Raw genomic sequence first — 55997 nt, 5'->3', positions numbered from 1 at the left:
CCTCGTGAAGAAGGATATTCCTGGATTTTTAGCGAACCGCATTCAACATGCCTTGATGAGAGAAGCTCTCTCGCTCGTACAAGAAGGAATTGCTACGCCAGCTGATATTGATGATGCCGTGAGGTATAGCTTTGGCTTCCGTTACGCCGCTGTAGGCCCAATGACACAGAAGGAAATTTCAGGCTGGGATGGAATGGCGAATGCCGCTAAGGAAATTTATCCTTCACTTTCCAATATCACTGCCCTGCCTCCAAAAGTAGTTCAACTTATGGCCGATGGGAAAACAGGTATGAAAGCTGGGGAAGGATTTAGAAAGTGGACACCGGAAGAAATCAAAAGTGTTTCCGACTCCTACTCCCGTAGGTTGAAGGCTGCCTTTGACGTTCTTAATATTGAGTGATTGAGAAACCTTGAGCCACAGCATCCTTCACGCGATCGAGGTTGGGAGTAATCCCGACACCAACAGAGCCCAATTGAGCAACATCAAGATGGCCACGCGTTGCCGTTAATGGACGATCGCAGATATCAAAGCGTAGATATTGATTTGACATGCTAAATCCCCAAGGCACATCTCCTATTGCAAAACCGATGGATGCTGTTGCAGCCCCCGCTAGAGATGTTTCTGCTACTTTGCAAGCTAAGTTGAGCTTTAGATTATTTGCTCGCAAGGTTTGTGCACTTTTGCAGGCCGCCAGTACACCGCCAGTTTTAATGAGTTTTAGACTGGCGCCATCAAGGGACTTAGCCTTCACAAATTCCTCTATCTCATCTGTGCCATGGATAGATTCATCTAAGCCAATTGGAATTGGAGATTGCTGCTTGAGCAAGACGAAATCAGCCATTGCAGAATCTGCGTTAATTAGCTGCTCAGCAAATGACAGCTTGCACGCCTGCTTTGAGGTGCAAAACTGTATAGCCCCTTCTAATGACATGGCACCGTTAGCATCCACCGAAATGACGTCACCCTCTAGCAGATCTGAGAGCACCTTGACTCGACGTAAATCCTCTTCAACCGATAAAGAGCCAATCTTTATTTTCCAATGTTTAAATCCTGCTTCGCGAAATAATTTAGCGTCAGCGATTTCTTTTTCTAGTGAACCGCCAAGCATTCGCAGCAAGGGAATCTCGGCCACTTCCGGTGAAGCAACACCTACAACAAATGAGCGCAAATATTTCCATAGCGCGATCGAATTTTTCTGTGTATACAGATCAAGTAATGCCATCTCCAAACAAGACTTAGCTGATGGATTGCCATACAAAATTGCATCAAACAGTTTAGAAAAATCCTTAGGATCGCCCCACTCAATTGCACGTGCTTTTTCTACCAAATACTTTACGCTCGCTAATAGGCTCTCGAGAGTCTCACCAGTCATGAGGGGTGCAACAGATGCCTCACCCCAACCTTGGCGACCCTCTTCATCAGTGAGGCAAAGCAATACAGTTTTGGCATCCACAATCACTTCTTTAGCCATCTTGATTGGCTCAATGAGTGGAATTGAAAGCGGGAAGATGGTTGCCTGAGTGATTTTCATTTTTTTACACAACATTTAAATAAGAATAAACAATAAGAATACGGAGAACATTACATGAGAAAAATCTTTATTGCATTATCGCTAGTTAGCATTGGCTTTACCAATAGCATACAGGCGCAGAGCTATCCCACTCAACCCATCAAGCTAATCGTTCCATTTGCTGCGGGTGGGCCTTCTGATGTTTTGGCAAGAGGTTTTACTCCCAAACTTGGCGAAAACCTTGGTCAACCAATCATTATTGAAAACAAGCCGGGCGCAGGCGCTAATCTTGCCGCTGAGTATGCAGCCAATTCCAAACCCGATGGCTACACCCTTTTTCTGATGATGGTAGGCACCCAAGCGATTAACGAAACGCTTTACAAAAAACTGAACTACAACCTCGTTAAAGATTTTGCTCCTGTCAGCTTAGTCGCGTCTTCATCACTTTTATTTGTCGCTAACCCCTCAGCACCTTTCAAAACAATTCCAGAACTCATTGCCTATGCGAAAGCCAACCCCAATAAAGTGAGCTTTGCCTCATCAGGTGCCGGCACACCACTTCACCTAGGTGGTGAACTGTTTAATACGCAAGCGGGAACCGATATTCTGCATGTCCCTTATAAAGGTGCCGCACCAGCACTAACCGATGTACTTGGTGGTCAAATTGAAACTGCACTTGTCGGCACTCCTGCAGCTTTACCCTATGTGCGCTCTGGAAAATTGATCCCCCTAGGGATTACCAGCCTTAAACGCTCTCCAAGTGCCCCAGAAATTCCGGCGATCTCAGAGTACCTTCCTAAATTTGAAGTTGAGCTTGTATACGCAATCGTCGCACCAGCAAAGACACCAAAAGTGATTATCGATAAACTGAATGCACAACTCATCACCGTGCTTAACAATCCAGAAATCAAAGCGCAAATCAATGGCAAGGGCTTTGAAGTGGTCACCAGTACCCCAAACTATTTGGGTGACTACATTAAGTCCGAAGTGGCTAAGTGGGCCCCTATTGTTAAGAAATCTGGCGCAACTGCTGAATAAATAAACTATTGAATCGAAAGAAACCTATGATTGAAATCTCTGAAAAAAAACTAGCCGGTCCTATTATTCGCCTGCATCCTAATGACAATATTGTGGTCGCCCGGGTTGATCTTGGAATTGGCGCTGAAGTTCCTAGTGAGAATTTTACAAGTCGCAGCCAAGTGCCTGCTGGCTACAAGATTGCCACCAAAAAGATCCTCAAGGGCGAGCCCATTCTGAAATACAACGTGACGGTAGGCTTTGCTAATACAGACATCGAACCCGGCACGATGGTGCATAGTCACAATACTGAGTTTCGCGAGTTTGATCGTGACTACGCTTATGCAAGCGAATATAAGCCGACCCAATTGTTGCCCGAAGCTCAACGAGCTACCTTCCAGGGCTATGTCAGACCCAATGGAAAAGTAGGAACACGTAATTTCATCGGCATTCTATCGACAGTAAACTGTTCGGCAACCGTTGTGAACAAAATTGCAGCTTGGTTTACCCCCGAAAGATTGAAAGATTTTCCCAATGTAGACGGAGTCGTGGCGTTTAGTCATGACATCGGTTGCGGTATGGAAATGAGTGGTGAGCCAATGCAATTGCTTCGCCGTACTATGGCTGGATATGCTCGTCACCCTAACCTAGCAGCCGCTCTGATTGTGGGTCTCGGTTGTGAGCGTAATCAACTAAAAGGCTTGATGGAGCAAGAAGACCTGGCCGAAGGAAATACTCTGCACACCTTCATCATGCAAGAATCGGGTGGCACGCGCAAAACTATTGAGGCTGGTATCGAAGCTGTCAAAGCACTTCTACCTGCAGCTAATCAAGCAAAACGGGAAACAGTGTCAGCAAGTCACCTGACTGTTGGCTTGCAGTGTGGCGGTTCCGATGGCTTTTCTTCAATCACAGCCAATCCAGCACTAGGTGCAGCGATTGATATTTTGTCCCGTCATGGTGGCACTGGCATTCTTTCAGAAACACCAGAGATTTATGGCGTGGAACATACCCTCACCCGTCGCGCTGTTAGCAAAGAAGTAGGTGAAAAGCTCATTAAACGAATTCGCTGGTGGAAAGATGAATACTCTGTTGGTAGAGATGTGCAAATTAACGGACAAGTAAGTCCCGGCAATCAAATTGGTGGTCTCGCTAATATTTTTGAGAAATCTCTAGGATCCTCCATGAAAGGCGGCACTGGTCCTCTAATGGAAGTCTATAAGTATGCAGAGCCAGTGAGCACCAAAGGCTTCGTATTTATGGATACTCCGGGGTTTGATCCTGTATCGGCCACCGGCCAGATTGCTGGAGGCGCCAACCTGATTGCCTTTACTACCGGCCGCGGGTCTATGTTTGGCTCTAAGCCTGCGCCCTGTATCAAACTAGCCACCAATACCCCAATGTATCAGCGCCTCACTGAAGACATGGATATCAATTGCGGTGAGATTTTGGACGGCACGGTATCCGTCCAGGAAATGGGACAACGGATATTTGAGTTATTTCTGCGTACCGCCTCCGGGGAGGCCTCCAAAAGCGAACTTCTTGGCCTGGGAGACTATGAATTTGTTCCATGGCAAATTGGTGTAATGAGCTAAGAGAACTGTAGAATCAATCCTATTAGCTTAACCCAGGCAGAAACCGAACTGAAACAGGCTTATGAAATTTAGGGATTACTACGAAACTCTTGGCGTAGCTCGTGGCGCCACTGAAGCTGAGATTAAATCAGCCTATCGCAAGATGGCGCGCAAGTTCCATCCAGATGTTAATAAAGAACCTGGTGCTGAAGAGCAGTTCAAGCAAATCGGCGAAGCTTATGCCGTATTAAAGGACACTGAGAAACGCGCAGCCTACGATCGCTTTGGCGAGAACTGGAAAAACGGCCAAGACTTTACCCCTCCGCCAAATTGGAATGAAGGCTTTGAATATTCTGATGACGGTTTTGGTGGTGGTCATCCAGGTTATGGTGGTGGCTTTGAAGGTGATCAGAGTGAATTCTTCGAATCTCTGTTCGGTCGCGGAAAACATCGCCAAGGTGGTCGTGGTGGCAATCCTCGCCAGGGTATGAATTTCAAAGGCCAAGATCATCACGCCAAAATTTTGATTGATCTCGCTGATGCATATAACGGAGCTAAGCGCACTATTGCATTACATATGCCCGTGCAAGATGCGAGCGGCCACGTCAGCACCCAAGAACGCAAGTTAGATGTCAGTATTCCTAAAGGCATTAAGGCTGGCCAAAATCTGCGACTCTCTGGCCAAGGTGGTCCTGGTGTCGGCGAGGGCCCTGCTGGTGACCTCTATCTCGAAATTGAATTTCATCCTAACGCCATTTATCGAGTAGAAGGCAAAGATGTCTTCATTGATATTCCTTTGGCACCGTGGGAAGCGGCACTGGGTACTACCGTCAACGTCCCCACTCCTGCAGGCAGCACTTTAGAATTGAAGATCCCCGCAGGAACTGTTGCTGGTCGAAAAATGCGCCTTAAAGGTAAAGGCATACCAAGTTCAGAGCCAGGTGATTTATATGCGGTACCTTCTATCGCCTTGCCTCCTGCTGATACTGAATCACAAAAAGAAGCCTATCAAACCTTTGAGAAGGCTTTTGATTTCAACCCTAGAACACACTTGAAGGGATGATTGATATGACACAAACTAATATCACTTGGATTGAGGGTGCTGTTGTAGAGAATGAGGTGCACATGACCATTGTGGAGCTCTCCCATGCATCCCGCACACCAGAAGATCTCATCATGACTTGGGTATCCGAAGGTGTTTTAAGTCCAGCTGGCTCTTCACCTCAGGATTGGCGCTTTAGTGGCGACTCTTTGCGAAGAGCAAAAACCGCAGCGCACCTCACCCATGATCTCGAATTAAATGTGCCTGGGGTTGCCTTGGCGCTGGACCTGCTTGATGAAATCGCCCAGTTGCGCGCTCGTTTACCGCGCGACTAGGCTATAGCACTAAGACTCTGAACGACTCAATAGCTGCTCCCAGCGTTGCAGCTTTTGATCTAAGTCAGCAGTGATTTCACTCAAGCGCGCTTGCATGCTCGCTGCCAACTCAGGTTCATTTTTATAGAGATCGGGATTGCTCATGGCAATACCAATATCGGCTTGCTCAGTTTCCAATGTCTCGATCTGTAATGGCAAAACCTCCAGTTCTTGGCGCTCTTTGCCATTGAGTTTCTGAACTCCACTTTTAGCTACAGGCTTAACTTCTGCCTTAACTTCTACCTTTGCCTCTGCTTTGACCTCAAGCTTATCTACAGATTTTGTGTTGGCATTGCCATTGGCAGCACGAATTTTGTCTGAGCGCGCTTTCTGGATTTTCCAATCCTCATAACCCCCTTCGTACTCACGCCAGAAGCCATCACCCTCGTTGGCAATAATGCTAGTAACAACGTTATCTAGGAAGTAACGATCATGACTGACCAAGAAGACCGTGCCCTTATAGTCTTGCAAGAGTTGCTCAAGCAAATCTAAAGTATCAATATCTAAGTCGTTAGTTGGTTCATCCAAGACCAAGACGTTTGCAGGCCGCGCAAATAGGCGTGCTAGTAATAAACGATTACGCTCACCGCCTGACAAAGTACTTACCGGGGAATTAGTTCTCTCAGGAGCAAATAAGAAATCACTCAGGTAACTCTTAACGTGCTTTTTATTGCCATTGATTTCTATCCACTCACTACCTGGGCTAATGTAATCTTCCAGTGAAGCGTTCAGATCTAACCCTTCGCGCATTTGGTCGAAGTAAGCCACCTCAATACGTGTACCCATAGTTGCAGTGCCGGAGTCTGGCGCAATAGTTCCCAAAATCAATTTGAGCAAAGTTGTTTTACCTGCGCCATTAGGACCCAGCAAACCAACCTTATCGCCGCGCAAAATCGTTGCTGTGAAATCTTTCACAATCGGACGATCATAGGTTTTACTAACGTTTTGAAGATCAGCCACAATCTTGCCGCTTCGATCTCCAGCAGAAACAGCCAACTTCACCTGCCCCATCGCATCTCTGCGTTCGGCACGGCTACTCCGTAATTTTTCTAAACGGGCAATTCGGGCAACGCTTCGAGTGCGGCGTGCCTCAACCCCTTTGCGAATCCAGACCTCTTCTTGCGCCAATAATTTATCAGCACGAGCATTAGCTAAAGATTCAGAATTTAGTTCTTGTTCTTTTAAAACTTCATATTGCGTAAAGTTACCAGGGTAACTGCGCAAAATACCGCGATCGAGCTCAACAATCTGGGTGCAGACGTTATCCAAGAAGGCGCGATCATGGGTAATCAAAATTACTGAGCCTTGATACTCTTTGAGCAATTCCTCTAACCATGCAATCGAATCTAAATCCAAATGGTTGGTTGGCTCATCAAGTAGCAGCACGTCAGGCATCTCAACTAAAGCACGCGCTAAGGCAACCCGCTTCTTAGTACCGCCAGAAAGTGTATTGATTTTGAGATCAGCCTCTAAATGCAAACGATCTAATGTCTCATGAACACGTTGCTCCCAATTCCAACCACTCAAAGCCTCTAATTGCGACTGCACTTCGTCAAGTCGATCATGGGAAGCATCATCCCACTCACCAACGCTGAGAGCCTCATATTCCTCGCGCAAGGCCTTAGCTTGAGCAACGCCTTTGGATACTGACTCGAAGATAGTCTCTTCCGCCTCAAATATAGGCTCTTGAGGAACATAAGCAATTCTGAGGCCTTGCTGATATTGCAACAGGCCATCATCCATTTTTTCTATACCGGCCAATATCTTCAACAAGGAAGATTTACCAGTGCCATTGCGGCCAATTAAGCCAACACGTTCACCGGATTCCAGTGAAAAAGCGGTGTTTGCGAGGAGGTCAACGTGGCCAAAAGCCAGTTTTGCATCAGTGAGTACGATTAAAGCCATGGCGACATTATCGTCACTTCCCTAAAAGAGGAGATATTTCCACTTATTTCTGCGAGACTAGCTACTTATGGTCTGTAAATTAACCCCCTCTGCGCCCCGCCTGATCCTCTTTGCAGGACATGCCGGCACAGGAAAGTCGACTCTAGCCAAAAAGGCTTTACCTCTGATCATTGAGAAAACTGGGGAAGATTTTTTCTTTTTAGACAAAGACACCGTTTATGGCGCCTTCAGTGCCCACGTCATGGGCCTCACCACTCAAAACCCGAATGATCGCGACAGCCCCTTCTACCTTGAGAACCTGCGCGATTGGGAATACAAAGGTCTCATTGATATTGCCAGAGAGAATTTGCTTTTAGGGGTTAATGTCATTCTGATCGGCCCATTCTCGAAGGAGATTCAGAGTGGCAAGATGTTTGACGCGCAAAAATTAGGGGTGCCAGCACTGACTTCAATTCAGGTTGCCTGGATTGATCTAGAGGAGCGTGAGGCCAAAAAACGGATGGAGGTAAGAGCTGACCCAAGAGATGAGTGGAAACTTGCTCACTGGGAGCAATATGCTAAGCGCAGGACTGAACCGCCAAGCCACCTCTCATTGCATCGATTTGATAACTTCGTTTTGAACGAAGCTGCATTTGAAAAGCTAATTGATGCCCTGATTCAATAAAGTTAAGAAAAAAATAGAGCCCCTTAGGGGCTCTACCTCAAGACCTAAGAACTAAATTCTTAGAATTTGTAAGTCACACCAACCGCTGGAATCCAAGGATTCAATGTCAATTTTCCAAGGTTTGCGCCGCCAGCTACTGCTTGAACATTAGTAGCCATCGTTACATACTTGAGATCAAGATTTAAGCCCCAATTTTTATCAAGCATGTAGTCAGCACCAACTTGACCTACAAAACCTACGCTTGATGGTTCAACCTGTACAGAGTTAGATGCTGCTGGGAAATTTTGGCGATTACCGAAGATAGTGTAGTTAATACCAGCGCCAATGTATGGCTTAATTGCACCTAAATCTGTGAAGTGATACTGGGCGATCAAAGATGGAGGTAATGCAGTGATTTTGCCTACGTTTTGTTGGCCAGCGCCTAGATTACCGTAAATATTAATTTGCTGTGGCCAAGTTAATACTAATTCAGCGGCAATATTTTTAGTAAAGAAATATGAAACATCAAACTCTGGAATCCAACGATTCTGAGCCTTCAAGTTAGCACTTTGAGCAATACCAGATTGGCCATTTTGAAATAGCAAATCTGCAGCACGAACTCTAACCATCCATGGATTTTCTTCAGCTTGAGCTTGAGCCGCCATTGGGGCTAAGGATGCTACAGCAGCCATTGCTGCTACAAGTGTCTTAATACGCATGATGGTTTCCCTTTTTCTTATCAATTTCGATGAAATCATTTTCGAATTGATGAAGGGAGTGCAATTTGATGTAAATCAAATTGACTGAGGCTGGAGATTTTTTATTGGTTAAAAAGCAACAGAGTTTTTGGGCTTATTTGATCTAGATCAAATTACCTCAGACTTACCCTTACAGAACCTTGGAATAGGTCCCTTTGGCTTGAGACTCTCTGAGGTACCGATCAAAAGTCATGGCTACCCGCCTAGCAAGGAGACGACCTTTGGTGGGAACCAGAATACTTTCACCCTCCCAGTTGAGGAGACCAGCCTCCTCTAGACTCTTGAGCTCTTCTATTTCCGTCTTAAAGTAATTTGAGAATTCAATTTGATGTGATGTCGCAAAAGCTTTGGTGTCTAAGGCAAATTGGCACATCAACTCACCAATTAACTCACGGCGCATCAGATCGTCTTCATCAAGACGCAAACCTCGAAGCACCGGTAAGTGACCCGCATCTAACGCCTCGTAATATTCATCCAAAGTTCGGACATTCTGAGAGTAGCAATCATCGACTTTACCGATAGAAGAGATTCCAAATGCCAGAAGATCGCATTCTGCCTGAGTGGAGTAGCCTTGGAAATTGCGATGCAACTTGCCCTCTCTTTGGGCAATAGCTAATTCATCATCTGGTTTAGCGAAATGGTCCATACCAATAAAGACATACCCCGCCTCACCTAAGCGTGCAATGGTATTGGAGAGAATATCCAGCTTATCTGCTGCCGCAGGCAAGTCAGCTTCAGCAATACGGCGTTGCGGCTTGAAAATATGCGGCAAGTGTGCGTAGTTATAGACAGAGAGACGATCGGGGTTCATTACCAAGACCGCATCAACCGTTTCCTTGAAAGTCTCTGGCGTTTGCTTTGGTAGGCCATAGATCAAGTCAACGCTTCTGGATTTAAACCCATACTTTCTAGACCAATCCATGACTGCTTGGGTTTCCTCAATAGTCTGCACGCGATGTACTGCCTCTTGAACTGCCAAATTGAAATCCTGAACGCCCAAGCTAATACGGTTAAAGCCCAATTCAGCCAAGAGTGCAATATCTTGCTCAATAACACGGCGCGGATCTATCTCAATTGAATACTCACCGCCAGGCAGTAGCTCAAAATACTCGCGAGTGTGCTGCATCAACTCAGTCATCTCTTCATGCGATAGAAAAGTAGGCGTGCCACCACCCCAATGCAATTGTGTAACGGGAATCTTTTTCTGAGCACTCATGGCTTTAGTAACCATGGCCATTTCTTTAGCGAGATATTTGATGTATTTGGCGCTACGCCCATGATCCTTGGTGATGATCTTGTTGCAGCCGCAGTAATAACAAATATTGGGACAAAATGGTAAGTGGAAATATAAGGACAGCGGCTCATTCGCTTGAGCTACCCGCTCCAATGCCTCAAGATAATCAGCTTCAGAAAAGTCCCCATGAAATCGATCAGCACTGGGGTAGGACGTATAACGCGGCCCATTGATATCAAACTTTTTCAACAGCTCAGGATGAAAAAGCACTTCATTTTCTTCGGCTGATGAAAGAGTTACTACAGAGTTCATAGGATTCTTATGGGGTATTTACTTTGACAGATAGTCTAACGCCACTGCTTCTGCTACTTTAATCCCATCAACTCCTGCAGACAAGATTCCACCCGCATAACCTGCGCCCTCGCCTGCTGGGTAAAGACCTTTAATGTTCAGACTCTGATAGTTCGCGCCTCGAGTAATTCGCAAAGGAGAGGAAGTGCGCGTCTCCACACCAGTTAAAACGGCATCTTTCATAGAAAAGCCTTTAATTTGCTTCTCAAAAGCAGGAATCGCCTCACGAATCGCCTCAATGGCATAAGCGGGCAAGCTTTCTGCCAGATCCGTTAAATGAACGCCGGGCTTATACGACGGCATCACGCCACCAAACTGAGTGGAAGCCTTCCCTTCTAAGAAATCGCCAATCAGCTGACCCGGCGCTTCATAAGTTCTACCACCCAATTCAAAAGCCTTTGATTCAATAGCACGCTGAAACTCAATGCCTGCTAATGGGCCACCCGGGTAATCCTCAGGCGTAATGCCAACAACGATGCCTGCATTGGCATTTCGTTCATTACGAGAATATTGGCTCATGCCATTGGTTACGACTCGATTCGGTTCGGAGGTAGCAGCGACTACTGTCCCTCCGGGGCACATGCAAAAACTATAGACGGAACGACCATTTTTGGCGTGATGGACTAATTTGTAATCTGCCGCGCCAATTAACTCATTGCCAGCATGAGGACCCAGGCGTGCTTTATCGATCAGAGATTGTGGGTGCTCAATCCGAAAACCAACAGAAAAGGGTTTAGCTTCCATGAAGACGCCAGCATGATGCAAGGCTTCAAAGGTATCCCGCGCACTGTGTCCCAAAGCCAAGATGACATGGTTGGCAGGTAGATCTGCCTGCCCCTCAATCTTGACCCCGGTAATTTGTTCACTCTCAATATCAAAGCCAATTACTTTTTGCGAGAACCGAATCTCACCACCTAAGTCAATAATTTCTTGACGCATCTTCTCCACCACGCCAACCAGGCGGAAGGTGCCGATGTGGGGTTTGGCTACATACGTAATTTCTGCAGGAGCGCCAGCTTTCACAAACTCATGAATGACCTTGCGTCCATAAAACTTAGGATCTTTGATCTGGCTGTACAACTTGCCATCTGAAAACGTACCAGCCCCTCCCTCTCCAAATTGCACATTGGATTCTGGATTTAAAACATTCTTACGCCACAAGCCCCAAGTATCTTGAGTGCGTTCGCGAACTTTCTTGCCGCGCTCAAGGACAATTGGCTTAAAACCCATTTGCGCTAACACTAGAGCGGCAAAAATACCGCATGGGCCAAATCCAACGACCACTGGACGCAGCGCTTTGCCAGAGTCTATAGTTTCAGGGGCTTTTGCTACAAAGTGGTAGCTCGTATCCGGGGATGGTCTTACATGAATGTCTCCAGCAAATTGCTTCAGAAGAACTTCTTCATGCTTTGCAGATAAGTCAACCGTATAGATAAAAGAGAGGGCGACGTTCTTTCGAGCATCGTAACTACGCTTAAAGACCTCAAATCGTATTAAGTCTTTGGCATCTAGATTGAGACGCTTCAATATCGCCTTCTCCAAAGATTCTGGAGCGTGGTCAATTGGTAGACGTAATTCAGTAATACGGATCATGGGTTTTACGGTACACAGTAATTTGAGGCATTTCTAGGCTCATCATGAGCCTCAAGCCAAATAATACTGGTTATGAGCTCACTCAGGCCAGGAGTTGGTTCATAAAGGCGATAATAGGTCATGGCTCTACGCGCAACTATCCACAAAGCCGACCTTCATGTCGCAGATTCTGATCGCCATTACTATGGCAGTCATTCGTTAACTATTGCTAAGCACCCTTCTGAGACTGAGCAGCGCATGATGGTCCGCATCATCGCCTTTGCATTGCAGGCAAATGAGGATCTAGCGTTTACAAAGGGTTTGAGTGATACCGATGAACCCGATCTGTGGATTAAAGATCTTACCGATGCAATCAAGTTGTGGATTGAAATCGGCCAACCAGACGAGCGTCGTATTCTGAAAGCCTGTGGTCGTGCTGATCAAGTAATTGTCTATTGCTATGGCGGACATACCAGCAAAATCTGGTGGGATGGCATTGCTAACAAACTCACTCGTGCTCGCAATTTACAAATAATCGCTATACCAGCAGAACAAGCGGAAGAGCTGAACAAGTTGGTTGAGCGCAGCATGGTGATCCATGTCAATGTTCAAGATGGTGAAGCTTACGTCTCCTCTGATAAAGGGCAGGTCACCATTACTCCAGAGATTTGGCGCAACAATCAATAGGCCTTAAAAATGAAGGTAGTAGTTTTCGATACCAATGTCTTGCTAGATCTTTTTGTCTTTAATGACTTTAGAGCGCTTCATTTAAAGCAAACGCTGATCGAAGGCAAAATAGATGCGCTCGCAACTCTAAACACTTTAGAAGAATTTGCTGATGTGATTGCTCGCCCTCTGTTTTCGCTCGATGAAGTGCAACAAGAGCAAATTCGCCAGCAATGGCATGGTTTAGCAAGATTGATGGATGATAAAAACTTGGCCAAAGCCCCCTGGATATGCCAAGACCCAGATGATCAAGTCTTTTTAGACCTTGCTTACACTGCAAAGCCCTGCTTCTTAATCAGCAAAGACAATGCAGTGCTGCGATTTGCGAATCAGGCTGCAAAAGAACAAGTATTCATTACCGCAGATTACAACGCAGCGATCTTATAGGCTTTGCGCGGCCTGTGCGGCAATCTCAAAAGATCTGAGACGAGCCTGATGATCGAAAATTTGCCCAGTCAAGATGATTTCGTTTGCGCCAGTAAGATCCAACCAACGACGAATCCCCCGCTTTACCGTCTCTAGCGAACCCACTACTGAAACCTGCAAGGTATGATCTGCCGCTGCTAGTTCATGAGGCTCACAAAATTCATTCATGTCAGTAATTGGGGGTGGTAATTGCCCGCGGGTATTGCGCCGCATTCTGACAACATTCTGTTGCAGTGTAGTAAATAGATGTTGAGCTTCTTCATCTGTATCTGCTGCAACTACATTCATCACAAATGCTGAATAGGGTTTATCTTGTTGTGCCGATGGCTTAAAGAGCTCACGATAAATCTTCATTGCCTCTAAAAGTTGCTCTGGCGCAAAGTGAGAAGCGAAGGCATAAGGTAAGCCAAAGTGAGCGGCTAATTGAGCTCCATACAAACTAGAACCTAAAATCCAGATCGGAACATTGCTATCGACCCCTGGTATCGCCTTTACAGATTGCCCTTCTTGTAACGGGCCAAAATAATGCTGTAACTCACGGACATCCTGTGGAAAACGATCATCGCTACCCAATAAATCCCTGCGCAATGCCCTGGCAGTCATTTGATCGGTACCAGGTGCACGACCCAAGCCAAGCTCAATTCTTCCTGGGTATAAAGCTTCTAGGGTGCCAAATTGCTCAGCAATTACTAAAGGAGCATGATTTGGCAACATAACGCCGCCAGAGCCCACTCGGATATGGGAGGTGCCAGCAGCAATATAGCCAATCAAAACTGCAGTTGCAGAGCTCGCATTGCCCGTCATATTGTGATGCTCTGCTACCCAATAGCGGGTATAGCCCCATTTTTCGGCATGCCTTGCCACATCCAAGGAGTTGCGCAGTGCATCGGCAGCAGTAAAACCCTGAGGAATCGGAGATATATCTAGAATGGAGTATGGGATGGAATTTGCCATCGCTAGATCATACCGAGAAAGTGCATTGTTGACATGAGTAAACCCAAAATGGCTGATCCTGACGATGGCCTATTTAAGCCAGGCAGTAGATTGCGCCACATTAAGACTGGTGGATTTTATAAGGTGGCCTTCTTGGCTAACGTAGAGGCAAATCTGGAGCCAGCTTATGTTTACGAATCCATGCAATCGCATGATTTTTGGATTAGACCCAAAGCAGAAATGGAAGATGGGCGATTTGAGCTTATCTCAGAATAGAAAGTAAGTTATGTCAGAAGAACGCATCACTAATCTAGAAATCAAATTGAGCTTCACGGAAGACTTAATTGAGAAACTCAATGAGACCGTCTATAAACAGCAACAGCAAATCGAATTTCTGTATCGCGAATTAAAGGCAATTAAAGAACAAGCCAGCAGCGGTGGAGGCGGCGGCGCAAGCTCTCAGGATGAAATCCCCCCGCACTATTAATCAACTGCTAATATAGTCACTAGGCATAAACCCCTTTCAACACCAGCATAGGAATCATCCATGAGTAACTTAACTCTATTTCTAGTCCAGTGGGGCTTAACTTCTTTATCCCTTTGGGTTGCCAGTTATATTTTTAGTGGCTTGCGCTTTGCGGATGGCGGCTCATTATTAATTGCTGCCCTCCTCTTAGGATTTGCTAATGCGATCGTTAAGCCTTTGCTCGTTCTTTTCACGTTACCATTAACGGTAGTAACCATGGGCCTCTTCTTGCTCGTGATTAATGCCTTGGTATTGATGCTGGTTTCTGCAGTGGTGAGTGGCTTTACGATCTCCAGCTTCTGGACCGCATTCTTTGCCAGCATCTTTATTTCTTTATTTAGCCTCTTTGTCAGCGGCTTAGTTTTTTAAGAAGCTGATTTACGAGCTTCGCTAGGCTTACTTGCTAGCAGGATAGATATCAGACCAAGAGTGCAGCGCTGTTTTACATGGCTGCGACTTGGTCGCCAATGATTTAGCATTCTCCGCTGCGATACTAATACCGCCGGTTAAGAAACCCAATCCAATAGAGACGGCGCTATTCACCACCCCTGCCTTATTCACCCCAGTTTGCGGGTTTTGTAATGTTCCCTCAATCTTTACAAGTCCGGCCAGATCCAAGCCCGTTGTCAGGCCTGATTTTTCTCTTGGATTAATACTGATATTGAGAGCCTCGCTGGCAAGATTGATCGAGCCCGCTAGGGTGATGTCAAGACGATCCGTCTCAATGCCAACTGAATTCTGAATATTTACCAGCCCACTATTGATGGGTAAGTAGGCAACAGCACAATTCAAAGTAGTTTGATTAGATTTCTTATACATCGGATTAATTGCATCTATTACAGTGATGACAAAGTCCCCGCCTTTATTGATGAACTTCGAATCTAATTTACTTTGCCCTACTGAAACCTGAATAGCCCCAATGGCTCGACTAGCGATTTGATGTGGACTCACACCACTTCCCTGTAAGTTCCAGGCCACTTTTGTATCACCACCAGAAACTCTAGCGCTTGAATCGGTGACGGCAATAATTTGCTCTAAGGTAAAGTCTTTAGCAATACCCTTCACAGAAATCTTAGGCGCAGGGCTGGTAAACTGAGTAATGGAAAGTTGCGCTTGGGCACTTCCCTTACCTATATTAAAGCTGACATCGCTCGCATCAATCCTATCTTTCTGAAATTGGAGTGTCGTTTTGAAGTTAGTAAACGGCGCCTGATGCGGAATCCCAAGCTCAGCAATATTAATGTTGACCGAGCCATCAGCTAAAGGTAAAAGATCAAAAGGCAGCGCGTCATCGGAGAATAAATACTTTCCTTGGACTTTATGTGTCGAAGCCGAGGAAGTTTTTCCAGCTGCTCCAGCAATAACAACAGAACCCGCTAAAGGCGCTAAATCAAAGGACTTTGAATTGAGATTGATATTGAATTTTGGTAATAGATCTGGCTTTTTATCAATGTCGCCCGTAATCGCAAGCGACTTACCGTTTAAGGTTAGAACTAAATCGAGATCTAGGTTTACTGGAGATTGATTCCAAGCGAAGTAAGCATTACGCAGTGAAGTTGTTTTACCCTTTAGATTCAGGGTGTAGTTAGCGCGCTGAACATCTACCAGAATCGTAGACTTCCCGTCACCGGCATCTAAAGAAAGTTTAGGAATGCCAATCAGGCTGGCTGCTTTTTCTCCGTCTTGATAATTGATACGAGCATCTACGACATCAAGAGTTTTAATGGAGACAAGGGCATTACTAGAAGAATCGCTAGTTACAGACTGTGTTGCCGACCCACTGGCAACTATCGTAGGCGGAGTGAGATTCCAATTACCCTCCCCAGCCTTATTGGTTTGTAAGTTCGCCTCTAGTCCTCTTACACCGATTCTACTGATTTCAACGCTACCTTTCAGAAGCGGAAGTATCCTAATATCTAATTCAATCTGCTTGAATACAAACATATCAGGATTGCTTGCCCATGAGGCATTGCTCAAAGACACCTGTTCGGCTTTTACGCTAATTGATGGGAAAAGACTCAGACTTACTGGACCGGCGATTTTCAACTCACGCCCAGTTGCATCTTTGACAGAAGAACTCAGAAGCTTGGTTACCTGAGCAGGATTTATAAAAGATGATGCGTACCATGCGCCCAAACCCACTAGGGCAAGACAGCCTACCAGAGCAATAAGAGAAATCTTCAGGGTTTTATTCACCTACCCATTCTAAATCGAGTACTAGATATGAGCCAAGACCATCACCCCTAGACTAAAATGAAGTGATGAGCACAGATAATCTACCGAAGTGTCCTGCCTGCCAGGAAGATATGACTTACCCCGATGGGGAAAATTATGTTTGCGCCCAGTGTGGCCATGAATGGCCTTTGGCTACTGCTTTAGAAGAGGCTGAGGCTGGGCTCATTGTCAAAGATGCCAATGGCAATCTTCTAGTAGATGGCGATACAGTCACCCTCATCAAAGACCTCAAGGTTAAAGGCTCTTCAACCACCCTGAAGGTCGGCACCAAGATTAAAGGGATACGCCTGGTATCAGGTGATCACGAAGTCGACTGCAAAACAGAAGCAGGCAATATGCTACTCAAAGCCTGCTTCCTGAAAAAAGCCTAGAAGCATTTTGCATCTAGGCTTTTCTAATTCACCAGGAGCTTAACTACTAGCCTTCTTTAAGACGGCATAAATCTGGTCTTTTAAAAGGAGTTTTTCCTTTTTCAAGGTCTCGATTTCTTCTGGGGTACTCGGCTCTGAATGGGACTCCATTCTTTGGATCTTTTGATCTAAATTGTTGTGCTTATCAAATAAATGCGAGAAATGACGATCTGTCGTTTTCAGCTTGGTGATGAGTTCGCGATATTCAGGAAACATAAGCCCTCTTGATATTTAGGTTGCACAAAACTTCACGCTTTTAGTGTAGCAACCCTCCATTCCAAGAACAATGCCTTCCTCAATCTATTTGTTTCACCCCTCCCCTTGCAATCTGGGGGACAAACCCCATATAGGAAAGGCGAATTCCGGGAGAATTTGCAGTAATATCAGATAGTGCATCAAGCACAATAACTACCGAAAGAAGGGTAATAAACCATGGCTACAAAGAAGTCTCCAGCAAAAAAGAAAGTAGCTACCAAGGTGGTAAAAAAAGCCCCTGTTAAAAAAGCTGTCAAGAAAGTTGCCGCTAAGCAAGTAGCAAGCAAAAAGACGGTCAAAAAGGTAGTGAAAAAACCAGTCGCCAAGAAAGTGGCTGCAAAGAAGCCTGCTGCCAAAAAAGTAGCAGTTAAAAAATTAGTGGCAAAGAAACCTGCGGCCAAAAAGCCAGCAGCGAAGAAAGTTGCCAAGAAGACTGCAAAACCTGCTTCATCTAAATCACCTAAAGTTGACCAATATGGTCTAGAGCAAGATGATGAGTTTTACGGCCTGTATTTTGCAAAGTCTACTAACAAGGGATTGGTTGAAGTAAAGCCCTGCACTTTCTCGCTGATGTATTGGTGGAAAGGTTTGCTTGGCTACCCTGACATGATCGAGATCTCCAAAGGAAGCAATACTGCTATGTTGCAGTTTGAATCCACATTTGGTGGTGGCGATTCTGGCGAGACAGAGTTAACCGAAAAAGATGTGCTGGATATTGATCACATCATTGAAGTAGATGAAGAGGAAATGATGATCTCCCTCTACTCCTATGTGCCTATCCCAGTGCCTGAGAAATTGGTTGGGGCTTTAAGCCTAGCCGTTCTCAACATTAACCCAGAAACTCGCTATGGCAGCCTAGAAATCTGCCCAACCGAGAATGAAAATGGTGAAACTGAGCACTTCTTGCGCTACCGTGCAGCAACTTATTTGCGTGGCATTAAGTCTGGCAAAGTGGAAGCAATCGAGAGCATGGTTACCAATGGATCTGAATTCTTTGGTCTTGCTTTAGATGCAATGTGCGTCAATAAGTCGATTAAGAAATGGTTGCTTAGCTAAGCACTAATCAATGGCGATTTAACTAATCGTCACTATCTGCAAAGGTAGATATAAGTTAAGGGAAAACGGTCATTGACCGTTTTTCTGCTTTCTAGAATCGTCGCAGTTCTCTTCCCTTCCTTTTTACACTCCTCTAATGCCACTTCCTGGGCTTCATTTTCTTTTGCATCTTTGGGCGCATGAACACCAACCGTGCCATCTGATTGCCTGTACACACCAAACTGACTGACTGGTGTTGAGCAGGCCGCTAACATCAGGCCTAGAAAAACCACTAAGTAATGACTTACCATTTTCAATGCCGCCTAAAAGATGAGGGATAGATTGATTCTATCTTAGGACGCCCAAATTACTGAGCCGCCCTGCCCCCAGGCCTATATTGGTCCATCACTGCATCTAGGCTGTCATTGGTAATACCCGGATTTGCACGCTGGAGGCAGCTTAAGAGAACTTGCTTATTGGCGTGCTTCTGATTGGAACCCGGTAATGTCCCTTGGGGTGCAGGATTGACATCACTAAAGCAAGCTCTAAATTGGTCTGGCGTCACTCCAAGACCACGACTAATTTGGTCAACGGGTCTATGAGGATCATCGCGCATCATGCCTCCTGGGCCAACTGGACCCCCTTGAGGTGATCTAGGCATGCCCTGCTGCATTCCTTGAGGAGGCATCATTGGGGGCGGCATTTGTGCGAAAGCAAAACTAGAGAATTCTGCGATTACTAATAAATAAATGATGAGTTTTGTCATGACACAATCTCTTTCATATTGGCATGCCAGGAAATAAAAAAGCCAACCAGTCAAAGACTAGCTGGCTTTTATAAATCAACGGCAACTTAAGTAAGTTTTAGACTAATGCTCATATTAAGGGTTGTTCGGGGTGGTCACATTCCCCGAGCCAGAGCTCGTTACATGAACCGGAAGTAGTGAATTGGGAAACAGCCCCGCAACCAAATTACCGACAATAGAACGCTTACCATAACCAAAATAATTTCCTTGAACAGTATTATTAAATGCAGTATCAGCAATAAGAACACCATCCCCTGTATTTCCGCTGATTACACTAGACATTGCAGTATATGAACTGGAAGGTGTATAGGCGATAACAGAGTTATTGTTACTTCCTCCGCCAATATAAACACCACCCAGTCCATTACCAAAAGCAGAAACCTGAGTGGTTCCAAGGCCAATTACGGAGTTAAATACAGTATTGCTATTTGCAGTACCGACAATTTCAATTCCGTATCTTGCGTTGCCAGAGAAGGTGTTTTGCGGAATAACGGAATTGTTGTAACCGCCTATATAGTTTCCATGGGCAGTTCCCGCAATGTAAACCCCGCTACCGCCGTTACCAGCACCATTTGCGCCAGGACCATTAGCAAGAGCACCAGTACCTTCAGTATTCAAACCAACCACGTTAGGATCGACAGTAACACCAGATGCGTTTCCGGAAATCTCAATACCATGATGCATATTTCCAGAGAATACGTTAGTGCGAACTAAATTGTTGCCGCCAGTAGAATCAATTGTGATCCCGTTTCCACCATTCGGAGCAGCGCCCTGAAAGGCGTACAAGCCACCAAACGTATTGAAGGTGGTGAAGCCACTAGCAGTTCCTGAAACCTTAATACCATCAAGTGTATTGCCGGCTGACACGTTACCAAGCGGGATTACACCGCCAACCTGAACTCCTGCAGAGCTGCCGTCAACTAAGATGCCGTGGCCGCCATTTGGAACCATGGATGCATTATTTGCACCAGCACCAAAAAAGTTAGCCTGAACCAAAATTGCATTGGAGTCGGCTATATGCAAACCATTGCCTCCATTACCACTCAATACGTTGTAATAAATAAATGGGTTGTCTTCAAAAGTACAACCAATCAGTTGATTGTTATTCGCATTGCGAATTAATACACCATCCAAGGTGTTGCGCACAGCTGCTGTGCCAACATTATTAGTACCGATAAAGTTGCCACTTAACACCGTTAACTCTGAACCACCATCAATTAAAACCCCGTTAAGCGAATTACCGGAAATCAGATTACCTAATGGCGGAGCAATAGAAACGATTGGGACTGTACCCTTGTTGCCCGTTGGATTATTAGTTTGCCCTGTAGCGGAATTGATATATGCAGTTCCACCAATGGTGTTATCAACCGCATAATAAGTTACATAGATACCGTTGAAACCGTTAGCAATCTTTGCTGTTCCTGCTGGATTGGTGCCAATGGCATTGGATTGAATCTTGTTGCCTGCGCTGCCATAGATCTGGATACCATTCTGCGTATTACCGGAAATCACATTAGAGTAAAGACCAGAGATACTATTTGGGTTTGTGCCAATAACGTTGTTAGTAGAAGAGGTTGCAATATAAATACCATCCTTCGCATTGCCAGAAGCTGCACCACTTAAGTTCAGGCCAATATAGTTTCTTAATAAAACGATATTGCCCGCATTTAAGGTAATGCCATTTGAATTAGATCCAATGATTGACAAAGCATAAATGCCAGAACCTGCAGAGCCACTGTTAAAAGTAAAACCTGAGGCAACGTTATTGAAGTTCACCGCAACCAATGGCGCAGTAGTGGTGTTACCAGCTACATAGCCAGGAGCAGTACCGCCATCAATTAATACTTTCTTTGTAATAGCAGGCAAATCGCTTGCAAGGGTGATTACACCGGCTACAGAAAAAGTAATGCCTGAGTATTGGGAAGTTGATGCGCTATTAACTGCCGTAATTGCATCTCGCAGAGATCCGGCACCTGAGTCGTTGGTATTACTCACAACGTAAAAGACGCTCGGGGTTGCGACAGCAGAACTACTACCGCTATCACTACCGCCACCACAGGCAGCTAAACCAAGCGTTACTAATGCCAAAAAACTGAGGGAAATATAACGCCAAAATTTTAGAGCGGTAGAGGTAGACATACGGATGACGCTTTCTGTAAATAGGGAATCTGATTCTACATTCTCCCTAGAGCTAATCTCCTCTATTTCGGCACAATTTTGAATATAAGCCCCCTTTGGAGGCCAAAATCATAGGCTTTAGGCCTGAAAGAACTTATCTCTAAGCCATAAAGCAACCGAAACCAGACCAACCATGATCGGCACCTCCACCAGTGGGCCAATCACAGCAGCAAATGCCGCCCCAGAATTAATCCCAAACACGGCAATGGCTACGGCAATAGCTAACTCGAAATTATTGCTAGATGCCGTAAATGACAAAGTGCAGCAACGCTTATATTCAATACCCATTTTGATGGTGATAAAGAATGTCAGCAAGAACATCACCACAAAGAAGACTAGCAATGGAATTGCGATGGTAACCACATCCATTGGCAACTGAAGAATTAACTTACCTTTCAAACTAAACATCACTACGATCGTGAAAAGCAAAGCAATTAAGGTGATTTTGCCTATTCTAGGGACGAAAGTATTTTGATACGACTCTCTCGACACAAATTTGAGGGCAATGTATCTCGTCAAGAATCCCGCAACACAAGGAACCCCTAGATAGATAGCAACTGTCTTAGCGATCTCACCAATAGTGATATTGACAACGGATCCTGCATGGCCAAAATACGGCGGCAAGACAGTTAAGAAGAAATAGGCGTACACACTAAAGAACAGCACCTGAAACACTGCGTTAAAAGCTACTAAGCCAGCCGCATATTCCGTAGAACCTTTGGCAATATCGTTCCAGACAATCACCATGGCAATACAAGGCGCTATGCCAATCAAGATAAGACCTGCCATGTATTCCGGTTGATTGGGAACAAAGAGGATAGCCAAGAAGAACATCAAGGTAGGCGCAACAATCCAATTGAGCAAGAATGCCAAACCAAAGATTCGCTTGTCTCTGAAGACATCAGGCAAGTCTTCGTACTTTACCTTTGCAAACGGTGGATACATCATCAATATCAATCCAATGGCTATTGGGATATTAGTAGTGCCCGATTGAAAGGAATTAATGAACTCCTCTACCCCAGGAACAAAATATCCCAACCCAATACCTGCCGCCATGGCAGCAAATATCCAAACAGTGAGGTATCGATCTAAAAAGGAAAGCTTGCTGGTAACTGTGCTCATGATTTATTGTGAATTTCTTGAAGGCTAAGTGAATTGAGTCGATCTAATGGCATATCCGCCAGAAGATCAATGCGTTTTTTTAAGCCAATCATGACTTCTTTAAATGCACGGCGTTTATCGTCATCCGTGCCAGGCACTTGTGATGGGTCTGGGAAGCCCCAGTGGGCAGTAGCAGGTTTTCCAGGCCAGAATGGGCACACTTCGCCTGCCGCGTTATCACAAACCGTAATAATGAAATCCATCTTTGGAGCTTCTGGCAAACCAAACCCATCCCAGGACTTGGAGCGTAATTTAGATTCATCGTAACCCATCTGCAAAGCCAACTCACGTGCAAATGGATTTACTGAAGTGCCTGGAGTGGATCCTGCTGAGTAGCCCACAAATTTGCCGCTGAGATGAGTTGAAGCAAGTGCCTCCCCCAAAACAGACCGAGCAGAATTATGGGTACATAAGAAGAGAATATTGAACTGCTTCATTTAGCCTTCGCCTTTTTCAAGATTAATACTGGAGCGCATGATTTGCCACCGCAGCAGTTTTCAAGCAAGAACCCGCTTAACTCTTGCACCAAGCCTGCATTAGGTCGATAGATGAGATTGCGGCTTTGACGCTCTACTGACAATAAGTCAGCGCCTACTAGTTCTTTCAGGTGAAAACTCAGTGTGGCGTTAGCAACCCCTAGCTTTTCAATCATCTCGCTAGGCGTTAATCCAGTATCACCACGCTGAACTATCAAGCGAAAAATATTCAAACGGGTCTCTTGACCCAGGGCCAGGAATGCTTTGATGGCATCAGTATTTTTCATATTTCCAATTGTATCGAAATATATATTTCACAATAGTGACAATCAATGTCACATAACTGACATATATGTGTCATATATGCTTGAAAATAGAGAAAATTAAACGTAGGATTGATTGAAGATACGCCAATACAACGAATTCACAATCAACCCAGGAATCAGCATGAGCCAAAAGAAATTAGTTAAGCAGCTATTAAAAAAGCTCGATAAATTAGAGTCAGATAGAGAAAAGCTGATCGACAAGCTTGGAAAAGCGTTGGATAAGTTAGATAAAAAAGTAGCTAGCAAAAAAACTCCGGCTAAGAAAGCTGCCGCCAAAAAGACTCCGGTCAAGAAAGCGCCTGCTAAAAAGGCCCCCGCCAAGAAAGTCCCAGCTAAAAAGGCTCCTGCTAAAAAAGCGGCTGCAAAGAAAACTACTCCTGCTAGCCCTGCCAATACAAATGAAGCAAGCTAATGGGTCAAAAAGGCAAAGATAAGCTAGAGCAATCTAGTTACGACGATCAGCTCCGCTTATTGCAGATTGAGTTGGTCAAGCTGCAAAATAGTCTGATCAGCAAAGGCGATCAAATACTGGTCATTCTTGAGGGCCGCGATACGGCTGGCAAGGATGGCACTATTAAAGTCATTACGCAGCACTTAAGCCCCAGGGAAACTCGCGTGGTTGCCCTCGGAAAACCATCTGATACCGAATCTGCAGAATGGTACTTTCAGAGATATGTAGCTGAGCTTCCCAAAAAAGGTGAGTTTGTTCTATTCAACCGCAGCTGGTACAACCGTGCCGGCGTTGAGATGGTCATGAATTTCTGCACGAAGGAGCAGTACGCCAACTTCATGGGAACCGTAAATGAGCTCGAATCTATTCTGACCAGCTCTGGCATAACGATTCTCAAATACTATTTAGACATCTCAAAAAAGGAACAGGCTGTTCGTCTTGCAGATAGAGCTAAAGATCCACTCAAGCAATGGAAGATTAGCCCGATTGATCAGCAAGCGCAGAAAAACTGGGATGCCTATAGCAAATGTAGAAATGACATGCTAGAAAAAACCAGCTCTAAAGATGCGCCCTGGATCGTTGTTAAGGCGAACGATAAAAAAGTTGCTCATCTCAATATGATTCAGGATCTTCTTTCTAGAGTTTCATACCCAGGAAAAGATAAAGGCTTGCTGAAGGCTGATAAGGATATCGTCTTCCAATGGGACAGCAAACTATATAAGCTCGAAAAATAAGCCCTTAAAAAACCTCGGGAACATACATCTCAGGCGGTACTGGGCCTCGAAGGTAATCCGGGTTATGAACGCGTTTTGGCAAGGTAATCACTGGGTGATCAATCTCTTTATACGGGATTTGATCCAATAAATGCGTAATGCAATTTAGACGTGCTTTTTTCTTGTCATTGGCAGCAACCACCCACCAAGGCGCCTCAGGAATATGCGTACGTTCAAGCATGGTCTCTTTGGCCTTGGTATAGGCCTCCCACAACCTTCTTGCCTCTAAATCCATTGGACTTAACTTCCACTGCTTTAAAGGATCGTGAATCCGCATCATGAAGCGGTTGTATTGCTCTTCGTCAGAAATTGAGAACCAGTACTTGATCAAGATAACGCCTGAACTAATCATCATGCGCTCCAGATCAGGAACCGTTCTTAAAAACTCTTCATACTCATCATCAGTACAGAAACCCATTACCTTTTCAACGCCAGCGCGGTTGTACCAGCTTCTATCAAATAGAACGATCTCGCCACCAGCGGGTAACTGGGAAATATATCTTTGAAAGTACCACTGCGTCTTTTCACGTTCGTTAGGTGCGGGCAAAGCAACCACTTTACAAACCCGGGGATTCAATCGCTGGGTAATGCGCTTAATCGCCCCACCCTTACCAGCAGAATCTCGACCTTCAAATAGGACTGCCACCTTAAGCTTGTTCTCTACCACCCAGTCTTGAAGCTTTACCAACTCACCCTGGAGTCTAAAGAGTTCTCGGAAGTAAACGTTACGTGGAATTTGTGAATGACTATCACCATCAGGAGATAGGCGGTCATCATCGAGCTCCATTTCAAGCTCTTCATCCATGCTGTCCAGAATCTCTTCTTGTGCACGGCGATACCACTCGGCCATTTCGTTGTGTTTTGATGTCATATTGTTTCCCTAATAATACTTATAGCGGGGGAAAATGACACTTTTGTTACATAGAGGGCTGATTACCCTTTAATTGATTAGAAATCGCCTCTTGACTATGCAAAGCCAGCCATTTTCGGTCTCTGGAAGCCTCAGGACTAGCTCCCGAGGGTGATAAAAAGGTAAGCTCCACGATCAGGTTACGATCCCTCAAGATCTGAGCCATGGATTCCAGTAACCCCATCTCACCCACAAATGCAGGCACTTCACTTCTCTCGCCAGATGACAGGGATCTATAGGTAATTGCAAGCGAATAGACTGGCACTTGAGCAATAACCGCAGATTCAAATAAATTGGGCTTAAAGGGTAGGACACCCTCACCTATTGTGGAGGTGCCCTCTGGAAAAATGCAAACAGACTGAGCTTTAAGTACATCACTCACTTCGTTAGCAACATACTTTCCATGACGAGCACTATCACGCTTGATAAATACCGTACCCAATTGCTTGGCCATCCATCCAAATATGGGCCAACCCTCTACATCGGACTTTGCTACGAAGCGAATGGGTTTGAAAGCATTGATAGCGTGGACATCCATCCAAGAGATATGGTTTGATGCCAGTAGATAGGCTGTGGCAGGAAGAATTTCTGGATTCCTGAGCCTTAATTCAATACCAAAAATAGCTAGCAGTCTTCTTGACCACTTCTGAATATGGTTATTTTTAGTTTCCTGAGTTGCAAATGGAAACTGAAAAGATAGAGTCGCCAATCCAGCAATCACATGACTCCACACTAAAATCCACGACCATGCATAAGCCCAATATTGAAACGGAGGCTGTTTGGAGTGTTTAGTCAGGCTCATATGCTGTAAGAATATAAAACAATCTCAGAAAATACTCCGTAGTCATAAAACTGTCTTAGAACTGTCATGCTGGTTTCATACTCAGTAGGCTTAATACTGTTTCATGATGCATTACAAAGCCATCTGGATTTCAGACGTACACCTAGGAACATCAGGGTGTCAGGCAGACTACCTTCTCGATTTCCTTAAGCACAACGAAGCAGATAAATTCTACCTAGTTGGCGACATTATTGATGGCTGGAGACTGAAGAAGTCTTTCTACTGGCCTCAATCACATAATGATGTAGTACAAAAACTCTTGCGTAAGGCACGTAAGGGGACAGAAGTCATCTATGTTCCTGGAAATCATGATGAAAGCGCCAGACAATTCTTTGGAATGTCTTTTGGTGATGTCAAGGTAGTTGAGGAAGTCATTCACACGACAGTTGATGGTAGAAAACTATGGGTAACCCATGGCGATCAGTTTGATGGCGTGATGCAATACGCCAAGTGGCTTGCATACGTTGGTGACAACCTCTATTCGCTCATTCTTTACGTAAATCGTTATTTCAATATGGTGCGCGCCAAGATGGGGCTGCAGTATTGGTCGCTATCTCAATACTTAAAACATCAAGTCAAAAATGCCGTCAGCTATATCGCAGACTTTGAACATATCATGGCCAGAGAGGCCCGCTTAAGAGGCTGTGATGGCGTAGTTTGTGGGCATATACACAAAGCAGAAATTCGCGAGATTGATGGCTTGTTGTATTGCAACGATGGTGATTGGGTCGAGAGCCTTACTGCCTTAGTTGAAACACAAACAGGCGAACTCCAAATTATTCACTGGACACAGATCAAGGGTGAGCCAGTTGAGTCACCTCAAATCACTCTTCAACCCGCTATCGAATCACTCATCAAAGAGGCTGCGCTATGAAAATTATGATCATTACTGATGCATGGGACCCACAAGTTAATGGTGTTGTCCGCACCCTGAAACAAACCCGCGCTGAATTAACTGCCATGGGGCATCAAGTAGAAATGATTACTCCCAATGGCTTTAAATCCATTCCTTGCCCAACCTATCCTGATATCGCCCTCTCACTCTTCCCAGGAAAAGAAGTAGCTCGTCGTATTAAAGAATTCGCGCCTGATGCAATGCATATTGCGACAGAAGGCCCACTAGGTTTATCTGCTCGCGCCTACGCAGTTAAAAATCGCCTGCCTTTTTCAACTGCTTATCACACCCGTTTCCCAGAATATGTCAAAGCGCGTACTGGCATTCCTTTAGCAATTACCTATGCCTTTATTCGCTGGTTTCATAAACCGTCAATGGCCGTCATGGCGCCAACAATTGTGGTTAAGAATGACTTAGAATCTTATGGTCTTGATAACGTGGTGTTGTGGTCACGAGGCGTTGATCTGGATATCTTTAAGATGCAGGATTCCAAAGCCTTAAATACCGCGCATCCCATCTTTTTATACGTGGGCAGAGTTGCTGTTGAGAAAAATATCAATGCCTTTTTAGAAATCGATTTACCAGGTTCAAAGTGGGTGGTAGGAGACGGTCCAGCGATGGCTGGAATCAAAGAAAAATATCCAGAAGTGAACTATCTGGGAGTACTTCAGCAGCATGAGTTAGCAAAAGTGTATGCGGCAGCAGATGTATTTGTATTTCCTAGTAAGACCGATACATTTGGTTTGGTGTTACTAGAAGCCATGGCATGCGGGACGCCAGTAGCCGCTTATCCTGTTACTGGCCCTATTGATGTCTTAGGCAACTCCAATTCAGGTGCCATGAATGAAGACCTTCGTGAAGCTTGCATGCAGGCCCTGAAAATTCCTCGTGAAGTAGCACGTGCACATGCTGAGAAATTCTCCTGGAGAGCGGCCTCAGAGCAATTTGCCAATCACCTTAAGCCTGTACCAACAACAGAAGTTCATGTAACAGCACTAGCCTAAAGAAAAACGCATCTTGAACTCCCCATATCACATAGATCAGAACCCCCATAAGGGCAATCGAGGCCTTGCCAGAGCATGGCATGCAGCCAAGAACTCTTGGTGTGGTTTGGTTTATGCATTCATGGAGGAAAGCGCCTTTAGACAAGAGCTGACTTTATTTGCCTTACTAACACCAGTCGCCCTCTTGTTGCCGATCACACTGCTAGAGAAATCATTACTAATTTCTTCCTTGATGATGGTGCCGGTTATTGAACTATTGAACTCCAGCGTGGAAGCAGCGATCGATCGAATCTCATTCGAACATCATGATCTCTCCAAAAGGGCAAAAGATTTTGGCAGTGCCGCCGTCATGCTTGCGCTATTTGTCGCAGCCCTACTCTGGGCTGCAGTCTGCATCCCCTTGCTTCTGAAACTTTAATTACCTACTAAGGCCAGCCATGTCTGATATCCCTAACCCAATTGGTTCATTTGAGATTTTCACCCCTAAGAAGGTCAAAGCATTAAAAAGAAATAAACCAAACCCGCTTAAAAAGCTCTCTAAAAAGTTGGCCAAAAAGCTGTTTGGCAAGAAGTTTGTGACAAAAACTAGGGCTGAGCTCAGAGAAGTAGCTCCTGCTCCTGCGGTTCAGATTGATAAACCAAAAAAACCTGCCTTTCAAATTGTTTGGGCAAGCACAACGGGCGAGATTAAAGAAGCACAAAGATTGCGCTATAAAGTATTCGCCGAAGAAATGGGTGCCAATCTCCCCAAGAACGCTGAAGGCTTAGATGTCGATGAGTTTGACTCTTATTGCGATCATTTATTGATTCGTGATCAAGACAGCCGGAAAGTAGTTGGCACCTATCGCGTACTGCCCCCACATAAGGCACAAGAAATCGGTCGCCTCTATTCTGATTCTGAGTTTGATCTATCTCGTATTGATCACCTGCGCCCTAAATTGGTTGAGCTTGGTCGATCTTGCGTGCACCAAGACTATCGCTCAGGAGCAGTCATCATGGCGCTATGGAGTGGCTTGGCTCAATATATGCAAAAGAACGGCTATGAAATCATGCTTGGTTGTGCCAGCATTCCTATGGCAGATGGCGGTCACTTTGCAGCGAGTCTTTATAACTCCCTAGGCAATGATCAAATGGCGCCAACAGAATTTCATGCATTCCCGCGCTTGCCTTTGCCTCTTGATAAGCTAAATGGTGGTTTAGAAGTGCAGCCTCCACCATTGATCAAGGGTTACCTAAAGCTGGGGGCTAAAATTTGCAGCTCCCCAGCCTGGGATCCAGACTTCAATACAGCTGACTTATTGACGATGCTCCGCCTTTCAGAAATCAACCCTCGTTACGCAAAGCATTTTCTAGGGTTGTAATATTTAAGCATCAGCTCTTAAAGAAAAAGCCACTTCGCATTGAAGTGGCTTTTTTTATTCTGAGATGTATCCCTACTTAAAGCTGACTTGGTAGGAGCGCCCTACCCTTTCCCATTCCGCCGCCTCTTTCAGAAGGCTAAATTCAGTCAAAGGATGCTCGGCAACCCATTCTATTGGCAGACTCACTAAATATGAACCGTCGTGTTCAGAGACTTTTACTTTAGGAAAATTGGTGTTATTTCGGCCGCGACACAGCACTTGAGCAAGTCGCAAACAAAAGAGCATGCGCCAATCTTCAAAGCTAGCATTATTCGCCAGCTTGCCTAGCTTGCCAGTATGTCCAATGAGTAATGCAGCCAGCCTAGCCTGATCATTTTTAGAGAAGCCCGGCATGTCTGCGTTACCTGCTATGTAGGCAGAATGTTTGTGATAACCGTTGTGGGAGATTGATAAGCCGATTTCATGTAAATTGGCTGCCCACTGCAATAAAGCCACGTTATCCGCCCTGCTTTCCGATTCAGGTTTTGGCAATTGCTGTAAAAAATCTGCGGCTAATTTACCAACCCGATCTGCCTGCTCTCGATCGACGGTGTAGCGTTGCATAAATTGCTCTACAGTCACATAGCGCATATCGTGATGTTGTGATCGGCCAAGTAAGTCATACAAGACACCACTTCGCAATGCAGCGTCCGTTACCTCCATCTCTTCAATACCTAATTCATCGAATGCTGCCAACATAATCGCTAAACCGCCTGGCCACACAGATCTTCTGTCATCCTTCAGACCCTCTAGCTCCACTTGATTGACATGTTCATACTTGAGAAGGTGTTTTTTTAGATTCTTAAGGCCTTCACGGGTAATCATTCCACTCGAGCTATTGACGCGGCCCATCATTAAGCCATCGCCACTTCCATTGAAATGATTATTTCCTATGAGATCTGCTAAAGCTCTAGCGGTACCGGAAGAGCCAATAACCTGCTTCCAGCCGCTTCTTAAATAAGCGCCAGAAATTACCTGTATTTCACGACGCGCTGCCAACTCAGCCTCTTTAAAAGCATGGGCATCAATATTTCCCTTAGGGAAAAAACGCATGCTATGAGATACGCAACCAATATAGAGACTTTCCATCAGCTTTGGCTCATAACCTTTGCCAATGATGAATTCTGTAGAGCCGCCACCGATATCAATTACTAGTCTATTGCCTTGTACGGCCTGAACCTCATGTGCCGCTCCGATATAAATCAGCCGAGCTTCTTCGACGCCGGCAATCACTTCAATCGGGAATCCTAGAGCTACTTGCGCATCTTCTATAAATTGTTGGGAATTTTTAGCAACGCGCAAAGTATTCGTTGCGACTGCTCGAACATTAGCGGGATCAAATCCACGAATACGCTCACCAAAACGCCGAATAGCTATCAATCCCCGCTGATAGGCGTCATTGCCAAGCAATTTATTTTCAGTGAGGCCAGCAGCCAATCGGACTGTCTCACGCAAGGTATCAATGGGGCGTAACTGTGTGCCAGAGGGGGTATTTACTGCTTGGGCTACTAACATACGAAAACTATTCGACCCCAAGTCGACCGCAGCAACAAGGTCTTCTGAATGAACTAAAGGATCTACGGGATTTCTGGCCAAAATATTCCCCAAAAATGGAATGCTGTATCAATTATGTCTATTTTATGTAAAAACCATGACATCTTGATGAAATCAACAGCAAGCCTTTGTGGCTGGGATATACGAGCCTTATTTAGGCTGCTAAGTTTTGCTCTGAGCTAGAACAATCGCGATTACCGAAGCTACATAAAATGCAGCAATCACCAGATTTTGGCTTCAAGATAGCGCTACATGAGCGGCAGCGATACAAGTGCTGCGCACCTTCTTCGGCATTAATAAGCTCGGAAGCCTGGCAATGGGGGCAGGTAACGATAGATTGGAGATAGTTGGTCTTATTCACATCACAATAGTGAACCAGAATTATTTCAATATTGTGTCAATAAATAAATGGCTTAGTCGGTTGTGCTGGGACTCCAGAACGCCTGGGTCACAAATTCTTGATCAGCAATTTTAGCGATCAACTGATCCATCTCATCGCCATCAACAGCCGATGCAGTTAAAACGGCCTGTATTTCAACATCATCGCTGCCAAACTGATGCACTTCAATATCTTGGGTTTGATAGCCCGCCTCTTCGAGCGTCTTAATAAATTGCTTTAAGGCATGCTTTTGAGCATGTTTAGGAGTGATGATGTATACCGAATTAGTCACCTCTACTGCTTCGGTATCTAGTGGCTGCCTATTAATTAAGCTGACTACTGGGCGAAGTAAGGTATTCGCTGCCAGAACAAAAACAGTAGCTAAGCAAGCCTCTAAAATTAAGTCAGCTCCTGCACATGCACCCACTGCGCCCGATGCCCACAAAGTAGCGGCAGTGTTGATACCCCTGACGTTGCCCTCTTCTCGCATGATGACACCAGCGCCCAAAAAGCCAATCCCAGAAACAACATAAGCCATCACATGAACAGCCCCATCATGACCAGTGAGGCGATTACCAGCGTCCACAAAAATTGCAGCTCCGATAGCAACTAGAATATTTGTTCTTAAGCCCGCAGTCCGTTGGCGGTATTGGCGCTCTAAACCAATTAATCCCCCCAAAATAAAAGCAGCGCAGAGGCTGACGCTCGTATCTGTCAGTGATCCATAGTTGATGTTGTTAATAAATTCCATGGCAGCTTTAATCCAAAATTATTTGGATCCCAAACCTAAGGATTGCACCATTATCTTAAACACTTCCGTGTTATCCATAAAGCCCTTGAAGTTTTCTGAGCCGGGGCCCATTGCATTCAGAACGGCATCATCTGCCGTATGAACGCCAGATTCTTGGTGCGATGGCAAATTACCGCCCACATGAATTGCATCCTCCTGAAGCTGGAGATATTTTGGATTGGCTACATATTTACCAGAATCATCTTTAACGGCAGGAACAAAAGTGCCATCCATTTTAGGATGTAGGGTTTCATAGTGATCGGGATAGCTGCCATAAAAGAAGGCAATGCGCTTAGATACATCGATCTTATTTGGGTAACCCTGAATATCTGCTTTTGGATAATTTGGATAGCCGGCCTCGGCGTAAATACCTACCTTTTCACGTAAAGGTCCAGGCTTGTCATCATGCACTACCCCGCTAATGGATCCGCTGTGAGTATGATCAGGTGTCACGATGATTAAAGTATCTGGATGCGTTTTAGCAAAGTCCTTAGCGATTTGCACGGCATTACTAAGCATGATGGTATCAAATGCAGCTCGCTCCCAATCAAGAGGGTGATTGAACTTATCAATCAAAGCCGCCTCTACCATCAAGAAAAATCCATTGGGATTTCTGGATAACACATCAATGGCAGATTGGGTCATCTCGGTTAAATCGGGCTGATTAGGAAATTGTTCAACCGTATTCTTTTTCAGATACAAACGATCCAGCGATCCATCCATATTGTCTGGATGAAAGACACCAAATAGTGTTTTTGTACCCCTACTCTCTGATGCTGAAAGTAATTCTTGTTTTGTAAAAGCTAACTGATAGCCCTTCAACTTGAAGTTTTCAACCAAATTCTTCTCATCCTTACGTCTTGAGCCCTTAGTGGATTGCGGATAAAAATAGGCAGAGCCACCGCCTAGGATGACTTCAGCGCCACTAGATAAGAGCTGATCAGCAATATATTGTTTATCTGCTCTACGCCTAGTATGAGATACCATGGCGCCCGGGGTTGCATCCTCCAACTCGGCATCAGAAACAATGCCTACTGCCATCTTGGTATTGCGCTTGATCAGCTCTCCAATGGTTTCCACTTTGGGATGCGAGAGATTATCGCTAGCTCGGGATACATAAACGCCCATGGCATTCACTGCTGTCTTATGCCCTGTTGTGTATGCGCTCATAGAGTTTGCAGAGTCTGTAATTAGTGAATCAGACCCTGAAGTACCTATCATGGCTGTACTGGGCATATCGTCAAATGCCAATCTGCCTTGATATTTGCCCTCTTGAATTCCCTTCGAGAGGACTCTTGCGGTTGTCCGGTTAGCAATCGTCATACCATCGCCAATAAATAGAATCACATTTTTTACGCGGCGAGGACCAGTTGCATATACATCCCAATTTACTTGCAAACGCTCCTGGGGTGCTCGAGCCACGATTTGATATTTACCAGCCTTTGGTAATTGAACATCTCGATACAGGATGGAGCTACCTTTGCCATTTTCATTAGAAATAAACTCGGGTTGGGCGCTAATAATTTTATTTATTGGTGCGCCATTGAGTTCGATCTCAGCATCCCCAAGATTAATGACGGTATTAAATTCAATCTTGATATCAAACTTAGATCCAGCCAAGATGGTAGCTTGGTCGATTGGATAGATAGCTGCTGCCTGAAGAAATCCTGTAATTGATCCAAAAAAAATGAAGGAGGCAATCCTGATAAGACGGGGAGTTTTCATAGAGTTGAAATGGTGAATAAGCTTAGGGAAGCTACAATATCCACCAATAAAGTGACACTCTCATGACTACGCCCTGATAGGCCTTAAAGGGCTGCTTTTTTCTTAGCCGCTTTCAATCTACCCGATTTGACCGCCTTACGAAATAAATCGAAGTCTTGCTCATTCTGCTTTGCATAGGATCTTGCAAAGGAATACATTGCCTCGCCAAATTCCTTTGTTTCACCACAATAACCAGTAAGTTCAGCCGCATCTCCAGAGCGAGCGTGACCCAGGGCAAGAGCCCAGCCGAACAATTTTGAATAGTCGGCAAAGTTCTTTAGAGAGATGCCACCCGGACCGATCGGAATACCTCCCTTCATATCGCGTAATTGGCGGAGATAAAATCCTTCACTTTTATCAACATCAAACTGCATGGAGCCGAAACTCAAAAAGATATCAGGAGCACCCTGTAGCAGTCTCTGACCAGCCACCACACGCCGCCCCATATCTCGATAAATAGACTCGCCTAAATAAGGACTTAAGACAGATTTTTGAGCTTCCTTGTATTGCAAGAACAAGGGATCATTTACGCTATCGCCTTCAAAATAAAGAACCATACAATTGGTGCCCACACTTCCTACGCCAACTACCTTTCGAGCAAAATCCTTTAGAACATACCGTTCAAAAAGAATCTTGCGATCAGCCAGTAAAGTACTAGAGTAATTTAACAAGGCCCTATTAATCAGGGAGCTTAGAGACTGTCCGTAAACACTCCCTTTGAAATGCTCAATTAAAGGAGGCTTGTTGATGATCTTTCTATCTTTGCCAACAAGCGTAGTCAGTTTTTGCAGTACTTGTATATTGCCCTGCCCTTTAGTCTGCTTTAAATAAACATCAATTTGCTTTTGATGTTCTTTAGAAAAATGCTTACGTATATCTGAACCACTAATAAAGTCTTGAGCTAAATCCAAATAAGGCATATGCGCATATTGAGCCATCCGCTTTTGATATTCAGCGCAAATACGTAATACTATTTTTTTACTTAATACTTTATCGCCACCATTACTTTCACAGGCAATAACTGCACTTGCAACAAGACGCTTGAGATCCCATTCCCAACTACCGGGCAAAGTTTCGTCAAAGTCATTAATACCAAATACCAGTCGATGTTCGGCAGTTCCAAATAAGCCGAAATTAGATACGTGCATGTCTCCGCATAGCTGAACCGTGATATTGGTAGATGGTTGGTTAGCTAAGTCTTGAGCCATGATGGCGGCTCCCCCTCGATAAAATGCAAAGGGCGACTGCAGCATGCGCTCATAACGAATCGGGATCAGCGACTCAATTCGAGTCTTAGCTTGATTCTCCAGAATAGTGATTGGGTCAATTCGGTGTTCTGGTGGGGTATAGATGCCCTGCTGAGCAATGCCGACCTTTTTTCGCAAGGCTTTACCATCTGCCATGCGCTTTTTGATGCTGGGCCTAGGATTACTAAAAGACTCTACCGACCTAAGAACAGCAAATTTGGGCTTTTTCTCTATAGACATCAGCTTCCTCAAAAGGGTTATATTCAATCTTAACCCTTAATTCGATGCTATTGCCTATCTAAACTTTAGGCGATGATGAATGGACTGTAGTTCATCCTTAATTTGCACATGATCTAATTTATCTATGGGTAAATCTATGAGTAGTTCAATGCGATTTCGCAGCCCCATTTCAACCTGCCTGAATGCATCTAGCATGGCTGCATCCCCTGAATCTACAGCGGCAGGATCAGCAAACCCCCAATGGGCGCTTACAGCATGGCCGGGCCAGTAAGGGCACTCCTCCCCAGCAGCAGAGTCACAGACGGTAATAATGAAGTCCATACGTACAGCCCCATCTACTCCAAACTCATCCCAGCTTTTACTGTTCAGCAGCTCTAGTGGGTAATCTAATTGTCTGGCAATACGCAATGCGATTGGATGCACATACTTTGATGGCCTAGATCCAGCTGAATACCCTCTAAATCGTCCATGGCTTAGAGTGGTTGCCAATACTTCACCAAGAATGGATCTTGCGGAGTTGCCGGTGCATAAAAATAAAATATTGTACTGATTACTCATTAATATTTATGCACTTCAATTGGATTAAATAATTTCGTCAAGACGAAGAGAAAATCTCCCATCCATCAAAAATTGATTTTTATGAGAATCTAATAGTTGATTATGAGAAATGATTTCTTTCTCAATTTTTTCAATTGTGGATTTTCCATCGACACCAATTCTGAGCGCCAAAGGAAGATACTTAACAAGATTCTCAGTCATTTGAAATGCATTCTTATGTATAAAGTTAAGATCAATATTAGGCGTAATTTATGGCAGTTTTATTAATATGCAAAGTGAGAAGCCCAATAAAGCTGGCATTCAACTCAACTGCCCAGCCTATGAAAGACGTAGCGCTTTGCATAAGCTCGTCTTGCTTCGTACCATGTTTGCCAAACCATCATAAGAAATTTTTTCATCGCGTCATCCCTTTGTTTAAAGAATTATTCCAAAACACCTTCATGACTAATGTGACTTTGAAACATGTCAAGGTGATGGCTTATTTGTGACCAATCAAAGCATCTGATATACACTGAAGTTATAAGAAGTCTGATTGTTAAAGGGAAGTCATATGACTCAATGGGAAATATATGGGGCCATTGCCCTAAGACTAGGCTTGGCTTTGTTAGTAGGCACCATACTGGGCCTAAATCGCTGGCTTCATCACAAACCCGCAGGCATTCGTACACATTCGCTAGTAGCCATTGGTTCTGCAACTGCAGTATTACTCATCAGTGATTTTGTTCAAGATGATGCGCAATCTGTCAGCCGTGTTTTACAAGGCCTGATAACCGGCCTTGGATTTTTAGGGGCTGGGGTCATCATTCGCGAACAAAGATTACAAAAAATTCACGGACTAACTACCGCAGCAAGTATTTGGTCTTGCGCCTTAATTGGTGCTGCTTTTGGGGCGGGTCAATTTGCCCTGGGAGTTCTTAGCTTGGGCGCCATCCTACTGACATTAGTCATTGGTGGCCCCCTTGAAAGGTTTGTCGCCAGGCTTAATGGGATCAAGCGGAGCTCCGAAGTATCTAGCGATCCAGACTAAAACCCGTATTGAGGCCTTAAAAAGCAGTTTTGTCATATTAGTTTGCTAGGATTGGCCCCATCTTGATCCTTAGTTGAAAAAATATGAACAAATACCTATACGAAGACGCTGTAAAACAATTACAAGAGTCTGGCAGCATTGGATTGGCGGACTTAAAAAACCTCCCCCATGAAGATCTAGTAGAACTGCTTGAGGAAATTAAGGTTTGGTGTCTTTATGCCAACGGCAAAGCCGAGAAGCTACCTAAAGAATCCAAAAAGAAGAAGAAAAAGAAAAAAGATTAAGGCTTAAGAAGTAACGCGCTCTTTAGGGAATCGGAGCATAAACTTACTACCTCTTCCCGGAGTACTTTCTATTATCAGCTGAGCCTGGTGCCGATTGGCAATATGCTTCACAATAGCCAATCCCAAACCCGTTCCACCGGTATCTCTTGATCGGCTTCGATCTACACGATAAAAGCGCTCAGTTAACCTTGATAGGTGCTCAGATGCAATGCCTGGACCCGTATCAGTAACCGAGAACTCACCCTGCCCTTGCTCGTTAACATTCCATTCAACACCGATAGAACCAATATCAGGCGTGTAGCGAATGGCATTAGATACCAAATTACTGAATGCAGAAAGAATTTCTCTTTCATCGCCCAATAAATTCTGCTTGGAATTCACAACAAAATTAAATGCATGCTTACCTTGAGAAAGCGCTTCAGCATCATTCTTCAGAAGCGCCATTAAAGTCTCTACTTTGACTACCGTATTTGTGGCTGGTAATGCATTTGACTCGAGGTTTGCCAAGGTCAATAAGTCCTCAACCAAACTCTTCATCCTCTGTGCCTGCGACATCATCATTTCAAAGTATTGATCCTGCTGGTCTTTCTTGAGATCCAGGGATTGGACGGTCTCCAGAAAGCCCATTAATACAGTAATCGGTGTACGCATTTCATGAGAAACATTGGCTACGAAATCACGACGCATGGCATCCGCTTTTTGCAAATCGGTTACATCTTGAATCAAAAGAAGGTTGCGCTTTTGACCAAAGGGGAAAGCTTGCAACATCAAACTCACGCTACCATCGGGCCCCATGCGCTCCATTAGCAAAGGCTCATCAAAATTACGCTTATTTAAATACTGTATAAATTCTGGGCGTCGTATCAAAAAATTAATGCGCTGCATGACATCGCGTTTAAAGATGAGGCCAAAGAATCTCTCCGCAATACCGTTACACCATTCAATCTGGTCGCTCTCATCGAGCATGACAATTCCATTGGGGGAGGCCTGGAATGCCTCAATAAAGTGCTCGTGTTGCTGCTCAATACTTCGGATATGTTGCTTTAGGTTTCTGACGAGACGCTGAAGCCTAAAAAATACCTCTTCCCAAAAGCCACTGGGTAAGGGCATGCTTTCAACAGAATCAGCAAGGGTATATTTTCTCAGGCGCGCTAAGTTGATATAAGCGTAAACCAGCGGAATGGAGAGTACGGATATTCCCGCCGCTATAGCCCACTGCGCACCCCATAAAGACAATGTTGTGAACGCCAATACAAATGCGACGCAAATAATGACAAAGAAACGGGTGAGCACAGATAGCATGATGCAATATTAGAGCATCTCCAAAAATCCCTGGAGATTCCCAATAAAATAGAGAAATACGGGCTTAAGATTCGGTTGGAGTCTTGGTAATGCGGTAGCCGCTACCACGCACCGTCTCAATATAGCGGTCACAATCAAACGGAGCGAGAGCTGCTCTTAAGCGCTTAATATGAACGTCGACTGTTCTTTCTTCAATATAAACCTCACTACCCCACACCTTGTCCAGCAAGCTGCCCCGAGAGTGAACACGCTCAGGATTAGCCATGAAATACTGGAGCAATCGAAACTCTGTTGGCCCAAGAGCAATGGATTTAGACTCCTGATTCGGCCAGATAGCCAGTACACGATGAGAGCTTGGATCCAACTTTAATGGACCAACAGTCAGTGGACCAGTATCCTCGATCGGCATCTGCCTCCGTAGGATTGCCCTCACCCTAGCCACCAATTCTTTTGGTGAAAATGGCTTAGTAACGTAATCATCGGCGCCCGAGTCCAAACCAAGAACCTTATCAGACTCTTCACTTTTGGCGGTCAGCATCAAAATCGGCAATGCCTTAGTGCGTTCATTAGAGCGCAGCTCTTTTGCAAACTGGACGCCAGATTTGCCGGGCAACATCCAATCCAAAATGATCAGATTAGGCAGCTGATCCTTCATCATCGTCAATGCCAAATCAGTTTGCATGGCCTTTTCAACTTCATAGCCTGCATGTGACAGGTTAATCGCAATCAATTCTGCAATTGATGGCTCATCCTCTACTATGAGTATGCGGTGAGTCATTATTAGGGGCCCCTAATTATTGTCTGTTGGCTTCGCGGACTAAATCTTCATGCGGGATGTGACGTACATCAGACCCCTTAGCAATGTAGATGACGAACTCTGCAATATTTTTGGCGTGATCACCGATACGCTCAATTGCCTTCGCAATCGTCAGCATATCCAAGCCTGTACTGATCATATGTGGATCTTCAGACATATAAGTGATGAGCTTACGAACAAAGCCCCTGAACTCCTCATCAATCTGACGGTCTTCCTGGACCACATCGGCCGCTGCAATCGTATCTAGACGAGCAAAAGCATCTAGGCTACGACGCAATAAGGAAATTGCCATTTGACCTGAAAGACGGATTTCTGCAACGTTAATATTGTGTGGCAAGCCGGATTCAATTAAGCGCTTAGTGCGCTTAGCAACGCGCTCAGCCTCGTCACCAGCACGCTCTAGATTGGTAATGGCTTTAGAAACTGCCATTACCAAACGCAAGTCTCGAGCAGTTGGTTGTCTGCGTGCAATCAGTTCAGTACAAGCCAAGTCGATCTGAATCTCTAAGTCATTGACTAACTTTTCATTTTCGATCACTACATTGCAGGTATCGAGATCCATTTGGGTAAAAGCACGCATCGCTGTTGCGATTTGGGATTCAACTAGACCGCCCATTTCAAGCAAGCGGCTTGAAAGAGAATTGAGATCGGCATCAAATTGTGATGATAGGTGTTTATCTGGCATATATTTCTCCAATTAACCGAAGCGGCCGGTGATGTAGTCTTCGGTCTCTTTACGCTTAGGCTTAATAAATATTTCGTCCGTTTTGCCGTACTCAATCATGCTGCCCAAATACATATAGGCCGTATAGTCAGATACACGCGCTGCTTGCTGCATATTATGAGTCACGATCGCAATCGTATAGTCCTTTTTGAGCTCATGAATCAACTCTTCCACTTTTCCAGTAGAAATAGGGTCCAAAGCCGATGTTGGCTCATCCAGAAGAATCACTGAAGGCTTGACCGCTACACCACGTGCGATACATAAACGCTGCTGTTGACCACCAGAAAGGGATAAACCACTCTGGTTTAACTTATCTTTCACCTCATTCCACAAGGCTGCCTTATTCAATGCCCACTCTACGCGCTCATCCATTTCAGAGCGGGAAAGCTTTTCATAGAGACGAACACCAAAAGCAATGTTTTCATAAATAGACATTGGAAATGGAGTTGGCTTCTGAAAAACCATACCAATACGAGAACGCAATAAGTTCAGGTCCTGTCCAGGCTCTAAAATATTCTGACCGTAGAAGTTAATTTCGCCTTCAGCACGTTGACCTGGATAGAGGTCATACATCCGGTTTAGTGTTCGCAGTAGGGTGGATTTTCCACAGCCTGATGGACCGATAAAAGCAGTTACCTTGCCTTGCTCAATATCTAAGTTAATCTTTTTTAATCCCTGAAATGCGCCATAGTAAAAATTCAAATCGCGCACTTCAATAGCATTAATAGCCGTTTTTTTCGGCTCTTGGTTTACCGTATCCACTCTACCCCCTTGACCATCAATCTTATTTAAGTCAAACATTGTTCTCATATTGCTTATCATCCCTGCACCTTGTCACGGAATACAACGCGCGCCAAAATATTCAAACCCAGCACCGCAAATGTAATCAGGAGAGATCCACCCCAGGCCAAGCTAACCCAATTGTCATATGGACTCATAGCAAATTGGAAAATCACCACCGGCAAATTAGCCATAGGCTTATTCATATCTGTTGAGAAAAACTGATTGCTTAGGGCGGTAAATAGTAAAGGCGCTGTTTCACCACTAACCCGAGCTAATGCCAACAGAATTCCTGTCATGATGCCGCTTTGCGCAGCACGTAAAGTAACCATAAAGGCCACTTTCCACTTGGGAGCCCCTAATGCATAGGCGGCTTCTCGCAAGCTACCAGGAACCAAACGCAACATATTTTCAGTAGTGCGTACAACTACCGGAATAGCAATCAAAGCTAATGCTACGGTCCCAGCCCATCCTGAGAAATGCTGAACCTTGGCAACATATAAGGCATAAACAAACAGGCCAATCACAATCGAAGGTGCGGAAAGCATAATGTCAGTCACGAAACGGGTAAGAGAGGCAACCTTGCTGCGATCCCCGTATTCTGATAAATATAGGCCAGCCAGGACTCCAACAGGTGTACTAATAAAGGTACATGAGCCAACCAATAAGAGACTTCCCACAATGGCATTGGCTAAACCGCCGCCTTCAGTGCCAGGGGCAGGAGTACTTGCTGTGAACATATTCAAATTAATGGCAGAGAATCCTTTAATGAAAAGGATGCTGAGAATCCAAATAAGGCTAGCCATACCAATGGCCATAGCTAGCATAGAGAGAGTTAATCCAATTTTGTTTGCTCTCTTACGACGGGCAAATACTGCCATATCCAAATTAACATTGGAACTCATGATTTAAGCCCTTGTTTTTTCTCCATGCTAATTAAAAGCCATTTAGCAAAGGCTAGAACAATAAATGTAATAAAAAATAGCGCTAGCCCCAAGGCAAAAAGCGAGGAGTAATGCAAACCAGCTTCCGCCTCACCGAATTGGTTTGCTAAAGTCGATGCAATAGAGCTACCTGGCGCAAAGAGGGATGGTGAAATACGTTGGGCGTTTCCAATCACGAAGGTGACTGCCATAGTCTCTCCGAGTGCCCTACCTAAACCTAACATCACACCGCCAATGACGCCTGCCTTTGTATAAGGCAACACAATATTTCTGACAACTTCCCAGGTTGTACAACCTATTCCGTAGGCCGATTCCTTGAGAACTGGTGGAACAATTTCAAATACGTCACGCATCACAGAGGCAATAAAAGGCAAAATCATGAGGGCAAGAATTAATCCGGCGCACAACATACCAATGCCATTGGGCGCTCCTGAAAACAGGATTCCAATTAGTGGAATTTGACCTAAAGTAGCCTGAAGAGCAGGTTCAATATAGTCGCCAAATATTGGGGCAAAAACAAATAAACCAAACATGCCATAGATGATGGAAGGCACTGCAGCCAATAGCTCAACTGCCGTACCAAGAGGGCGGCGGAGCGATGGAGGGCAAATTTCTGTTAAGAAAAAGGCAATACCAAAACTCAGGGGGACAGCAATCAACAATGCAATCGCTGAAGAAACTAATGTTCCATAAATTGCTATCAAGCCGCCGAATTCGCCATTAACAATATCCCAGTTCGAGGTTATAAAAAACTGGGGGCCGAACTCTTGCAAGGCAGGCCATGCATTTACGAACAAAGAGCCAATAATTCCTAATAGCGCGAATAACACCGATAGAGAAAAAAATTGGGTAACGCGATGGAATAAAAAATCCTGAACCCGCTGGAGTCGCGCAATTCTTGAAGCCATGAGCGTCGGAGCACCGGAAGATTCTAGAGTATTCATTCTATGCTTAACTTAAGTAGAAAAACGACCCTGAACAACAGGGTCGTTAAAAACATAATAATAAAAATAATTATTATTTAGAGTCAACTTGCGACCAAACCTGCTTGCGAATGTAATCCACGGTTGCATCAGGCATTGGGACGTAATCTAACTCTGAAGCAGCTTTTTTACCATCCTTGAATGAATAGTCAAAGAATTTCAGTACTGCTGCGGCTTGTACTTTATTCTCAGGCTTTTTGTAAACCACCACAAAAGTTGCGCCTGTGATTGGCCATGCTTTAGCGCCTGATGCATAGGTAATGAAAGTATTCATTCCAGGAAATTTAGACCAGTCTGTACCAGCAGATGCAGCAGCAAATGCTTCTGCTGTTGGAGATACCATTACGCCATCAGCATTGCGAACCTGCGTGTAGCTCAGATTGTTCTTTTTGGCGTAAGCGTACTCAACATAGCCAACAGAGTTCTTAATACGTGCAACGTTTGCAGCAACGCCTTCATTTCCCTTACCGCTTACAGTTGAAGCTGCTGGCCATTTAACTTGCGCACCGAAACCAACGGCATCCTTGAAGTTGCTGCTTGCTTTAGAAAGGAAGCTGGTAAAAATTGCCGTAGTACCAGAGCCATCAGCACGAGTAACAACTGTGATTGGGCCAGAAGGAATCTTCACGCCAGGATTGAGCAGGGCAACACGTTTGTCGCTCCAATCAGTTACTTGACCTTGGAAAATATCTGACAATAGGTCACCAGAAAGTTTCAACTGGTTAGGACCAATGCCTTCAATGTTCACTACAGGAACTACACCGCCAATAATTGCTGGAAACTGAACCATGCCATGGCTTTGCAGATCATCAAAACTTAATGGAGCATCAGTAGCGCCAAAATCAACAGTTTTTGCCTTAATCTGCTTGATACCGCCGCCAGAACCAATCGACTGATAATTTAAGCTGTCGCCACTTTTGGCTTTGTAGGATTCAGCCCACTTACTTAGAACTGGGTAAATAAATGAAGAACCAGCACCCGTCATCTCCACAGCGAATGCTGTTGGAGCAAGAGAAATAGCACCAATAACGAGGGCTTTTTTCAAAAAAGATTTCATTTAATTCGTCCTTAGATTCAATATGCGCAGCAGCGCGATATAAGAACGATACGGATGGAATGTGACAGCTATATGACAGCTCTATGACACCCCAAAAACTGCGTTTTTTGCATGCCTAGAGGCATTAATCACTCAAATTACTCTTAATAGAAAAGCTATCAAGCACGTTAAATGAACGAAATTCATTTAATAGTAATCCCAGTAAATATAGAGATTTATGCGGGATTCACTAGGTTTTCCTGAATGGCTTCAATAAAGTGTTCGCCATAGCGCTCTAACTTGGCCTGCCCCACTCCGCCAATACGACTAAATTGATCTAAGGTCGTTGGCGTAGCCCTTACCATCTCCTGCAAAGTGCTGTCATGAAAAATCACATAGGGTGGGACTCCTTGCTCACGTGCCAGCTCAGTGCGCTTAGCTTTGAGTGCCTCCCACAATTTTTCATCTGCAATATTACTAAAGGGATGCGTAGAACTTTTCTTTGCTCCCAATTTCGTAGCCTTAGTCTTGGAGTAGCCCGTTTCTTTGCGCAACCAAACCTCTTGCTCGCCACGCAACACAGGTAATGCGATCTCATCGACTAACTTTAAGCCACCATGCAAGGCAATATCCGCATCTAAATAACCGCCTGCTACCAATTGACGATAAATGCTATTCCATTGGGCCTGATTGAGTTCTGTGCCGATTCCAAAGGTACTGACCTGCTCATGAAAGTACTGCTTCACTCTGGGGGTAACCTTACCAAGGAGGACATCAATTAAATGGGTTACACCAAAACGCTGGCCTGTCCGATAAACACAGGACAACGCCTTTTGTACTTCCTGTGTGGCATTCCAAGTCGCCACGGGCTCTAGACAGTTATCGCAGTTCCCACAGCCACCAGGATGCATCTCTCCAAAGTAGCGCAAGATTGTTTGATGACGGCATGTTGTGGATTCGCAATAGCCCAGTAGTGCGTTGAGTTTTTGGCGCTCTACCCGCTTACGATCCTCAGAAGCTTCGCCAGAATCCACCATTTGCCGCAAGCTAACTACATCCCCAAATCCATAGGCCATCCAGGCATTTGCGGGCAAGCCATCACGTCCTGCACGCCCTGTTTCCTGGTAATACCCTTCCATGCTTTTTGGAAGATCTAGATGAGCTACAAAGCGTACGTTAGGTTTATCAATGCCCATGCCGAAAGCTACGGTTGCGACCATGATGACACCCTCTTCACGTAAGAAACGTTTTTGATTGGCGCTGCGTGTTTCAACGCTTAAACCTGCGTGATACGGCATAGCATCCCAGCCGCGGTCTACCAACCATTGAGCAGTCTCTTCTACACTGCGACGCGATAGGCAATAAATAATCCCTGAGTCATCGGCATGCTCCGCATCTAAAAAGTGCTCTAACTGTTGTTTAGCACTCTGCTTTTGCAGAACTCGATATTTAATATTGGGCCGATCAAAGCTCGAGACAAACTGCTCGGCAGATTCGAGCGAAAGACGCTCCACAATTTCTGCTCGGGTTGGCGCATCTGCGGTTGCCGTTAAGGCGATACGAGGCACCTTAGGGAATCGCTCGTGCAAAACAGTTAACTGACGATATTCTGGGCGGAAATCATGACCCCATTGAGAAACACAGTGCGCCTCATCAATCGCGAACAAGGCAATTCCGGGGCCCGCATTGAGCCTATCAAGGATTGATAGAAAACCAGGATTCATTAGGCGTTCAGGCGCCACGTAGATTAAGTCAAGATCTCCAGCCAGCAATTGACTAGTGACCTTTTGAGATGTGGACGCATCCAAGCTAGAGTTTAAAAATGAAGCCTTAACTCCTAACTGGGTTAATGCATCAACTTGATCCTGCATTAGTGCAATTAAGGGCGACACTACTACGCCTACACCACGTCGAACAAGCGAGGGAATTTGATAGCACAGCGACTTACCGGCGCCGGTGGGCATGAGAACCAAAGCATCGCCTCCTGCCACTACATGTCTAACAATAGACTCTTGAGCACCACGGAATTGATCAAAACCAAAAACATCATGAAGAACTTGGTGGCTCGACTGCAAAAGTAATACTCCCTTGTCTTATTCAATACCTGCGGATTGCAAACTACGTATAAATAAAAAGCCCCACGTCACGCGGGGCTCTTTCGTTATTTTCTCTATGCAAACAAATATAGAGTCTAAATGGCGGAGAGGGTGGGATTCGAACCCACGGTAGGTTTGACCCTACGCTTGATTTCGAGTCAAGTACATTCGACCACTCTGCCACCTCTCCGAACCGAGAAATCATTATAGCCAGCGATACATAAAGCCATATAGGCAATATTGACTTAAAAATGGCTAGCCAAAAGAGCTCAGTCTCTCTAATATAGATATACATATATGTATATCTATATTAGAGAGGTTAAAACATGAATATTCAAATTTCAAAGTGGGGTAATAGCCTAGCGCTTCGGATTCCCGCTGCATTCATTAAAGAAATCCAACTAAAGGATGGGGATAAGGTTGAAGCAACCCTATCGAAGGATGGTTCACTAATTATTAGGCCGCAAAAATTAGATCGCAAAGCGATTGCAGCAGATCTTAGAGCATTTAGAGCTACTTTAAAGATGGGTAAATCAGTGATGGATGAAGTTCGCTCAGGGGCGCGCTACTAATGATTTATGTTGATACCAGTATCTTAGTGGCTTTATGCACAACAGAAGAAAAGAGTGACGCTGTTGACACGTGGCATGAAAACAGCTCCACAAAAATGATTTCATCTACTTGGGCATTTACAGAATTCTCTAGCGCACTTAGTCTAAAGGTCAGAACCAATCAAATAACTGAAAAACAGAGTCGTGAAGCTTGGAAAAAATTTGACAGTCTTTGCCAAAACGATATTGAACTAATGCCCATTGAGAGCAAAACGTATTACTCTGCTGGGATTTTAGTTGTTGATAGCAAATCAAATCTCAGGGCTGGCGACGCACTTCATCTTGCCGCCGCAAAGCAATTCAAATCTAAATCTTTGGCAACTCTTGATAAAGTTTTAGCAAAAAATGTTGCTAGAGTAAAAATTAAAGCCGTTTTAATTTAATTCGGCTTTAATATCTCTAAGCCACCTAAGTAAGGTTGTAGTGCCTTCGGAATAGCAATACTGCCATCTACTTGTTGCTTGTTCTCAAGTAATGCAACCAACGCCCTACCAACTGCAAGACCTGAACCATTTAAGGTATGCACCAATTCTGGCTTGCCTTGACCCGCTTTAAATCTGGCTTGCATCCGTCTTGCCTGGAAATCACCCATGCTGGAGCATGAGCTAATTTCTCTGTAGGCTTTTTGTGAAGGGACCCAAACCTCTAAGTCATAAGTCTTGGTACTACCAAAACCCATATCACCGGTGCAGAGTAATACTTTTCTGTAAGGTAACTCAAGCAATTCCAGAATACGCTCAGCGTGGCCCGTGAGCTCTTCCAAGGCTTGCATGGAATCTTCTGGCTTAGTAATTTGTACTAACTCAACTTTGTCAAACTGATGCTGACGAATCATGCCTCGGACATCGCGACCATAGCTACCAGCTTCTGAACGGAAACATGGTGTATGAGCCACAAACTTCATTGGTAAGCTATCTGCGTTAACGATTTCGTCTCGGACTAAATTCGTTACAGGCACTTCTGCAGTTGGGATAAGGTAAAAGTTTTCAGTCTTAGCTTCACCGCCCTCGTCTTCACCGCCCATTTGACGGGGAACCTTAAATAGATCCTCTTCAAACTTAGGCAACTGACCAGTACCGCGCATAGAAGCAGCATTCACCATGTAAGGCGCATACACCTCTTGATAATGGTGATCTGTAGCATGAGTATCAATCATGAATTGCGCCAAAGCGCGGTGCAATCTAGCAATCGGCCCCTTGAGCACTACAAAGCGTGAACCGCTAATCTTAGCCGCCACTTCAAAGTCCAAACCGAGTGGACCGCCGAGATCAACGTGATCTTTAATCTCAAAATCAAAAATAGGCTCTTCACCCCAACGCTTTACTTCTTTGTTTTCTGTTTCATCTTTTCCAGCAGGCACAGACTCATCTGGCAGATTCGGAATACCCATCAAGAAATCAGCAATCTCTGCTTGCAAGGTGCCCAATCTGGCCGCACCAGATTCCATATCAGCATTAACGCCTGCAACTTCAGCCATCTCGGCAGAGGCATCCTCACCCTTACCTTTTTTCATACCAATGGCTTTAGATAGCTGATTGCGCTTGGCTTGCAATTCTTCAGTACGGGTTTGCAAAGATTTACGCTCAGATTCCAAGGCATTGAATTTCTCAACGTCGAGTTGGAATTTGCGAGTCGCTAAACGTGCAGCAACTGCGGTGATATCTTTACGGAGTAATTGCGGATCAATCATGTGATGCTCTGTAGATTAGGAGTTCTAGGTTTTAGTTTTATACGGGCTCTAGTTTAAGCGCAAGACTTCGGCTCCGGCTGGCGGAGTGAAAGTAAAGCGATTGGCGGGCAAATTAACATTGAGTTGGATCTTATCCAAAGTCACCAGGACCACGCTTCCAAGCCCATCGGTTAACTCCAAAGCTTTCGGTAAGCCATTAGCCATGCCAATCGAGATCTTTGTATAAGGCAGGTCATTTTTATTCTTGGCATTGGGATCTTTCTTAGGAATCAAAGCTACCCACTTCATTCCTAAACGCTCTTCGCCTTCAACCAAGTCAAAATGCTGTTCTAGTGAAGTCTCACCAAACAGAATAGCCGCCGGCGTCGAAGCTAAGGCCTGACCCGCTGGACGAAAAGTCGCCTGGTTTAAATCTTTATCCCATAAGATTAGTTGCTTGCCATCAGCAATTAACTTTTGCTCGTAAGGCTTTTGGGTATCCCAGATAAATCTTCCTGGACGCTGAAATACAAAATGACCTTGGGTTTGACGGAGGACTTTCAAGCCCTTGTCTTGTGATTCATTGGCTTTAGGTGCACGTAACTGCTGCTGCATAAAATCCCCTTCAGCAGTTTTAGAGTTCCGTACAAATTGACGCAACTGCTCTGAGCCACTTTCACTTTGCGAATGAGTGACGCCTGAAAACAGAATGGCTGTTCCAAGCAATACTGCAGATAAGAATCTTTGCAAAATGGCTGCCTTACTCTGAAGGGCGATGAAGAATCTCGCGATTACCGCCATTACCCATCTTAGATACAAGTCCTGCTTTTTCCATATCCTCGAGTAGGCGTGCGGCACGGTTGTAACCAATGCGCAGGTGACGCTGGACTAATGAGATCGATGGGCGTTTATTTTCTAGAACAATAGCAACGGCTTGGTCATAAAGAGGATCCGCCTCACCACCACCCTCGCCAGTCAATGCATCCACATTGGATTCGTCAGCACCTTCAAGGACGCCATCAATATAGTTGGCTTCGCCCTTCTCCTTGAGCCACTCCACTACGCGGTGCACTTCATCATCCGATACGAATGCGCCATGAACACGAACTGGCAAACCGGTACCTGGCGCCATATAGAGCATGTCACCCATACCGAGCAATGCTTCCGCGCCCTGCTGATCCAAAATCGTACGACTATCAATCTTGCTGCTGACTTGGAATGAGATACGGGTTGGTACGTTGGCTTTAATTAAACCAGTAATGACGTCAACGCTTGGGCGTTGTGTTGCCAATACCAAATGAATACCTGCAGCACGAGCCTTTTGCGCAATACGGGCAATCAACTCTTCAATCTTCTTGCCCGATACCATCATCAAGTCAGCCAACTCATCAATCACGATGACGATGACCGGTGCTTTATAGATTGGCTCTGGATCATCTGGAGTTAAGCTAAATGGATTGGTGAGCTTCTCACCTTTCTCTTCGGCTTCCAGAATTTTTTTATTAAAGCCAGCTAGGTTACGTACGCCAAACTTACTCATCAGTTTGTAACGGCGCTCCATCTCATTTACCGCCCAGTTAAGTGCGTTGTATGCCTGCTTCATATCCGTTACAACTGGGCACAACAAATGCGGGATCTTGTCGTAGATGGCCATCTCGAGCATCTTCGGATCAATCATGATCAAACGCACTTCATCAGGCTTAGCCTTAAAGAGTAGCGACAGAATCATGGCATTGATACCCACGGACTTACCAGCGCCGGTAGTACCCGCAACCAAGCAGTGAGGCATCTTCGCTAAATCAGCCACCATTGGGCTGCCAGAGATGTCTTTACCTAAAGCTAAAGTCAGTAAAGAATGGTTGTCGTTATAAACCTGCGAAGTCAGAATCTCTGACAAGTAAACCGACTGGCGTGTTGGGTTTGGTAACTCCAAAGCCATACAAGTTTTGCCAGGGATGGTTTCTACAACACGCATACTGACAACACCTAGTGAGCGTGCTAAGTCACGTGAGAGATTCACGATCTGACTGCCCTTCACACCAATAGCTGGATCAATCTCGTAGCGAGTCACTACTGGGCCAGGATAGGCGGCAATCACTTTTACTTGAACATTAAACTCGGCTAACTTGCGTTCAATTAAGCGCGAAGTAAATTCCAACACGTCAGCAGAGATAGTTTCTTTTGCTTCGGGTACTGGATCAAGCAATGCGAGCGGTGGTAATTCTGAATCTGGAATATCCACAAACAATGGCTGCTGTTTCTCGCGCTCTACACGAGCACTCTTCGGAATTTCAATTGGAGCACGAACGATTTGCACTGGCGCTGCAACCTCAACGCGTCCGCGGAACTCTTCTACAAACTCTTCACGCTCTTCAGCAGCAACTTCACCTAACTTACGGTCTTCTTCGCTGTCGCGACGTTCACGAATGCGGTGATAAGTCACCTCCAAGAAACGCCCTACTTTTTCAGCCACATCCAGCCAGGAGAAATGCAAGAACAAAGACAGGCCAGCACAAAGGCCAAATAGGAGCACCAGAGTGGAACCGGTAAATCCAAGAGACATTTGCAATGGATCACCAATCAGCTCACCCAAAATACCGCCAGGAGGTCTAGGGAGCTCCCAGGACAGCGAATGCATACGGATGGACTCCAAACCCATACTGCAGACGAGAGTCAGTCCAAAGCCTAACCAACGCATTAGTAGAGAGTCTGGCTTAGCATCTGGATCTGGTGGCAAAGGTATGCTCCAAAGCTCGCGCCAGCCATTTAAGACGCGGCGCCCAAAGAGAGCAACCCACCAAAAGGCAGAAATACCAAAGATATACAGCATTAAATCGGCTAAATAGGCCCCAAAACGACCCCCCAGATTCTTGGGAGCCTCAAAACTGGCATGGGACCAGGCTGGATCAGCCTTGGAATAGGTCAGCAAAATGGCAAATAAGCCCAGGCACAAGCCTAGAGAGATGAACCAGCGAGCCTCCAATAATAGGCGGGGCATCCTGCCCTGCGGGCCATTATCTGGGGGCTGGGGGCTTATTGGGGCCTTAGACTTCGGGTATGCGGTTCTTGCCATGTTCTACCGATTGTAATCAAGCAAATCTATAATTTGAATATGACTACAAATACCCCAAAACACTCCAAAGTTCTGATCCTCGGATCTGGCCCTGCTGGCTATACAGCAGCCGTCTACGCAGCCCGAGCTAATCTAAACCCCACCCTCATCACTGGCCTAGCTCAGGGCGGTCAATTAATGACCACTACTGACGTCGAAAACTGGCCTGCGGATGCTGATGGTGTTCAAGGCCCAGAACTGATGGAGCGTTTCTTAAAGCATGCCGAACGCTTTAATACTGAAATCATTTTTGACCATATTCATACAGCAGCCCTGAAAGAAAAGCCGATTCGCCTAGTTGGGGATTCCGGAACCTATACCTGCGATGCTTTGATTATTTCCACTGGCGCTTCTGCTCAATATATTGGCTTACCCAGTGAAGAAGCATTCATGGGTCGCGGTGTTTCTGGTTGTGCAACTTGCGATGGCTTCTTCTATCGAAATCAAGATGTGTGCGTAGTCGGTGGTGGTAATACTGCAGTTGAAGAAGCGCTCTACCTGACAGGCATTGCTAAAAAAGTAACCGTGATTCATCGTCGCGATAAGTTCCGTGCTGAACCAATCTTGAATGATCGCCTCATGGCAAAAGTTGCTGAAGGCAAAGTGGAGCTGAAACTGAACTCCACTCTCGACGAAGTTCTAGGCGATGAAAAAGGTGTAACTGGTGTGCGCATCAAGAAACAAGATGGCAGCACTGAAGATCTTGCTGTAACAGGCGCCTTTATTGCAATTGGTCACAAACCGAATACCGAACTCTTTGTTGGTCAGCTCGACATGAACAATGGCTACCTCAAGACCCATTCAGGCCTTGAAGGCAATGCCACTGCTACTAATATCCCTGGCGTGTTTGCTGCTGGCGACGTTCAAGATCACATCTATCGTCAAGCGATTACTAGTGCTGGCACAGGCTGTATGGCTGCACTGGATGCGCAGCGTTACTTAGAAACCTTGGAATAAGAATCTAAGTAACTGAGCAATAATAAAAACACCTAGCTTTGCTGGGTGTTTTTATTTAGGGCATCTAATTTCACCTGATCATCATCTTCTTTTTTACGCAACTCAACTTCAGCATCAGTAGTTGCATCAAGAGCATCTTTATTTATAAATCCTTTTGGGAAAGTGTTTGGATTGGCAAGATCGACGCGCACTCTAATTAACTTAATTTTTTTCATCAACCAAATAATAAATAAAGGAATAACCAGATTATCCAAATGGCAATAACAAACAAAACGCCTAGCATTGCTAGGCGTTTTGTTTGCTGCAGTCTAATTGCTACTGCATTTAATGACTACTCATTACTTAACGAGAGACCATTGGCAAGAGTGGCACGATAAGTAATGCCACGATGTTAATAATCTTGATCAGTGGGTTAACGGCAGGGCCCGCAGTATCTTTGTAAGGATCACCTACGGTGTCGCCCGTCACTGCAGCTTTGTGAGCTTCAGAACCTTTACCGCCGAAGTTGCCTTCTTCGATATATTTCTTGGCGTTATCCCAAGCACCACCACCGGTACACATCGAGATCGCTACGAATAGGCCAGTCACGATAGTTCCCATAAGCAAACCACCCAATGCAGCCGGCCCTAACAAGAGACCAACGACAACTGGGGCAACTACTGGCAAGAGGGAAGGAACGATCATCTCTTTAATAGCAGCAGAAGTCAGCATATCTACAGCTTTGCCGTACTCTGGCTTTGCAGTACCTTCCATGATTCCAGGGATATCACGGAACTGACGGCGCACCTCTTCTACTACCGCGCCAGCGCAACGACCAACTGCTTCCATCGCCATCGCACCAAACAAGTAAGGAATCATGCCACCAATAAAGAGGCCAATGATGACCATGTGATTGGACAAGTCAAAAGACACTTGTTGGCCCATACCCTCTAAAGCATGGGTGTAGTCAGCAAAGAGTACGAGCGATGCCAAACCAGCTGAACCAATTGCATAGCCTTTAGTAACTGCTTTAGTAGTGTTGCCAACCGCATCCAATGGATCGGTAATATCGCGAACAGATTGTGGCAAGCCTGCCATCTCTGCAATACCACCAGCGTTATCTGTAATTGGGCCATATGCATCAAGCGCAACCACAATACCTGCCATGGACAACATGGCTGTTGCTGCAATTGCAATGCCATATAAACCAGCCAACCAATACGCCGCAAAAATCGCTGCACAAACAAAGAGCACTGGGTAAGCAGTTGACTTCATCGAAATACCTAAGCCAGCAATAATGTTGGTACCGTGACCTTTGGTTGAAGCTTCAGCAATATGCTGCACTGGCTTGAACTGGGTACCGGTGTAGTACTCGGTAATCCATACCAAACCTGCTGTAAGCAACAAGCCCACTACAGTTGAACCAAACAAACGCCATTGGCTACCGGGGATGCCTAATGCATCGTCTGGCATGATGAAGTTGGTTACAAAGTAGAAAGCAATCAATGACAAACCACCAGCAATGATCAGACCCTTATACAAAGCAGGCATCACATTTTTCATGCCAGGAGTTGCCTTTACAAATGAGCAACCAATGATGGAGGCGATGATAGAAACGCCACCCAGCACTAATGGATAAATAATCGCAGCCACTGGTGCGCTAGAAACCATTAAGGATCCTAGCACCATGGTTGCAATCAGCGTAACCGCGTAAGTTTCAAATAAGTCCGCCGCCATACCTGCGCAGTCACCAACGTTGTCGCCAACATTATCAGCAATCACCGCAGGATTGCGTGGATCATCTTCCGGAATTCCAGCCTCAACCTTACCGACCAAGTCAGCGCCGACGTCTGCACCTTTAGTAAAGATGCCGCCACCTAAACGAGCAAAGATCGAAATCAAAGAGGAACCGAATGCCAAACCAATCAGGGGATGCAACACGGAAGAGAGATCCTGTCCAGCGCCAATCGATACGAGGAACATAAAGAAGAGGCCAACACCCAAGAGACCCAATCCAACTACCAACATGCCGGTAATAGCACCGCCTTTGAATGCCACATTAAGAGCTTCGTTCATACCCTTGGTGGCCGCTTCCGCTGTCCGCACGTTTGCGCGTACTGAGACATTCATACCAATGAATCCGCAAGCGCCGGAAAGCACAGCGCCAATGACAAAGCCAATCGCGGTCGCAAAATCAAGGAAGAGCGCCATAAGAATGGCCAGAACCACCCCAACCACAGCAATCGTTTTATATTGGCGCGACAAATACGCTGCCGCCCCCTGCTGAATCGCCTCGGCAATTTCTTGCATTTTGGCATTGCCCGTACTTTGCTTCAAAATCCAGCCGCGCATCACAAAACCGTAAATCACGGCCAGGACACCGCACGCCAAGGCAAAATACAAGCCTAAAGTGACATTACTCATGCTTGAACTCCCCAAAGTTAATCATTTGTTAATCTTTATTGTTTTGTATAACTGCACTTAGGTAGACCTGGTTTCCGAAAGCTTTAAACTATGGTCTTTAAGCTGTATCAGTATGTAACAGAATCACCCCTGCGCCCCCTTTTTAGGATCAGGGTATTTACTAATCATTATTCGGAGTATTTATGAGTCTCGAAAAGGTCAAGCCAGGTAAAAAGATCCCTGAAAGCTTCAACGTCATTATTGAAATCCCAATGAATGCTGATCCAATCAAGTATGAAGTAGATAAAGAGAGCGGCGCAATTTTCGTAGACCGTTTTATGGGTACTGCAATGCACTATCCATGCAACTACGGTTACATCAATAAAACGATTGCCGGTGATGGCGACCCTGTTGACGTTCTCGTAATTACTCCATTCCCACTCATTCCAGGTGTAGTTGTAAGCTGCCGTGCAATTGGCATCCTACAAATGGAAGATGAGGCTGGTCAAGACGCTAAATTATTGGCCGTTCCAGAAGACAAAATTTTGCCTATCTATACACACTGGCAAAAACCTGAAGACATGAACCCATTGCGCTTGAATCAAATTCAACACTTCTTCGAGCACTATAAAGATCTCGAAAAAGGTAAATGGGTAAAAGTTAAAGGCTGGGGTGGTGTTGCTGATGCTCATAAAGAAATTCTTGAAGGCATCGAGCGCTACAGCAAAGAGAACAAGTAATTCTTTAATTGAAAAGGCTTTGTGATTCGGAGTGAGCACGCAAAAAATTGCCTTAGCCCAAATCAACCCATTACTGGGTGATTTGGCTGGCAACGCGCAACTCATTCACAAAGCCGCTTTAGATGCCTACTCTCAAGGCGCCAAACTCGTAGTCACCCCGGAGCTCTCGCTTACCGGCTACCCCCCAGAAGACTTACTCCTCCGCCCTGCTTTTATTGAAGCGGCGCAATTACAGCTCGAACTCTTGATGAAAG

At 45.1% G+C, this 55997-nt stretch carries 62 protein-coding genes and 1 tRNA gene (2 of these 63 running past the window's edge); 26 read left to right on the top strand and 37 right to left on the bottom strand.

Going from position 1 to position 55997, the window contains the following annotated elements:
* Positions 1 to 400: the end of a 3-hydroxyacyl-CoA dehydrogenase family protein gene (locus ICN34_RS06020; RefSeq protein WP_216121413.1), read on the top strand. The gene continues 536 nt to the left of window position 1, outside the view; 400 of the gene's 936 nt are visible here — the last part of the coding sequence; its start codon lies off the left edge, out of view; the stop codon is at positions 398 to 400.
* Here ICN34_RS06020 and ICN34_RS06015 read toward each other — a convergent pair.
* The gene (locus ICN34_RS06015) at positions 387 to 1532 is read right to left on the bottom strand and encodes a mandelate racemase/muconate lactonizing enzyme family protein (RefSeq protein WP_216121411.1); all 1146 of its coding nucleotides are present in this window, start codon (positions 1530 to 1532) and stop codon (positions 387 to 389) included. The genes ICN34_RS06020 and ICN34_RS06015 overlap by 14 nt on opposite strands.
* A 54-nt stretch (positions 1533 to 1586) precedes the next feature.
* On the opposite strand from ICN34_RS06015, the gene ICN34_RS06010 reads away from it, so the two are divergent.
* The 4 genes from ICN34_RS06010 to ICN34_RS05995 all read left to right on the top strand — a co-directional run bounded on the left by ICN34_RS06010 (position 1587) and on the right by ICN34_RS05995 (position 5479).
* Positions 1587 to 2549 (top strand): tripartite tricarboxylate transporter substrate binding protein, encoded by a 963-nt coding sequence (locus tag ICN34_RS06010; RefSeq protein WP_216121408.1) that lies wholly within the window; start codon positions 1587 to 1589, stop codon positions 2547 to 2549.
* 26 nt (positions 2550 to 2575) lie between these two features.
* Positions 2576 to 4123, top strand: a complete 1548-nt coding sequence (locus tag ICN34_RS06005; RefSeq protein WP_072583869.1) for a UxaA family hydrolase — start codon at positions 2576 to 2578, stop codon at positions 4121 to 4123.
* 61 nt (positions 4124 to 4184) lie between these two features.
* Entirely contained in the window at positions 4185 to 5165 is a 981-nt protein-coding gene (locus tag ICN34_RS06000) for a DnaJ C-terminal domain-containing protein (RefSeq protein WP_216121406.1), read from the top strand.
* 5 nt (positions 5166 to 5170) lie between these two features.
* Positions 5171 to 5479: a chaperone modulator CbpM gene (locus ICN34_RS05995; protein WP_072583879.1), complete on the top strand. Its 309-nt coding sequence runs from the start codon at positions 5171 to 5173 to the stop codon at positions 5477 to 5479.
* A gap of 9 nt (positions 5480 to 5488) precedes the next feature.
* Here ICN34_RS05995 and ICN34_RS05990 read toward each other — a convergent pair whose 3' ends face one another.
* On the bottom strand, positions 5489 to 7423 hold the full coding sequence (locus ICN34_RS05990) for an ATP-binding cassette domain-containing protein (RefSeq protein ID WP_072583867.1): 1935 nt from the start codon (positions 7421 to 7423) through the stop codon (positions 5489 to 5491).
* 67 nt (positions 7424 to 7490) lie between these two features.
* On the opposite strand from ICN34_RS05990, the gene ICN34_RS05985 reads away from it, so the two are divergent.
* The gene (locus ICN34_RS05985) at positions 7491 to 8087 is read left to right on the top strand and encodes an AAA family ATPase (RefSeq protein ID WP_216121404.1); all 597 of its coding nucleotides are present in this window, start codon (positions 7491 to 7493) and stop codon (positions 8085 to 8087) included.
* Positions 8088 to 8146: 59 nt separating this feature from the next.
* Here the strand turns inward: ICN34_RS05985 and ICN34_RS05980 are convergent, their stop codons facing one another.
* The 3 genes from ICN34_RS05980 to ICN34_RS05970 all read right to left on the bottom strand — a co-directional run bounded on the left by ICN34_RS05980 (position 8147) and on the right by ICN34_RS05970 (position 12002).
* The gene (locus ICN34_RS05980) at positions 8147 to 8785 is read right to left on the bottom strand and encodes an OmpW family protein (RefSeq protein ID WP_216121402.1); all 639 of its coding nucleotides are present in this window, start codon (positions 8783 to 8785) and stop codon (positions 8147 to 8149) included.
* Between the two features lie 169 nt (positions 8786 to 8954).
* Positions 8955 to 10370 (bottom strand): oxygen-independent coproporphyrinogen III oxidase, encoded by a 1416-nt coding sequence (gene hemN, locus ICN34_RS05975; RefSeq protein WP_216121400.1) that lies wholly within the window; start codon positions 10368 to 10370, stop codon positions 8955 to 8957.
* Positions 10371 to 10388: 18 nt separating this feature from the next.
* Complete coding sequence (locus ICN34_RS05970) at positions 10389 to 12002, bottom strand: NAD(P)/FAD-dependent oxidoreductase (protein WP_216121398.1); 1614 nt, start codon at positions 12000 to 12002, stop codon at positions 10389 to 10391.
* A gap of 120 nt (positions 12003 to 12122) precedes the next feature.
* Here ICN34_RS05970 and ICN34_RS05965 point away from each other — a divergent pair, with 120 nt between their 5' ends.
* Both ICN34_RS05965 and ICN34_RS05960 read left to right on the top strand, forming a co-directional pair.
* Positions 12123 to 12668: a YaeQ family protein gene (locus ICN34_RS05965; protein ID WP_072583863.1), complete on the top strand. Its 546-nt coding sequence runs from the start codon at positions 12123 to 12125 to the stop codon at positions 12666 to 12668.
* Between the two features lie 9 nt (positions 12669 to 12677).
* The gene (locus ICN34_RS05960) at positions 12678 to 13094 is read left to right on the top strand and encodes a putative toxin-antitoxin system toxin component, PIN family (protein ID WP_216121396.1); all 417 of its coding nucleotides are present in this window, start codon (positions 12678 to 12680) and stop codon (positions 13092 to 13094) included.
* Here the strand turns inward: ICN34_RS05960 and ICN34_RS05955 are convergent.
* Positions 13089 to 14087, bottom strand: coding sequence for an LLM class flavin-dependent oxidoreductase (locus ICN34_RS05955; protein ID WP_072583861.1), 999 nt, complete (start codon positions 14085 to 14087; stop codon positions 13089 to 13091). The two genes, ICN34_RS05960 and ICN34_RS05955, sit on opposite strands and share 6 nt — an antisense overlap.
* A gap of 33 nt (positions 14088 to 14120) precedes the next feature.
* Between ICN34_RS05955 and ICN34_RS05950 the strand changes: the two genes are divergently transcribed.
* The 3 genes from ICN34_RS05950 to ICN34_RS05940 are packed head-to-tail and all read left to right on the top strand — an operon-like array spanning position 14121 to position 14961.
* Positions 14121 to 14342 carry a hypothetical protein gene (locus ICN34_RS05950; RefSeq protein ID WP_072583860.1) on the top strand — a complete coding sequence of 74 codons (222 nt, stop codon included), beginning with the start codon at positions 14121 to 14123 and terminating at the stop codon, positions 14340 to 14342.
* Positions 14343 to 14352: 10 nt separating this feature from the next.
* Positions 14353 to 14553, top strand: a complete 201-nt coding sequence (locus tag ICN34_RS05945; protein ID WP_072583859.1) for a SlyX family protein — start codon at positions 14353 to 14355, stop codon at positions 14551 to 14553.
* A 60-nt stretch (positions 14554 to 14613) separates the two neighbouring features.
* Positions 14614 to 14961 carry a phage holin family protein gene (locus ICN34_RS05940; RefSeq protein WP_072583858.1) on the top strand — a complete coding sequence of 116 codons (348 nt, stop codon included), beginning with the start codon at positions 14614 to 14616 and terminating at the stop codon, positions 14959 to 14961.
* A gap of 27 nt (positions 14962 to 14988) precedes the next feature.
* Here the strand turns inward: ICN34_RS05940 and ICN34_RS05935 are convergent, their stop codons facing one another.
* Positions 14989 to 16788 (bottom strand): AsmA family protein, encoded by a 1800-nt coding sequence (locus ICN34_RS05935; RefSeq protein WP_216121393.1) that lies wholly within the window; start codon positions 16786 to 16788, stop codon positions 14989 to 14991.
* A 65-nt stretch (positions 16789 to 16853) separates the two neighbouring features.
* Between ICN34_RS05935 and ICN34_RS05930 the strand changes: the two genes are divergently transcribed.
* A complete protein-coding gene (locus ICN34_RS05930; protein WP_072583856.1) occupies positions 16854 to 17198 on the top strand; it encodes a zinc ribbon domain-containing protein YjdM in 345 nt (114 codons plus the stop codon).
* A gap of 39 nt (positions 17199 to 17237) precedes the next feature.
* On the opposite strand, the gene ICN34_RS05925 is transcribed toward ICN34_RS05930, so the two are convergent.
* Complete coding sequence (locus ICN34_RS05925) at positions 17238 to 17453, bottom strand: YdcH family protein (protein ID WP_216121390.1); 216 nt, start codon at positions 17451 to 17453, stop codon at positions 17238 to 17240.
* A 216-nt stretch (positions 17454 to 17669) separates the two neighbouring features.
* Between ICN34_RS05925 and ICN34_RS05920 the strand changes: the two genes are divergently transcribed.
* Positions 17670 to 18548: a hypothetical protein gene (locus ICN34_RS05920; RefSeq protein WP_216121388.1), complete on the top strand. Its 879-nt coding sequence runs from the start codon at positions 17670 to 17672 to the stop codon at positions 18546 to 18548.
* A gap of 32 nt (positions 18549 to 18580) precedes the next feature.
* Here the strand turns inward: ICN34_RS05920 and ICN34_RS05915 are convergent, their stop codons facing one another.
* From ICN34_RS05915 to ICN34_RS05890, 6 genes are all read right to left on the bottom strand, one after another.
* Entirely contained in the window at positions 18581 to 18838 is a 258-nt protein-coding gene (locus ICN34_RS05915) for a hypothetical protein (RefSeq protein WP_237767789.1), read from the bottom strand.
* A gap of 56 nt (positions 18839 to 18894) precedes the next feature.
* Positions 18895 to 19293 (bottom strand): hypothetical protein, encoded by a 399-nt coding sequence (locus ICN34_RS05910; protein WP_216121386.1) that lies wholly within the window; start codon positions 19291 to 19293, stop codon positions 18895 to 18897.
* Positions 19294 to 19407: 114 nt separating this feature from the next.
* The gene (locus ICN34_RS05905) at positions 19408 to 21471 is read right to left on the bottom strand and encodes a right-handed parallel beta-helix repeat-containing protein (RefSeq protein WP_216121384.1); all 2064 of its coding nucleotides are present in this window, start codon (positions 21469 to 21471) and stop codon (positions 19408 to 19410) included.
* 117 nt (positions 21472 to 21588) lie between these two features.
* Positions 21589 to 22632: an ACR3 family arsenite efflux transporter gene (gene arsB / locus ICN34_RS05900; protein ID WP_072583850.1), complete on the bottom strand. Its 1044-nt coding sequence runs from the start codon at positions 22630 to 22632 to the stop codon at positions 21589 to 21591.
* Positions 22629 to 23108, bottom strand: a complete 480-nt coding sequence (locus tag ICN34_RS05895) for an arsenate reductase ArsC (RefSeq protein ID WP_216121382.1) — start codon at positions 23106 to 23108, stop codon at positions 22629 to 22631. The genes arsB and ICN34_RS05895 overlap by 4 nt, the downstream gene beginning before the upstream one ends.
* The gene (locus ICN34_RS05890) at positions 23105 to 23434 is read right to left on the bottom strand and encodes a helix-turn-helix transcriptional regulator (RefSeq protein WP_072583848.1); all 330 of its coding nucleotides are present in this window, start codon (positions 23432 to 23434) and stop codon (positions 23105 to 23107) included. Before ICN34_RS05890 ends, ICN34_RS05895 begins: the two co-directional genes overlap by 4 nt.
* 160 nt (positions 23435 to 23594) lie before the next feature.
* On the opposite strand from ICN34_RS05890, the gene ICN34_RS05885 reads away from it, so the two are divergent.
* Positions 23595 to 23885, top strand: coding sequence for a serine/threonine protein kinase (locus ICN34_RS05885; RefSeq protein WP_072583847.1), 291 nt, complete (start codon positions 23595 to 23597; stop codon positions 23883 to 23885).
* Positions 23885 to 24658 carry a polyphosphate kinase 2 gene (gene ppk2 / locus ICN34_RS05880; RefSeq protein WP_216121380.1) on the top strand — a complete coding sequence of 258 codons (774 nt, stop codon included), beginning with the start codon at positions 23885 to 23887 and terminating at the stop codon, positions 24656 to 24658. Before ICN34_RS05885 ends, ppk2 (ICN34_RS05880) begins: the two co-directional genes overlap by 1 nt.
* A 4-nt stretch (positions 24659 to 24662) precedes the next feature.
* Here the strand turns inward: ppk2 (ICN34_RS05880) and ppk2 (ICN34_RS05875) are convergent, their stop codons facing one another.
* On the bottom strand, positions 24663 to 25568 hold the full coding sequence (ppk2, locus tag ICN34_RS05875; RefSeq protein ID WP_072583845.1) for a polyphosphate kinase 2: 906 nt from the start codon (positions 25566 to 25568) through the stop codon (positions 24663 to 24665).
* A 46-nt stretch (positions 25569 to 25614) separates the two neighbouring features.
* On the bottom strand, positions 25615 to 26409 hold the full coding sequence (locus ICN34_RS05870; RefSeq protein WP_216121378.1) for a 1-acyl-sn-glycerol-3-phosphate acyltransferase: 795 nt from the start codon (positions 26407 to 26409) through the stop codon (positions 25615 to 25617).
* Positions 26410 to 26512: 103 nt separating this feature from the next.
* Between ICN34_RS05870 and ICN34_RS05865 the strand changes: the two genes are divergently transcribed.
* Genes ICN34_RS05865 through ICN34_RS05850 form a run of 4 tightly spaced genes read left to right on the top strand, consistent with a single transcriptional unit; the run spans position 26513 to position 29708 of the window.
* Complete coding sequence (locus ICN34_RS05865; RefSeq protein WP_370623973.1) at positions 26513 to 27322, top strand: UDP-2,3-diacylglucosamine diphosphatase; 810 nt, start codon at positions 26513 to 26515, stop codon at positions 27320 to 27322.
* Entirely contained in the window at positions 27319 to 28347 is a 1029-nt protein-coding gene (locus ICN34_RS05860; RefSeq protein WP_216121376.1) for a glycosyltransferase family 1 protein, read from the top strand. The genes ICN34_RS05865 and ICN34_RS05860 overlap by 4 nt, the downstream gene beginning before the upstream one ends.
* Before the next feature lie 13 nt (positions 28348 to 28360).
* Entirely contained in the window at positions 28361 to 28765 is a 405-nt protein-coding gene (locus tag ICN34_RS05855) for a diacylglycerol kinase (protein ID WP_216121375.1), read from the top strand.
* 19 nt (positions 28766 to 28784) lie between these two features.
* Entirely contained in the window at positions 28785 to 29708 is a 924-nt protein-coding gene (locus tag ICN34_RS05850) for a GNAT family N-acyltransferase (protein WP_216862543.1), read from the top strand.
* 72 nt (positions 29709 to 29780) lie between these two features.
* On the opposite strand, the gene ppx is transcribed toward ICN34_RS05850, so the two are convergent.
* The 7 genes from ppx to ICN34_RS05820 form a co-directional block, all read right to left on the bottom strand.
* Positions 29781 to 31343, bottom strand: a complete 1563-nt coding sequence (ppx, locus tag ICN34_RS05845; protein WP_255538584.1) for an exopolyphosphatase — start codon at positions 31341 to 31343, stop codon at positions 29781 to 29783.
* A 112-nt stretch (positions 31344 to 31455) separates the two neighbouring features.
* Positions 31456 to 31662 (bottom strand): GDCCVxC domain-containing (seleno)protein, encoded by a 207-nt coding sequence (locus ICN34_RS11575; RefSeq protein ID WP_323485206.1) that lies wholly within the window; start codon positions 31660 to 31662, stop codon positions 31456 to 31458.
* A gap of 52 nt (positions 31663 to 31714) precedes the next feature.
* Positions 31715 to 32431, bottom strand: coding sequence for an MgtC/SapB family protein (locus ICN34_RS05840; protein ID WP_215357286.1), 717 nt, complete (start codon positions 32429 to 32431; stop codon positions 31715 to 31717).
* Between the two features lie 18 nt (positions 32432 to 32449).
* The gene (locus ICN34_RS05835; RefSeq protein ID WP_216121374.1) at positions 32450 to 34195 is read right to left on the bottom strand and encodes an alkaline phosphatase; all 1746 of its coding nucleotides are present in this window, start codon (positions 34193 to 34195) and stop codon (positions 32450 to 32452) included.
* A gap of 83 nt (positions 34196 to 34278) precedes the next feature.
* The gene (locus ICN34_RS05830) at positions 34279 to 35721 is read right to left on the bottom strand and encodes a DUF2252 domain-containing protein (protein ID WP_216121371.1); all 1443 of its coding nucleotides are present in this window, start codon (positions 35719 to 35721) and stop codon (positions 34279 to 34281) included.
* 54 nt (positions 35722 to 35775) lie between these two features.
* Entirely contained in the window at positions 35776 to 36279 is a 504-nt protein-coding gene (locus ICN34_RS05825; protein WP_216121369.1) for an arsenate reductase ArsC, read from the bottom strand.
* A gap of 24 nt (positions 36280 to 36303) precedes the next feature.
* On the bottom strand, positions 36304 to 36480 hold the full coding sequence (locus ICN34_RS05820) for a hypothetical protein (protein WP_216121367.1): 177 nt from the start codon (positions 36478 to 36480) through the stop codon (positions 36304 to 36306).
* Positions 36481 to 36829: 349 nt separating this feature from the next.
* Here ICN34_RS05820 and ICN34_RS05815 point away from each other — a divergent pair, with 349 nt between their 5' ends.
* Both ICN34_RS05815 and ICN34_RS05810 read left to right on the top strand, forming a co-directional pair.
* A complete protein-coding gene (locus tag ICN34_RS05815; protein WP_072583836.1) occupies positions 36830 to 37306 on the top strand; it encodes an MgtC/SapB family protein in 477 nt (158 codons plus the stop codon).
* 83 nt (positions 37307 to 37389) lie between these two features.
* The gene (locus tag ICN34_RS05810; RefSeq protein ID WP_216121365.1) at positions 37390 to 37590 is read left to right on the top strand and encodes a hypothetical protein; all 201 of its coding nucleotides are present in this window, start codon (positions 37390 to 37392) and stop codon (positions 37588 to 37590) included.
* A gap of 3 nt (positions 37591 to 37593) precedes the next feature.
* Here ICN34_RS05810 and phoR read toward each other — a convergent pair whose 3' ends face one another.
* The 9 genes from phoR to ICN34_RS05765 form a co-directional block, all read right to left on the bottom strand.
* Positions 37594 to 38892 carry a phosphate regulon sensor histidine kinase PhoR gene (gene phoR / locus ICN34_RS05805; RefSeq protein ID WP_216121363.1) on the bottom strand — a complete coding sequence of 433 codons (1299 nt, stop codon included), beginning with the start codon at positions 38890 to 38892 and terminating at the stop codon, positions 37594 to 37596.
* 64 nt (positions 38893 to 38956) lie between these two features.
* Positions 38957 to 39670: a phosphate regulon transcriptional regulator PhoB gene (phoB, locus tag ICN34_RS05800; RefSeq protein WP_216121361.1), complete on the bottom strand. Its 714-nt coding sequence runs from the start codon at positions 39668 to 39670 to the stop codon at positions 38957 to 38959.
* 16 nt (positions 39671 to 39686) lie between these two features.
* Complete coding sequence (phoU, locus tag ICN34_RS05795; protein ID WP_072583832.1) at positions 39687 to 40394, bottom strand: phosphate signaling complex protein PhoU; 708 nt, start codon at positions 40392 to 40394, stop codon at positions 39687 to 39689.
* Between the two features lie 12 nt (positions 40395 to 40406).
* On the bottom strand, positions 40407 to 41243 hold the full coding sequence (gene pstB, locus ICN34_RS05790) for a phosphate ABC transporter ATP-binding protein PstB (RefSeq protein WP_192846867.1): 837 nt from the start codon (positions 41241 to 41243) through the stop codon (positions 40407 to 40409).
* Between the two features lie 8 nt (positions 41244 to 41251).
* Positions 41252 to 42118 (bottom strand): phosphate ABC transporter permease PstA, encoded by an 867-nt coding sequence (pstA, locus tag ICN34_RS05785; protein ID WP_216121359.1) that lies wholly within the window; start codon positions 42116 to 42118, stop codon positions 41252 to 41254.
* The gene (pstC, locus tag ICN34_RS05780; protein ID WP_072583830.1) at positions 42115 to 43101 is read right to left on the bottom strand and encodes a phosphate ABC transporter permease subunit PstC; all 987 of its coding nucleotides are present in this window, start codon (positions 43099 to 43101) and stop codon (positions 42115 to 42117) included. Before pstC ends, pstA begins: the two co-directional genes overlap by 4 nt.
* Positions 43102 to 43174: 73 nt before the next feature.
* On the bottom strand, positions 43175 to 44197 hold the full coding sequence (gene pstS / locus ICN34_RS05775; RefSeq protein WP_215357313.1) for a phosphate ABC transporter substrate-binding protein PstS: 1023 nt from the start codon (positions 44195 to 44197) through the stop codon (positions 43175 to 43177).
* A gap of 215 nt (positions 44198 to 44412) precedes the next feature.
* On the bottom strand, positions 44413 to 46251 hold the full coding sequence (recQ, locus tag ICN34_RS05770) for a DNA helicase RecQ (protein WP_216121357.1): 1839 nt from the start codon (positions 46249 to 46251) through the stop codon (positions 44413 to 44415).
* 121 nt (positions 46252 to 46372) lie between these two features.
* Positions 46373 to 46462 (bottom strand) — tRNA-Ser (locus tag ICN34_RS05765).
* Between the two features lie 136 nt (positions 46463 to 46598).
* Between ICN34_RS05765 and ICN34_RS05760 the strand changes: the two genes are divergently transcribed.
* Together ICN34_RS05760 and ICN34_RS05755 are read left to right on the top strand one after the other, a co-directional pair.
* Entirely contained in the window at positions 46599 to 46844 is a 246-nt protein-coding gene (locus ICN34_RS05760; RefSeq protein WP_072583827.1) for an AbrB/MazE/SpoVT family DNA-binding domain-containing protein, read from the top strand.
* Positions 46844 to 47266, top strand: coding sequence for a type II toxin-antitoxin system VapC family toxin (locus ICN34_RS05755; protein ID WP_072583826.1), 423 nt, complete (start codon positions 46844 to 46846; stop codon positions 47264 to 47266). The genes ICN34_RS05760 and ICN34_RS05755 overlap by 1 nt, the downstream gene beginning before the upstream one ends.
* On the opposite strand, the gene serS is transcribed toward ICN34_RS05755, so the two are convergent.
* The 3 genes from serS to ICN34_RS05740 are packed head-to-tail and all read right to left on the bottom strand — an operon-like array spanning position 47263 to position 51625.
* The gene (gene serS / locus ICN34_RS05750; protein ID WP_216121355.1) at positions 47263 to 48573 is read right to left on the bottom strand and encodes a serine--tRNA ligase; all 1311 of its coding nucleotides are present in this window, start codon (positions 48571 to 48573) and stop codon (positions 47263 to 47265) included. The genes ICN34_RS05755 and serS overlap by 4 nt on opposite strands.
* Before the next feature lie 48 nt (positions 48574 to 48621).
* Complete coding sequence (locus ICN34_RS05745; RefSeq protein WP_255538475.1) at positions 48622 to 49353, bottom strand: outer membrane lipoprotein carrier protein LolA; 732 nt, start codon at positions 49351 to 49353, stop codon at positions 48622 to 48624.
* Positions 49313 to 51625 carry a DNA translocase FtsK gene (locus ICN34_RS05740; RefSeq protein WP_072583824.1) on the bottom strand — a complete coding sequence of 771 codons (2313 nt, stop codon included), beginning with the start codon at positions 51623 to 51625 and terminating at the stop codon, positions 49313 to 49315. The genes ICN34_RS05745 and ICN34_RS05740 overlap by 41 nt, the downstream gene beginning before the upstream one ends.
* Positions 51626 to 51664: 39 nt before the next feature.
* Between ICN34_RS05740 and trxB the strand changes: the two genes are divergently transcribed.
* Positions 51665 to 52621, top strand: coding sequence for a thioredoxin-disulfide reductase (gene trxB, locus ICN34_RS05735; protein ID WP_072583823.1), 957 nt, complete (start codon positions 51665 to 51667; stop codon positions 52619 to 52621).
* Between the two features lie 32 nt (positions 52622 to 52653).
* Here trxB and ICN34_RS05730 read toward each other — a convergent pair whose 3' ends face one another.
* Both ICN34_RS05730 and ICN34_RS05725 read right to left on the bottom strand, forming a co-directional pair.
* Positions 52654 to 52836 carry a hypothetical protein gene (locus ICN34_RS05730; RefSeq protein ID WP_216121353.1) on the bottom strand — a complete coding sequence of 61 codons (183 nt, stop codon included), beginning with the start codon at positions 52834 to 52836 and terminating at the stop codon, positions 52654 to 52656.
* A gap of 127 nt (positions 52837 to 52963) precedes the next feature.
* Positions 52964 to 55024, bottom strand: coding sequence for a sodium-translocating pyrophosphatase (locus tag ICN34_RS05725; protein ID WP_072583821.1), 2061 nt, complete (start codon positions 55022 to 55024; stop codon positions 52964 to 52966).
* A gap of 182 nt (positions 55025 to 55206) precedes the next feature.
* On the opposite strand from ICN34_RS05725, the gene ppa reads away from it, so the two are divergent.
* Both ppa and ICN34_RS05715 read left to right on the top strand, forming a co-directional pair.
* The gene (gene ppa / locus ICN34_RS05720; protein WP_216121351.1) at positions 55207 to 55743 is read left to right on the top strand and encodes an inorganic diphosphatase; all 537 of its coding nucleotides are present in this window, start codon (positions 55207 to 55209) and stop codon (positions 55741 to 55743) included.
* A 31-nt stretch (positions 55744 to 55774) separates the two neighbouring features.
* Positions 55775 to 55997 carry the 5' portion of an NAD+ synthase gene (locus tag ICN34_RS05715; protein WP_216121349.1) on the top strand. The gene runs 1397 nt beyond the window's last position, so the window shows 223 of its 1620 coding nt (coding positions 1–223); its start codon is at positions 55775 to 55777; the stop codon falls past the right edge of the window.

It is taken from the genome of Polynucleobacter sp. Tro8-14-1, from assembly GCF_018881655.1.
Taxonomy (GTDB): domain Bacteria; phylum Pseudomonadota; class Gammaproteobacteria; order Burkholderiales; family Burkholderiaceae; genus Polynucleobacter.
Note: the sequence above shows the minus strand (reverse complement) of the source record. Positions and strands in the feature narration are given on the sequence as shown.

Bases quoted from the DNA above. Each gene is read 5' to 3' on its own strand.
- ICN34_RS06015 (WP_216121411.1), bottom strand. From the start codon at position 1,532: ATGAAAATCACTCAGGCAACCATCTTCCCGCTTTCAATTCCACTCATT.
- ICN34_RS06010 (WP_216121408.1), top strand. From the start codon at position 1,587: ATGAGAAAAATCTTTATTGCATTATCGCTAGTTAGCATTGGCTTTACC.
- ICN34_RS06005 (WP_072583869.1), top strand. From the start codon at position 2,576: ATGATTGAAATCTCTGAAAAAAAACTAGCCGGTCCTATTATTCGCCTG.
- ICN34_RS06000 (WP_216121406.1), top strand. From the start codon at position 4,185: ATGAAATTTAGGGATTACTACGAAACTCTTGGCGTAGCTCGTGGCGCC.
- ICN34_RS05995 (WP_072583879.1), top strand. From the start codon at position 5,171: ATGACACAAACTAATATCACTTGGATTGAGGGTGCTGTTGTAGAGAAT.
- ICN34_RS05990 (WP_072583867.1), bottom strand. From the start codon at position 7,423: ATGGCTTTAATCGTACTCACTGATGCAAAACTGGCTTTTGGCCACGTT.
- ICN34_RS05985 (WP_216121404.1), top strand. From the start codon at position 7,491: ATGGTCTGTAAATTAACCCCCTCTGCGCCCCGCCTGATCCTCTTTGCA.
- ICN34_RS05980 (WP_216121402.1), bottom strand. From the start codon at position 8,785: ATGCGTATTAAGACACTTGTAGCAGCAATGGCTGCTGTAGCATCCTTA.
- hemN (WP_216121400.1), bottom strand. From the start codon at position 10,370: ATGAACTCTGTAGTAACTCTTTCATCAGCCGAAGAAAATGAAGTGCTT.
- ICN34_RS05970 (WP_216121398.1), bottom strand. From the start codon at position 12,002: ATGATCCGTATTACTGAATTACGTCTACCAATTGACCACGCTCCAGAA.
- ICN34_RS05965 (WP_072583863.1), top strand. From the start codon at position 12,123: ATGGCTCTACGCGCAACTATCCACAAAGCCGACCTTCATGTCGCAGAT.
- ICN34_RS05960 (WP_216121396.1), top strand. From the start codon at position 12,678: ATGAAGGTAGTAGTTTTCGATACCAATGTCTTGCTAGATCTTTTTGTC.
- ICN34_RS05955 (WP_072583861.1), bottom strand. From the start codon at position 14,087: ATGGCAAATTCCATCCCATACTCCATTCTAGATATATCTCCGATTCCT.
- ICN34_RS05950 (WP_072583860.1), top strand. From the start codon at position 14,121: ATGAGTAAACCCAAAATGGCTGATCCTGACGATGGCCTATTTAAGCCA.
- ICN34_RS05945 (WP_072583859.1), top strand. From the start codon at position 14,353: ATGTCAGAAGAACGCATCACTAATCTAGAAATCAAATTGAGCTTCACG.
- ICN34_RS05940 (WP_072583858.1), top strand. From the start codon at position 14,614: ATGAGTAACTTAACTCTATTTCTAGTCCAGTGGGGCTTAACTTCTTTA.
- ICN34_RS05930 (WP_072583856.1), top strand. From the start codon at position 16,854: ATGAGCACAGATAATCTACCGAAGTGTCCTGCCTGCCAGGAAGATATG.
- ICN34_RS05925 (WP_216121390.1), bottom strand. From the start codon at position 17,453: ATGTTTCCTGAATATCGCGAACTCATCACCAAGCTGAAAACGACAGAT.
- ICN34_RS05920 (WP_216121388.1), top strand. From the start codon at position 17,670: ATGGCTACAAAGAAGTCTCCAGCAAAAAAGAAAGTAGCTACCAAGGTG.
- ICN34_RS05915 (WP_237767789.1), bottom strand. From the start codon at position 18,838: ATGGTAAGTCATTACTTAGTGGTTTTTCTAGGCCTGATGTTAGCGGCC.
- ICN34_RS05910 (WP_216121386.1), bottom strand. From the start codon at position 19,293: ATGACAAAACTCATCATTTATTTATTAGTAATCGCAGAATTCTCTAGT.
- ICN34_RS05905 (WP_216121384.1), bottom strand. From the start codon at position 21,471: ATGTCTACCTCTACCGCTCTAAAATTTTGGCGTTATATTTCCCTCAGT.
- arsB (WP_072583850.1), bottom strand. From the start codon at position 22,632: ATGAGCACAGTTACCAGCAAGCTTTCCTTTTTAGATCGATACCTCACT.
- ICN34_RS05895 (WP_216121382.1), bottom strand. From the start codon at position 23,108: ATGAAGCAGTTCAATATTCTCTTCTTATGTACCCATAATTCTGCTCGG.
- ICN34_RS05890 (WP_072583848.1), bottom strand. From the start codon at position 23,434: ATGAAAAATACTGATGCCATCAAAGCATTCCTGGCCCTGGGTCAAGAG.
- ICN34_RS05885 (WP_072583847.1), top strand. From the start codon at position 23,595: ATGAGCCAAAAGAAATTAGTTAAGCAGCTATTAAAAAAGCTCGATAAA.
- ppk2 (WP_216121380.1), top strand. From the start codon at position 23,885: ATGGGTCAAAAAGGCAAAGATAAGCTAGAGCAATCTAGTTACGACGAT.
- ppk2 (WP_072583845.1), bottom strand. From the start codon at position 25,568: ATGACATCAAAACACAACGAAATGGCCGAGTGGTATCGCCGTGCACAA.
- ICN34_RS05870 (WP_216121378.1), bottom strand. From the start codon at position 26,409: ATGAGCCTGACTAAACACTCCAAACAGCCTCCGTTTCAATATTGGGCT.
- ICN34_RS05865 (WP_370623973.1), top strand. From the start codon at position 26,513: ATGATGCATTACAAAGCCATCTGGATTTCAGACGTACACCTAGGAACA.
- ICN34_RS05860 (WP_216121376.1), top strand. From the start codon at position 27,319: ATGAAAATTATGATCATTACTGATGCATGGGACCCACAAGTTAATGGT.
- ICN34_RS05850 (WP_216862543.1), top strand. From the start codon at position 28,785: ATGTCTGATATCCCTAACCCAATTGGTTCATTTGAGATTTTCACCCCT.
- ICN34_RS05840 (WP_215357286.1), bottom strand. From the start codon at position 32,431: ATGGAATTTATTAACAACATCAACTATGGATCACTGACAGATACGAGC.
- ICN34_RS05835 (WP_216121374.1), bottom strand. From the start codon at position 34,195: ATGAAAACTCCCCGTCTTATCAGGATTGCCTCCTTCATTTTTTTTGGA.
- ICN34_RS05830 (WP_216121371.1), bottom strand. From the start codon at position 35,721: ATGTCTATAGAGAAAAAGCCCAAATTTGCTGTTCTTAGGTCGGTAGAG.
- ICN34_RS05825 (WP_216121369.1), bottom strand. From the start codon at position 36,279: ATGAGTAATCAGTACAATATTTTATTTTTATGCACCGGCAACTCCGCA.
- ICN34_RS05820 (WP_216121367.1), bottom strand. From the start codon at position 36,480: ATGACTGAGAATCTTGTTAAGTATCTTCCTTTGGCGCTCAGAATTGGT.
- ICN34_RS05815 (WP_072583836.1), top strand. From the start codon at position 36,830: ATGACTCAATGGGAAATATATGGGGCCATTGCCCTAAGACTAGGCTTG.
- ICN34_RS05810 (WP_216121365.1), top strand. From the start codon at position 37,390: ATGAACAAATACCTATACGAAGACGCTGTAAAACAATTACAAGAGTCT.
- phoR (WP_216121363.1), bottom strand. From the start codon at position 38,892: ATGCTATCTGTGCTCACCCGTTTCTTTGTCATTATTTGCGTCGCATTT.
- phoB (WP_216121361.1), bottom strand. From the start codon at position 39,670: ATGACTCACCGCATACTCATAGTAGAGGATGAGCCATCAATTGCAGAA.
- phoU (WP_072583832.1), bottom strand. From the start codon at position 40,394: ATGCCAGATAAACACCTATCATCACAATTTGATGCCGATCTCAATTCT.
- pstB (WP_192846867.1), bottom strand. From the start codon at position 41,243: ATGAGAACAATGTTTGACTTAAATAAGATTGATGGTCAAGGGGGTAGA.
- pstA (WP_216121359.1), bottom strand. From the start codon at position 42,118: ATGAGTTCCAATGTTAATTTGGATATGGCAGTATTTGCCCGTCGTAAG.
- pstC (WP_072583830.1), bottom strand. From the start codon at position 43,101: ATGAATACTCTAGAATCTTCCGGTGCTCCGACGCTCATGGCTTCAAGA.
- pstS (WP_215357313.1), bottom strand. From the start codon at position 44,197: ATGAAATCTTTTTTGAAAAAAGCCCTCGTTATTGGTGCTATTTCTCTT.
- ICN34_RS05760 (WP_072583827.1), top strand. From the start codon at position 46,599: ATGAATATTCAAATTTCAAAGTGGGGTAATAGCCTAGCGCTTCGGATT.
- ICN34_RS05755 (WP_072583826.1), top strand. From the start codon at position 46,844: ATGATTTATGTTGATACCAGTATCTTAGTGGCTTTATGCACAACAGAA.
- serS (WP_216121355.1), bottom strand. From the start codon at position 48,573: ATGATTGATCCGCAATTACTCCGTAAAGATATCACCGCAGTTGCTGCA.
- ICN34_RS05745 (WP_255538475.1), bottom strand. From the start codon at position 49,353: ATGGCGGTAATCGCGAGATTCTTCATCGCCCTTCAGAGTAAGGCAGCC.
- ICN34_RS05740 (WP_072583824.1), bottom strand. From the start codon at position 51,625: ATGGCAAGAACCGCATACCCGAAGTCTAAGGCCCCAATAAGCCCCCAG.
- trxB (WP_072583823.1), top strand. From the start codon at position 51,665: ATGACTACAAATACCCCAAAACACTCCAAAGTTCTGATCCTCGGATCT.
- ICN34_RS05730 (WP_216121353.1), bottom strand. From the start codon at position 52,836: ATGAAAAAAATTAAGTTAATTAGAGTGCGCGTCGATCTTGCCAATCCA.
- ICN34_RS05725 (WP_072583821.1), bottom strand. From the start codon at position 55,024: ATGAGTAATGTCACTTTAGGCTTGTATTTTGCCTTGGCGTGCGGTGTC.
- ppa (WP_216121351.1), top strand. From the start codon at position 55,207: ATGAGTCTCGAAAAGGTCAAGCCAGGTAAAAAGATCCCTGAAAGCTTC.